Source organism: Microbacterium sp. CCNWLW41 (genome assembly GCF_037083505.1).
Window position 1 is genome coordinate 230,687 of sequence record NZ_JBAOJP010000005.1, and the last position, 57,671, is coordinate 288,357.

The 57,671-nt window shown below is 67.1% G+C and carries 45 protein-coding genes and 2 tRNA genes (2 of these 47 running past the window's edge); 28 read left to right on the top strand and 19 right to left on the bottom strand.

Annotation, left to right across the window (positions count from 1 at the left end):
- Positions 1-1,078, top strand: the 3' portion of a protein-coding gene (gene hemL / locus V6R91_RS19475) for a glutamate-1-semialdehyde 2,1-aminomutase (protein WP_336396569.1). It extends 239 nt beyond the left edge of the window; the window shows 1,078 of its 1,317 coding nt (coding positions 240-1,317); its start codon lies off the left edge, out of view; it ends in the stop codon at positions 1,076-1,078.
- 67 nt (positions 1,079-1,145) lie between these two features.
- Entirely contained in the window at positions 1,146-2,060 is a 915-nt protein-coding gene (locus tag V6R91_RS19480; protein WP_336396570.1) for a macro domain-containing protein, read from the top strand.
- Positions 2,061-2,123: 63 nt separating this feature from the next.
- Here V6R91_RS19480 and V6R91_RS19485 read toward each other — a convergent pair.
- The 4 genes from V6R91_RS19485 to galU form a co-directional block, all read right to left on the bottom strand.
- Positions 2,124-2,196: transfer RNA gene (locus V6R91_RS19485), tRNA-Ala, on the bottom strand.
- Positions 2,197-2,262: 66 nt separating this feature from the next.
- Positions 2,263-3,288, bottom strand: a complete 1,026-nt coding sequence (locus V6R91_RS19490; protein WP_336396571.1) for a large exoprotein — start codon at positions 3,286-3,288, stop codon at positions 2,263-2,265.
- A gap of 126 nt (positions 3,289-3,414) precedes the next feature.
- Positions 3,415-4,044 carry a GNAT family N-acetyltransferase gene (locus V6R91_RS19495; RefSeq protein ID WP_336396572.1) on the bottom strand — a complete coding sequence of 210 codons (630 nt, stop codon included), beginning with the start codon at positions 4,042-4,044 and terminating at the stop codon, positions 3,415-3,417.
- Positions 4,045-4,067: 23 nt separating this feature from the next.
- The gene (gene galU / locus V6R91_RS19500) at positions 4,068-4,955 is read right to left on the bottom strand and encodes a UTP--glucose-1-phosphate uridylyltransferase GalU (RefSeq protein ID WP_336396573.1); all 888 of its coding nucleotides are present in this window, start codon (positions 4,953-4,955) and stop codon (positions 4,068-4,070) included.
- Between the two features lie 82 nt (positions 4,956-5,037).
- Between galU and V6R91_RS19505 the strand changes: the two genes are divergently transcribed.
- From V6R91_RS19505 to mscL, 3 genes are read left to right on the top strand one after another with little or no spacing between them, the layout of a single operon-like run.
- Complete coding sequence (locus V6R91_RS19505) at positions 5,038-5,634, top strand: 5-formyltetrahydrofolate cyclo-ligase (RefSeq protein WP_336396574.1); 597 nt, start codon at positions 5,038-5,040, stop codon at positions 5,632-5,634.
- A 20-nt stretch (positions 5,635-5,654) separates the two neighbouring features.
- Positions 5,655-5,936 (top strand): FmdB family zinc ribbon protein, encoded by a 282-nt coding sequence (locus V6R91_RS19510; protein WP_336396575.1) that lies wholly within the window; start codon positions 5,655-5,657, stop codon positions 5,934-5,936.
- Positions 5,937-5,980: 44 nt separating this feature from the next.
- Positions 5,981-6,403 carry a large conductance mechanosensitive channel protein MscL gene (gene mscL, locus V6R91_RS19515; protein WP_336396576.1) on the top strand — a complete coding sequence of 141 codons (423 nt, stop codon included), beginning with the start codon at positions 5,981-5,983 and terminating at the stop codon, positions 6,401-6,403.
- A gap of 96 nt (positions 6,404-6,499) precedes the next feature.
- Here the strand turns inward: mscL and V6R91_RS19520 are convergent, their stop codons facing one another.
- The gene (locus tag V6R91_RS19520; RefSeq protein WP_336396577.1) at positions 6,500-6,700 is read right to left on the bottom strand and encodes a hypothetical protein; all 201 of its coding nucleotides are present in this window, start codon (positions 6,698-6,700) and stop codon (positions 6,500-6,502) included.
- Complete coding sequence (locus V6R91_RS19525; RefSeq protein ID WP_336396578.1) at positions 6,687-10,478, bottom strand: AAA family ATPase; 3,792 nt, start codon at positions 10,476-10,478, stop codon at positions 6,687-6,689. Before V6R91_RS19525 ends, V6R91_RS19520 begins: the two co-directional genes overlap by 14 nt.
- A 163-nt stretch (positions 10,479-10,641) precedes the next feature.
- Between V6R91_RS19525 and V6R91_RS19530 the strand changes: the two genes are divergently transcribed.
- Positions 10,642-11,187 carry a methylated-DNA--[protein]-cysteine S-methyltransferase gene (locus V6R91_RS19530; protein WP_336396579.1) on the top strand — a complete coding sequence of 182 codons (546 nt, stop codon included), beginning with the start codon at positions 10,642-10,644 and terminating at the stop codon, positions 11,185-11,187.
- 56 nt (positions 11,188-11,243) lie between these two features.
- Here the strand turns inward: V6R91_RS19530 and V6R91_RS19535 are convergent, their stop codons facing one another.
- Positions 11,244-12,857: a solute symporter family protein gene (locus tag V6R91_RS19535; RefSeq protein WP_336396580.1), complete on the bottom strand. Its 1,614-nt coding sequence runs from the start codon at positions 12,855-12,857 to the stop codon at positions 11,244-11,246.
- Positions 12,854-13,210, bottom strand: a complete 357-nt coding sequence (locus V6R91_RS19540; RefSeq protein ID WP_336396581.1) for a DUF485 domain-containing protein — start codon at positions 13,208-13,210, stop codon at positions 12,854-12,856. Before V6R91_RS19540 ends, V6R91_RS19535 begins: the two co-directional genes overlap by 4 nt.
- A gap of 140 nt (positions 13,211-13,350) precedes the next feature.
- Here V6R91_RS19540 and V6R91_RS19545 point away from each other — a divergent pair, with 140 nt between their 5' ends.
- Together V6R91_RS19545 and V6R91_RS19550 are read left to right on the top strand one after the other, a co-directional pair.
- A complete protein-coding gene (locus tag V6R91_RS19545; RefSeq protein ID WP_442928156.1) occupies positions 13,351-14,256 on the top strand; it encodes a response regulator transcription factor in 906 nt (301 codons plus the stop codon).
- A 166-nt stretch (positions 14,257-14,422) separates the two neighbouring features.
- Positions 14,423-14,779, top strand: coding sequence for a histone-like nucleoid-structuring protein Lsr2 (locus V6R91_RS19550; RefSeq protein WP_336396582.1), 357 nt, complete (start codon positions 14,423-14,425; stop codon positions 14,777-14,779).
- Positions 14,780-14,822: 43 nt separating this feature from the next.
- On the opposite strand, the gene pntB is transcribed toward V6R91_RS19550, so the two are convergent.
- Positions 14,823-16,238 carry a Re/Si-specific NAD(P)(+) transhydrogenase subunit beta gene (pntB, locus tag V6R91_RS19555; RefSeq protein WP_336396583.1) on the bottom strand — a complete coding sequence of 472 codons (1,416 nt, stop codon included), beginning with the start codon at positions 16,236-16,238 and terminating at the stop codon, positions 14,823-14,825.
- Positions 16,235-17,782 carry a Re/Si-specific NAD(P)(+) transhydrogenase subunit alpha gene (locus V6R91_RS19560; RefSeq protein ID WP_336396584.1) on the bottom strand — a complete coding sequence of 516 codons (1,548 nt, stop codon included), beginning with the start codon at positions 17,780-17,782 and terminating at the stop codon, positions 16,235-16,237. Before V6R91_RS19560 ends, pntB begins: the two co-directional genes overlap by 4 nt.
- 300 nt (positions 17,783-18,082) lie before the next feature.
- Between V6R91_RS19560 and V6R91_RS19565 the strand changes: the two genes are divergently transcribed.
- The 6 genes from V6R91_RS19565 (at position 18,083) to V6R91_RS19590 (ending at position 22,503) form a co-directional block, all read left to right on the top strand.
- On the top strand, positions 18,083-18,709 hold the full coding sequence (locus tag V6R91_RS19565) for a DUF4956 domain-containing protein (protein WP_336396585.1): 627 nt from the start codon (positions 18,083-18,085) through the stop codon (positions 18,707-18,709).
- Positions 18,706-19,554 carry a polyphosphate polymerase domain-containing protein gene (locus V6R91_RS19570; RefSeq protein WP_336396586.1) on the top strand — a complete coding sequence of 283 codons (849 nt, stop codon included), beginning with the start codon at positions 18,706-18,708 and terminating at the stop codon, positions 19,552-19,554. The genes V6R91_RS19565 and V6R91_RS19570 overlap by 4 nt, the downstream gene beginning before the upstream one ends.
- Complete coding sequence (locus tag V6R91_RS19575) at positions 19,536-21,272, top strand: carbohydrate-binding domain-containing protein (protein ID WP_336396587.1); 1,737 nt, start codon at positions 19,536-19,538, stop codon at positions 21,270-21,272. Before V6R91_RS19570 ends, V6R91_RS19575 begins: the two co-directional genes overlap by 19 nt.
- Before the next feature lie 149 nt (positions 21,273-21,421).
- The gene (locus V6R91_RS19580; RefSeq protein WP_336396588.1) at positions 21,422-21,703 is read left to right on the top strand and encodes a Fe-S cluster assembly protein HesB; all 282 of its coding nucleotides are present in this window, start codon (positions 21,422-21,424) and stop codon (positions 21,701-21,703) included.
- Positions 21,704-21,842: 139 nt separating this feature from the next.
- Complete coding sequence (locus V6R91_RS19585) at positions 21,843-22,409, top strand: hypothetical protein (RefSeq protein ID WP_336396589.1); 567 nt, start codon at positions 21,843-21,845, stop codon at positions 22,407-22,409.
- Between the two features lie 22 nt (positions 22,410-22,431).
- A tRNA-Arg gene (locus V6R91_RS19590) sits at positions 22,432-22,503 on the top strand.
- Between the two features lie 207 nt (positions 22,504-22,710).
- Here the strand turns inward: V6R91_RS19590 and V6R91_RS19595 are convergent.
- Both V6R91_RS19595 and V6R91_RS19600 read right to left on the bottom strand, forming a co-directional pair.
- Positions 22,711-24,009 (bottom strand): tyrosine-type recombinase/integrase, encoded by a 1,299-nt coding sequence (locus tag V6R91_RS19595; protein ID WP_336396590.1) that lies wholly within the window; start codon positions 24,007-24,009, stop codon positions 22,711-22,713.
- A 146-nt stretch (positions 24,010-24,155) separates the two neighbouring features.
- Positions 24,156-24,470 (bottom strand): hypothetical protein, encoded by a 315-nt coding sequence (locus V6R91_RS19600; RefSeq protein WP_336396592.1) that lies wholly within the window; start codon positions 24,468-24,470, stop codon positions 24,156-24,158.
- Between the two features lie 590 nt (positions 24,471-25,060).
- On the opposite strand from V6R91_RS19600, the gene V6R91_RS19605 reads away from it, so the two are divergent.
- The 6 genes from V6R91_RS19605 to V6R91_RS19630 all read left to right on the top strand — a co-directional run bounded on the left by V6R91_RS19605 (position 25,061) and on the right by V6R91_RS19630 (position 40,040).
- Positions 25,061-28,204: a BPTD_3080 family restriction endonuclease gene (locus tag V6R91_RS19605; protein WP_336396593.1), complete on the top strand. Its 3,144-nt coding sequence runs from the start codon at positions 25,061-25,063 to the stop codon at positions 28,202-28,204.
- Positions 28,194-30,899 (top strand): site-specific DNA-methyltransferase, encoded by a 2,706-nt coding sequence (locus V6R91_RS19610; RefSeq protein ID WP_336396594.1) that lies wholly within the window; start codon positions 28,194-28,196, stop codon positions 30,897-30,899. Before V6R91_RS19605 ends, V6R91_RS19610 begins: the two co-directional genes overlap by 11 nt.
- 21 nt (positions 30,900-30,920) lie before the next feature.
- Positions 30,921-33,692 carry an ATP-dependent helicase gene (locus V6R91_RS19615; protein WP_336396595.1) on the top strand — a complete coding sequence of 924 codons (2,772 nt, stop codon included), beginning with the start codon at positions 30,921-30,923 and terminating at the stop codon, positions 33,690-33,692.
- Positions 33,693-33,748: 56 nt separating this feature from the next.
- Entirely contained in the window at positions 33,749-35,623 is a 1,875-nt protein-coding gene (locus tag V6R91_RS19620) for a GmrSD restriction endonuclease domain-containing protein (protein ID WP_336396596.1), read from the top strand.
- Positions 35,624-35,863: 240 nt separating this feature from the next.
- Complete coding sequence (locus V6R91_RS19625; RefSeq protein ID WP_336396597.1) at positions 35,864-38,605, top strand: AAA family ATPase; 2,742 nt, start codon at positions 35,864-35,866, stop codon at positions 38,603-38,605.
- A 385-nt stretch (positions 38,606-38,990) separates the two neighbouring features.
- Complete coding sequence (locus V6R91_RS19630; protein WP_336396598.1) at positions 38,991-40,040, top strand: DUF3800 domain-containing protein; 1,050 nt, start codon at positions 38,991-38,993, stop codon at positions 40,038-40,040.
- A 581-nt stretch (positions 40,041-40,621) separates the two neighbouring features.
- Here the strand turns inward: V6R91_RS19630 and V6R91_RS19635 are convergent.
- The 4 genes from V6R91_RS19635 to V6R91_RS19650 all read right to left on the bottom strand — a co-directional run bounded on the left by V6R91_RS19635 (position 40,622) and on the right by V6R91_RS19650 (position 44,925).
- Positions 40,622-40,996, bottom strand: a complete 375-nt coding sequence (locus tag V6R91_RS19635; protein WP_336396599.1) for a hypothetical protein — start codon at positions 40,994-40,996, stop codon at positions 40,622-40,624.
- A 155-nt stretch (positions 40,997-41,151) separates the two neighbouring features.
- Positions 41,152-42,345 (bottom strand): hypothetical protein, encoded by a 1,194-nt coding sequence (locus tag V6R91_RS19640; RefSeq protein WP_336396600.1) that lies wholly within the window; start codon positions 42,343-42,345, stop codon positions 41,152-41,154.
- A gap of 779 nt (positions 42,346-43,124) precedes the next feature.
- The gene (locus V6R91_RS19645; protein WP_336396601.1) at positions 43,125-44,681 is read right to left on the bottom strand and encodes a deoxyguanosinetriphosphate triphosphohydrolase family protein; all 1,557 of its coding nucleotides are present in this window, start codon (positions 44,679-44,681) and stop codon (positions 43,125-43,127) included.
- Positions 44,682-44,685: 4 nt separating this feature from the next.
- Positions 44,686-44,925 carry a hypothetical protein gene (locus tag V6R91_RS19650; RefSeq protein ID WP_336396602.1) on the bottom strand — a complete coding sequence of 80 codons (240 nt, stop codon included), beginning with the start codon at positions 44,923-44,925 and terminating at the stop codon, positions 44,686-44,688.
- A 599-nt stretch (positions 44,926-45,524) separates the two neighbouring features.
- Between V6R91_RS19650 and V6R91_RS19655 the strand changes: the two genes are divergently transcribed.
- Genes V6R91_RS19655 through V6R91_RS19670 form a run of 4 tightly spaced genes read left to right on the top strand, consistent with a single transcriptional unit; the run spans position 45,525 to position 50,362 of the window.
- Positions 45,525-46,427: a hypothetical protein gene (locus V6R91_RS19655; RefSeq protein ID WP_336396603.1), complete on the top strand. Its 903-nt coding sequence runs from the start codon at positions 45,525-45,527 to the stop codon at positions 46,425-46,427.
- A gap of 46 nt (positions 46,428-46,473) precedes the next feature.
- Positions 46,474-47,403 (top strand): phosphoribosyltransferase-like protein, encoded by a 930-nt coding sequence (locus V6R91_RS19660; RefSeq protein ID WP_336396604.1) that lies wholly within the window; start codon positions 46,474-46,476, stop codon positions 47,401-47,403.
- Positions 47,358-49,370 (top strand): ORC-CDC6 family AAA ATPase, encoded by a 2,013-nt coding sequence (locus V6R91_RS19665; RefSeq protein ID WP_336396605.1) that lies wholly within the window; start codon positions 47,358-47,360, stop codon positions 49,368-49,370. Before V6R91_RS19660 ends, V6R91_RS19665 begins: the two co-directional genes overlap by 46 nt.
- Positions 49,370-50,362, top strand: a complete 993-nt coding sequence (locus V6R91_RS19670) for a hypothetical protein (RefSeq protein ID WP_336396606.1) — start codon at positions 49,370-49,372, stop codon at positions 50,360-50,362. Before V6R91_RS19665 ends, V6R91_RS19670 begins: the two co-directional genes overlap by 1 nt.
- Positions 50,363-50,595: 233 nt before the next feature.
- Here V6R91_RS19670 and V6R91_RS19675 read toward each other — a convergent pair whose 3' ends face one another.
- Entirely contained in the window at positions 50,596-50,742 is a 147-nt protein-coding gene (locus V6R91_RS19675; protein ID WP_336396607.1) for a DNA-binding protein, read from the bottom strand.
- 152 nt (positions 50,743-50,894) lie between these two features.
- Here V6R91_RS19675 and V6R91_RS19680 point away from each other — a divergent pair, with 152 nt between their 5' ends.
- Together V6R91_RS19680 and V6R91_RS19685 are read left to right on the top strand one after the other, a co-directional pair.
- Entirely contained in the window at positions 50,895-51,539 is a 645-nt protein-coding gene (locus tag V6R91_RS19680; RefSeq protein WP_336396608.1) for a hypothetical protein, read from the top strand.
- Positions 51,540-52,299: 760 nt separating this feature from the next.
- Entirely contained in the window at positions 52,300-52,653 is a 354-nt protein-coding gene (locus V6R91_RS19685; protein WP_336396609.1) for a DUF7882 family protein, read from the top strand.
- Positions 52,654-52,664: 11 nt separating this feature from the next.
- On the opposite strand, the gene V6R91_RS19690 is transcribed toward V6R91_RS19685, so the two are convergent.
- Positions 52,665-53,765, bottom strand: a complete 1,101-nt coding sequence (locus tag V6R91_RS19690) for a diacylglycerol/lipid kinase family protein (protein ID WP_336396610.1) — start codon at positions 53,763-53,765, stop codon at positions 52,665-52,667.
- 294 nt (positions 53,766-54,059) lie between these two features.
- On the opposite strand from V6R91_RS19690, the gene V6R91_RS19695 reads away from it, so the two are divergent.
- Entirely contained in the window at positions 54,060-54,323 is a 264-nt protein-coding gene (locus tag V6R91_RS19695; protein WP_336396611.1) for a hypothetical protein, read from the top strand.
- A 106-nt stretch (positions 54,324-54,429) separates the two neighbouring features.
- Positions 54,430-57,102 (top strand): AMP-binding protein, encoded by a 2,673-nt coding sequence (locus V6R91_RS19700; RefSeq protein WP_336396612.1) that lies wholly within the window; start codon positions 54,430-54,432, stop codon positions 57,100-57,102.
- On the opposite strand, the gene V6R91_RS19705 is transcribed toward V6R91_RS19700, so the two are convergent.
- A protein-coding gene (locus V6R91_RS19705; RefSeq protein ID WP_336396613.1) for an ABC transporter ATP-binding protein crosses the window boundary here: on the bottom strand, positions 57,062-57,671 show its 3' portion. The gene runs 521 nt beyond the window's last position; only the last 610 of its 1,131 coding nucleotides appear in the window; its start codon lies beyond the right edge, outside the window; its stop codon occupies positions 57,062-57,064. The two genes, V6R91_RS19700 and V6R91_RS19705, sit on opposite strands and share 41 nt — an antisense overlap.

Sequence of the window (57,671 nt, forward strand, 5' to 3'; positions counted from 1 at the left end):
CCGAGGCCTCGGCTTCGGCGCGTCGACGCCGGGCGAGACCGAGCTGGCCGAGCTCATCGCGGCGCGGGTGCGCCGGGACGGTGCCGCCGCCCCCGTCGAGCGGGTGCGGCTGGTGTCGACCGGCACCGAGGCGACGATGACCGCGATCCGCCTCGCGCGCGGCGCCACCGACCGCGACCTCGTCGTCAAGTTCGCCGGCCACTACCACGGGCACTCCGACGGCCTGCTGGCCGACGCGGGATCGGGTGTCGCGACGCTCGCGCTGCCCGGATCGGCGGGGGTCCCCGCCGCCATCGCCGCGCAGACGCTCGTCATCCCCTACAACGACCTCGACGCCGTGCGCGAGGTGTTCGACGCCCGCGGTGACGACATCGCCGCCGTGATCGTCGAGGCGGCGCCCGCCAACATGGGCATCGTGCCGCCGGCCCACGGGTTCAACGCCGCCCTCGCCGACATCGCGCACGCGCACGGCGCACTGCTGATCCTCGACGAGGTGCTGACCGGCTTCCGCGTCGGCCCGGCCGGGTGGTACGGCATCGACCCGGTGCCGTTCTCGCCCGACCTCATCACGTTCGGCAAGGTGGTCGGCGGCGGCCTCCCGCTCGCCGCGCTGGGCGGCCCGGCCGCGCTGATGGAGCTCCTCGCCCCGCTCGGGCCGGTGTACCAGGCGGGCACGCTGAGCGGCAACCCGCTCGCCGTCGCGGCGGGGCGCACGACGCTGGACCACCTCGACGCGGCCGCGTACGCGCGGATCGACGCCGCAGCGGCGACGATCGCGGAGGCCGCGGCATCCGCACTCTCGGACGCGGGCGTCACGCACGTCGTGCAGCGCGCGGGCAGCCTCTTCTCGATCCAGTTCGCCGAGACCCCGCCGACGGACTACGACACCGTCAAGGCGCAGGAGACGTTCCGCTACCCGCCGTTCTTCCGGTCGATGCTGGAGCAGGGCGTGTCACTGCCCCCATCGGTGTTCGAGGCGTGGTTCGTCTCGGCCGCGCACGACGACGCCGCCGTGTCGCGCATCGTCGAGGCGCTCCCCGCGGCCGCCCGGGCTGCGGCCGAGGCGACGCCCGCCTGACGGGTGCGCGTCCGACCGATCTCCTGATCCGGGGACGCGCGAGCCCGGCGGCGCGCATGATGGGAGCATGACGAAGCTCGTCGCGGTGCACGGCGACATCACCACCCAGGACGCCGACGCGATCGTCAACGCCGCGAACAACGCCATGCGCGGCGGTGGCGGCGTGGACGGCGCGATCCACCGTGCCGGCGGACCGGAGATCCTGCGGGAGTGCATCGAGCGTTTCCCCTACGGCCTTGCCACCGGCGACGCGGGGTGGACCCGCGGCGGCGCGCTGCCCGCCCGCTGGGTGGTGCACACCGTGGGGCCGAACTACGGTGCCGGACAGCGCGACCGCGCGCTGCTGGAATCCTGCTATCGCAGGGCGCTCGAGATCGCCGACGAGCTGGACGCGCGCCACGTCGCCTTCCCGCTCATCAGCGCCGGCGTGTACGCCTGGCCCCGGCGCGAGGCCATCACCGCGGCGATCGACACCATCGCCGCGTCGTCGTCCGGAGTCGAGCGGGTGTCGCTCGTCGCGCACGACGCAGGCACGCACCAGGAGATCGCATCGGCGCTCGCCATGGCCGGCTCGGTGCGGATCCTCCAGGGCGTCCGCGAGCTGCACCGGCGGGGCTTCCACAGCCTGCGGGTGCACCCGGGCGTCGCACCGTCGGGCATGCACTGGCGGGTGGTGCTGACGGATGCCGCCGACCCGGCGTCCTCCGTCCGCTACACCTCCGCGGCCGGGACGTCCTTCGCGGACGGGGTGGTCGACGCCACGACGGATGCCGGCGATGTCGCCGACCTCATCCTGCGGGCCCTGCCCGGTCTCTCGGCCGGCGCGGACGCCCCTCGGTACGCCGAGTGGTACGAAGGACTCCTCGCCCGCGTCGAGCCCGAGCACCGGCTTCCCGTGTCGTTCGCCGACTACTTCGACGACCGCACCGGGTGGGAGATCGGCTGGGGCAGCGGGGAGCGGTATCCGGCGCCGCCGGACTGACCGCTCGCGCGCGCGGGGCACCGGAAACGACAAGACCCCCGGCTGTGCGGGGGTCTCTCTCGGTGGACCTGAGGGGATTCGAACCCCTGACCTCTTCATTGCGAACGAAGCGCGCTACCAACTGCGCCACAGGCCCTTGAACCTCAGAAACACTATCACGGTTGCCCACCCGCTCCGAATCCCGAGGGCGCCGCCGAGGGGTCTACTGGCCGGCTGCGCGGCGGGTCAGCAGCTGCCGGACGTGCGCCTCGATCTCGGCGTCGTCGACGTACCCCATCCGGCCGTACACGCTGCCCTCCGAGGCGCTCCGAGCGGTGCGGGCCGCCTCGATCGGCGCGGGCTGCGGCGCCTCGGAACGCGCGAGCATCGCCTGTTCCAGCGCCGCCTGCCGCAGCGCCGCACGCGCGGCCTCCGCGTCCAGCACGGCGGCCGCCCGCGAACCCGCCGACGCCGTGAGGGGCCGGGGAAGGTCGCGCGGCTCCCAGGCGCGCTCTGCGCGCTCCAGCTCGACGTCCTGGAGTTCGGCGGCGCGTCGGGGCGCGGCATCCGCCGACCTCGACACGGCGCGTGAGGCCACACGTGCCAGACGCTGAAGCGTGAGGACGGATGCCGCGGCCATGCCGACCCCGGTCCACAGCAGCGCCTGCGCTCCCGCGGTGAGGGTCTCGAACACTCCCCACCCCGCCAGCGCGATGCCGGCGAGGCCGGCGAGCGTCGCGACGAGCCGGAAGCGGCGCCGTGCGCGGGCACGACGCGCGTCGGGAAGCGCGCGCGCCGCGGCGATCTCGGCACGGGCGGCCGCCTCGGCGGCCTCGCGCTCGGCGCGGGCGCGTTCCAGGCTGACGCGGGCGGCGGCTTCGGCGGCGACCCGCTCGGCACGGGTGCGCTCCCGATCGAGCCGGGCGGCCACCTCGGCGGCCTCGCGCTCGGCGCGGGCGCGCTCCAGCTCGACGCGGGCGCCCTCGAGGGCGGCCTGCTCGCGTTCTGCGAGCGCCCGCCTGGCCAGCCGCTGCTGCGCGGCGGCGGTGCGCGCGTTGAGCTCGAGCCGCACCTCTTCCGGAGTCTCACTCGTCTCGGCGAGCACGCGCAGCGCCTGGCTCAGGCGCACGGCGTTGCGCTCGGCGGCGTCGTACTGGCGACGGCTGTGCCACGTCGGCAGCAGGTAGATCAGCCAGAGGGCGGCGGCGACGAGGACGATGACGCCCCCGCCCAGCACCTGCCCATCCATAGACCCCACGCTAAGGGACTGGATGCCGATGACCGCGGCATCCGGTCGCGTGTCACGCAAGCCGGTTTTCGCCGGGTCAGCGTCGGGATCCGCCGGCGCGCGCACCCGGCGGGCGACGCGGAGCGCTCAGGCGTGCAGGCGGTCGGCGGGCGGGATCGTCGCGGCGTCCTGCGGGGCGTGGCCCGACACCCACCGCTGCAGCACGCCCTCGGGGACCTCCTCGCGCACGAGGGCGAACGCGTAGTGGTCCCGCCAGTCGCCGTCGATGTGGATGTACCGCCGTCGCAGCCCCTCGTAGCGGAAGCCGAGCTTCTCGACGACCCGCAGGCTGGCCTGGTTCTCGGGCCGGATGCAGATCTCCATGCGATGCAGCCGCAGCTCGGAGAAGCAGATGTCGGTGGCCAGCGCGACGGCGGTCGGCGTGATCCCTCGTCCGGCGAAGCGCTCGCTCACCCAGTAGCCGATCGTGGCGGAGGCCAGCGAGCCGCGCGCGATGCCCCACACGTTCAGCTGACCGGCGATGTCGCCCGCGTACTCCATCACGAACGGCACCCCGGCCCCGTCGCGATACTGCTGCAGCAGCCGGCGCACACCCATCCGCATGTCGAACGACACCGGCCCGTCGGGGCTCGTCGCCTCCCACGGGCGCAGCCAGCCGCGATTCGACAGCAGCTCGTTCTGCAGCACGCGCGCGTCGCGCTGGCGGACCAGCCGAATCGCCACCGATCCGTGGCTGCGGGGAGCCGTCAGATCCACGTGACCCCCTCGTACGGGCGGCGTCAGAGGCCCGCCGCGAACTCCTTGAACCAGGGACGCAGCGCCGGGCCGAGATCGTCACGATCGGCCGCGAGCTGCACGATGGCCTTGATGTAGTCCACCCTATCGCCGGTGTCGTACCGGCGGCCACGGAAGACGACGCCGTACACACCGGGTCCGTCGGGGTCGGCCGCGAGCTCCTGCAGCGCGTCGGTCAGCTGGATCTCGCCGCCCTTGCCGGGCTCGGTGCGCTCGAGGATCTCGAACACGTTCGGCGAGAGCACGTAGCGGCCGATCACCGCGAGGTTAGACGGGGCGTCCTCGGCCTTGGGCTTCTCGACCAGGCCGTTGACCTTGACCACGCCGTCGCCGTTCGTCGATTCGACCGAGGCGACGCCGTACAGGTGGATCTGCGACGGGTCGACCTCCATGAGGGCGATGATCGCCGCCCCGGTGCGCTCGTGCTCGGCGATCATGGTGGTCAGCAGCTCGTCGCGCTCGTCGATGAGGTCGTCGCCCAGCATGACCGCGAACGACGCGTCGCCGACGTGCGCCTTCGCACGCAGCACCGCGTGCCCGAGCCCCTTCGGCTCGCCCTGCCGCACGAAGTGGATGTCGGCGAGGTCGCTCGACTCCAGCACACGGTGCAGGCGATCGACGTCGCCCTTGTCCTTCAGCTTCTCCTCGAGCTCGGGCACCGAGTCGAAGTGGTTGGAGATGGCGTTCTTGTTGCGCCCGATGATCACGAGGATGTCGTCGATCCCGGCCTGCGCGGCTTCTTCCACGACGTACTGGATCGCCGGCTTGTCGACGACGGGGAGCATCTCCTTGGGCATCGCCTTGGTGGCGGGGAGGAAGCGGGTGCCGAGACCGGCGGCCGGGATGACGGCCTTGATCGGAGTATGGGGCATGACCTGAGTCTAGAGGGGCGCCCGACACGGCCCCGCCCGGCGTGCGGACCCGTTACGATTCGCGCCACGTAGAATCGACGTCATGTCCGACGCGATCGCCGACGCGAAACGCGCACTGCGCGCCGAGCTGCGCGAGCGCCGGCAGCTGCTGTCCGACCAGGCCCGCGAGGCGGCCGAGGCCGGCATCCACGCGCAGCTCGACGCCCTCGTCGCCGAGCACGGCGCGCGGTCGATCTCCTGCTTCCTGTCCACCACGGCCGAGCCCGGGACGAGGTCCTTCGTGGCGGATGCCGTCGCCCGCGGCATCCGCGTGCTCCTCCCGGTGACCCGTGCCGACGGCCTGCTGGACTGGGCGGTGGCCACCCCCGAGGGCGACATCGCCGAGGGCATGTACGGGCTGCCCGAGCCGGTGGGCGAGCTGCTCGGGCCGATCGCCGTCAACGACGTCGACCTGCTCGTCATCCCGGCCGCGGCCGTCGACGAGTCCGGCATGCGACTCGGCTGGGGACGCGGCTTCTTCGACAAGACGCTCGGCTCGATGGAGCGGTGCCCGCCGGTCTACGCCGTGGTCTACGACTCGGAGGTGCTCGACGAGCTGCCCAGCGACGTCCACGACCAGCCGGTCACCGGCGTGGTGACCCCCACGCGCACCATCACCCTCGCGCCCACCCGGCGCTGACAGAACCCACCGAGAGACACATGCCCACCTACGCCTACGCCTGCAAGCAGTGCGGTCACCGCTTCGACGCCGTGCAGTCCTTCGCCGACCCCACCCTGACGGAGTGCCCGGAATGCGGCGGGCCGCTGCGCAAGGAGTACGGCTCGATCGGCGTGACCTTCAACGGCTCGGGGTTCTACCGCACCGATTCCCGCGCGGGCGCGAAGTCCGGTGGATCCGACGCGTCGGGTGGCGGGGCGGCACCCGCTACGACATCATCGAAGCCTGAGGCGAAGGCCTCGCCCGCGTCGTCCGGATCCTGAACGTCCGGAGCCCGTCGCGGGATCCACGACCCCGGGGGTTCATCGTGATCAAGGGATTCAAGGAGTTCATTCTCCGCGGCAACGTCATCGACCTGGCCGTCGCCGTCGTCATCGGCGCGGCGTTCACGGCGATCGTCAACGCGCTCGTCGAAGGCTTCGTCAACCCGCTCATCGGCGTCATCTTCCAGGTGGGCGACCTGAGCGCCTGGGTGTGGGAGGTGCCGACGCTCTCCGGCGGGACCTCGACCTTCGCCATCGGTGCCATCATCGGCGCGCTCATCAACTTCCTCGCTGTCGCCGTGATCGTCTACTTCGTGTTCGTTATGCCGATGAACCACTGGAAGGAGAAGCAGGCCGCGAAGGCCGGCGCCGGCCAGCCCGACGCTGAGCCGCTGCCCACCGAGCAGGAGCTCCTGGTCCAGATCCGCGACCTCCTCCAGAGCCAGGGCCCGGCGCAGCCGCGCTGAGCCGTCTCGCGCGAGATCTCGATACGCTCGTCCCTCGCTACTCGATCGTGACCCGAGCCGCGTCAACGCTCGTCCCTCGCATCGACCCGTCTCGCGTCAATAGTGCGGGGGCACGTCGCGACGGAGGCGCTCGTCGTTCGGTCCCGGGGACCCCTCGGATGCCGCGTCCGGCCGGGACGCGGCATCCGCCTCCTCGTCCGCGGGGACGGGCTCCGCGGTGGACCCGGGCGCAGGCGTCAGCTTCGCGCGGCGGGCGCCTGCGACCCGCTCGATCCGCTGGCGGTCACTCGAGGACATCGAGCGGCTGGGTCTCGCTGTCGACCCGCGGCGCGTCGGGCGGCACACCGAGCATCGCGGCGATGCGCTGGGCGACGTCGGCCGGGTCCCGATACAGGTCGAAGGAGTGCACGCGGACGTAGTGCCAGCCGAGGCGGCGCAGGATCTGCGGGCGCAGCCGCAGCGACTCGCGCAGCGACTCGCCGATCGTCTCGGGGTCGCTCTCGACCACGACCGCCTTGCCGTCGTACTGGGCGACCAGCGGCAGCAGGCCGCGGTAGTGCACGTCGACCGAGAGTCCGGCGCGCCGCAGCTCGCGAGCCAGGGCGCGTGTGAGGGGGTCGGCGAGGTCCTCGAGGCGCGCCTCGCGCGAGCGGGCGGCGATGCCGCCGAGGATCGACATCAGCGTCGCCGCACCGTACTCCAGGCGCCCGTCATCGAAGGCCGACGGGCGGATCGACGACACGATCACCATCGACCGGCGAGCCCGGGTCATTCCGACGGTGAGCAGCCGCTCGCCGTCGGGCGTGGACAGGTCGCCGAAGTCGCTCAGCACACGGCCGTGCTTGGTGAGGCCGTAGCCCAGCGAGAAGACCACGCGGTCGCGGCTCTCGGCCACCGACTCCTCGAGCGTCAGCACCGCGAACGGCTCCGCCGTGTCGCGCGAGACGAAGTCGGCGACGTCGGAGCGGCCGGCGAAGGCGGCTTCGACGGCCGCGCGGATGCGCTCGGCGTGCCGGACGCTGGCGGTGACCACCATGAGCGATTCGCTGCCGCGGTTGACGGCGTGCTCGACGACGAGCGTCACCACCCGCGCGACCTCGGCGTCGGGGCTCTCGACGGCCCCGGTGATCGGGTCGGGCGTGCCGTTGCCGCCCTCGACGTAGTCGACGGCGAGGCTGCCCCGCCCGAGGTACGAGCCGGCCCACGGCAGCGACACGAGCTCGCCGCCGTAGAACGCCTCGTTCACGAGCGCGGCGAGATCCTCTCCCCCGGCGCGGTAGCTGCGGGTGAGGGTCTCGACGGGGAACAGCTCCGCGAGCCGCTCGAAGACGCTCGTCGCATCGAACGGCACCTCGTCGGGGGCGTCGGGCTCCGCCACGGGGCCGGTGCCGTTTCCGTTCGTCGAGGTCGCAGCCGCGGGCGCCTGCCCCACGTACACCGACGCGACGCCGAACGGCGTCGGCTTCTGGGTGACGGGATCCCCGAACGCCACGACCTGGCCCGCGCGGCGCAGGGCCGGAGCGGCCTCGGCCAGGCAGAGGGCTCCGGCATCCGCCAGCACCACCACATCGAATCCTGCTGCCTCCGGGATCCGGGGGACCTCGTACGGCGAGGCCAGCCAGACCGGCGCGAGGGTGCGCGAGAGCGCCGGCGCGACGGTGACGAGCTCGTCGGGCGTGATCGTGCCTCGCTTCAGCGCACGCTTGAGCGCGTCGGCCTCGGCAGAGTGATCGACGATGCCGATGCGCCACTGCGTGGCCAGGTGGGCGGCCAGGAGCGGGCCGGATGCCGCGGCGTGGGCCTCGTCCACGAGGCGGAAGTCCCTCTCCAGCCGGTCGACGACGGCCGTGTTGGCGCCGAGCACCGCGCGATCGGTGCGCAGCAGCACCTCGAGCGCGGACTGCCACCACGCGTACTCGAGCTCGGCGGCCACCTGGTCCTCGGGAACATGGCGGACCGAGAGCTCGAGCAGGAGGGGCTCGAGCCCGAGCGCGGCGAGCTCGGTGCGCAGCGTCGCCCGCTCCTTCAGGTTGTCGAACACGTCGGAGTCGGCGGCGAGGCCGGCGAGCGTGCGCACGAGGTTCGTGACGGGGATGGTCGCGAGCCGGTCGGCGCCGTCGCGGCCGAGCGCGGCGTCGAGCTCGCCCAGCTCGGCGTCGACGCGCTGCCACGCGACCTGGACGTCGCCGAGTCCCAGCGGCACCTCGGGGGTGACGCCCGGGTCGACGTAGCGCTGCCATTCGGTGCGCTGCTGCTGGATGCGCACGAGCGCCTCGTACATGTCGGGCACGTGTACGCCCGGGCGCAGGTACTCCCGCGACAGCCGGCGGAGGCGGCGGCGGTTGGCGCCGCTCATCTCCGGCGTGTCGCGGCGGGGCGCGTGAGCTCGGATGAGCTCGCCGAGCGGACGCTCGAACACGGTGAGGCTGAACTTGTCGAGCGAGTCGCGGATGCCGCGGAGCAGCCGGAGGTAGACGCCGAGCTCGGCGACCGTGTGGAACGGGCGCATGCGCGTCTGGCCGATCATCTCGTACCCGCGCTCGAGGAGCGTCGGCACGTCGCTGCGGTGGAGCTTCCCCGCGAGCGCGTGCGTCCCGCGGGCCTGCTCGACGGTGTCGAAGCTCACTCCGTACCACGGCGAGTCGTCGGGCCCGAAGCGGAACTCGCCGAGTCGCGCCGCCGCGGCCAGCTTGGCGGCGGCCTCGGCGCGCTTGTCGGCGAGGTTCGCGAGCGCCTCCGCGTCGAACCTGGCCTCGGTGGCCGGCGCGACGCCCCGCTCGGCGAGGGCGGCGAGTTCGCGCAGGATCTCCAGCACCGACACCCCGAACGACGGATGCCGCGCCGTCACGGCCGCGCGGTAGTCGCGGAGCACCCCCCGCAGCCGCACGAGGGCGTCGTCGATGTCGGCGACCTTCGGCGGCTGCGCCTTCTCGTTGCGGCCGATCGCGCGGATGAGGTCGCGCTGGAGCCGGTCGGGCGACACGGCGAGGCCGGAGAGCCCGATGCCGGCGAGGCGGTGCCGCACGCCGTCGAGGGTCGACCGCCTGGCGCTCACGACGAGCACGCGCTTGCCGTCGCGGACGAGGGCGCCGACGGCGTTGATGACCGTCTGCGTGCCCCCCGTGCCCGGAAGGGTGTGGACGACGAGCGACTGGCCGTCGGCGATCCGCGCGAGCACCCGCTCCTGCTCGGAGTCGGCGTCCAGCAGCAGCGTGTCGGCGGCGGGCGGACGCTCGTCGGGGTTGGTCGGCTCGAGGCCGCCGCGGCGAGCGGTGATGGTCTCGCGGTCGGCGACGTGCCCGGCCAGGGCGTTGAGCACCCGATGGTCGAGGTCGGCCGCGTCGGACGCCATCGCACCGCCGACGTCGGCGAAGGTCGACACGAGCAGCCGGGGCTTCACCGCATAGCTGTCGATCGACGCGGTCAGCGCACGGAGGTGGTCGATCACCGGCTGCGGCTTGAAGACGCCGCCGTCGTGCGCGAGCGCGGCGAGCGCGCCCGCGTCGATCGCGATGCCGAAGTGCGTGCGCATGGCGCGCACCAGCTCGGGGTTGACCGAGAACGATCCGTGCAGCTTGAGCTCGAAGTCGCCGTGGTGCCGCCGGATGGCGAGCGGCCGCAGCAGCACCGGGGCGCTGCAGGAGAGGCCGCCGATCCGCCAGTTCGCGAGCCCGACGGCCAGCCGCACCGCGTCCAGGCCGCGCGTCGTGCGCAGCTCCTGGTCCTTCGCGGTGATGCGCTCGGCCGCGAGCCGCGCGTTGCGCAGAGCGACCTCGTCGCGGAACAGGTTCGACAGCAGCGTCGAGCGCCCCGTGATGAACTGCGGAAGGCTCCCCGGGTGCGCCTTGGTGATCTCGATGGCGGCGTCGTGGCCGTCGGTGAAATGCAGGAGCGTCGACCTGCCGCCCAGCGTCGCGGCCTGAAGACGCAGCCGGTCGCGCTCGGGATCGGCGACGTGCGCGACCGTGACGCCCGGCTCGGCGAGGCCGAGGTCGCCGGGGGTCACGTCGTGCCCGCGCTCGGCGTTCTCCGCGCCCAGCACGGCGCTCCGTTCTCCTCGCCACACACGAGACACCCTAAGCGCGCGGCTCGCCCGGCTCTTGCAATGGACCTGAGTTTCGCGGTATTGAACCGGGCCACGCGGGCACCGCTCCTCCACAGGCGCCCGCTCGCGGCGATTCCCCCCATGCCGCCAGGCGTCCCGCCGCCGCGTCCGTCGCGAGGACCAGGATGATCACATGACCCCCTCGGACCCGCCGCGCTACCGCGTACACCCCTCGCCCGTGGGCGACATCCTCATCGTCGCCGCCGACGACGGCATCGTGACACTGCACCCGTTCGACGGCCCGCTGGGCGGCGAGCTGGAGCGGGTGGGGCTGCGCCTGCGCGCGCACCCCGTCCCGGACGACGGCCCGGCGCTGGATGACGTCGCGCTGCAGCTCGACGAGTACTTCGACGGCCGCCGACGGGAGTTCGACCTCCCGCTGGACTGGCGGCTCGTGCGCGGCTTCACGCGTGCGGCTCTCCAGGCGGTGCGCGACATCCCGTACGGCGAGACGGCGAGCTACGGCGAGGTGGCCATCGCGGCGGGCGTTCCCCGAGCGGCCAGGGCGGTGGGGACGGCGTGCGCGACCACGCCGTTCTCGGTGGTCGTCCCCGTGCACCGTGTCGTGCGGGCCGACGGGTCCCTCGGCGAGTACGGCGGGCGCCCGGAGGTGAAGCGGTACCTCGTCGAACTCGAGCAGGGCCTCGCGATCCCGCCTGCTCCGGTAGCGGGCGTGTAGGCCGCCCGCACGCCGCGGGGCCCGGGCGGATTCCGCCCGGACCCCGCGGTCGCCGGTCAGTGGTGCGTGGCCTTCTCGGCGCCGAAGCCCGTCAGCGACCGCACCTCCATCTCGGCCGCCTTGGTGCGGCTCTCCGCCGTGCGGGAGGTGACCGAGCCGAGCCAGCCGAGGAAGAACCCGAGCGGGATCGACACGATGCCCGGGTTGTTCAGCGGCCAGATGGGCGTGCCCGTCTTGAACACGCTGGTCTCGCCTCCCCAGAACACCGGCGACAGGAAGATGAGGATCACGGCGGCGGCGAGGCCGCCGTACATGCTCCACACCGCGCCGCGCGTCGTGAACCCCCGCCAGAACAGCGAGTAGAGGATCGTCGGGAGGTTGGCCGATGCCGCGACGGCGAAGGCGAGCGCCACCAGGAACGCGACGTTCTGCCCCTGCACGCCGATGCCGCCGAGGATCGCCAGGACGCCGATGACGATCACCGTGCGACGGGCGACCTTGACCTCGCCGTCCGGGGGCACGTCGCCCTTCTTCACCACGTTGGCGTAGATGTCGTGCGCGAACGACGCCGCGGCGGTGATGGTGAGGCCCGCGACCACCGCGAGGATCGTCGCGAAGGCGACAGCCGAGATGAAGCCGAGCAGGATCGGGCCGCCCAGCTGCAGTGCCAGCAGCGGCGCCGCCGAGTTCACGCCGCCGGGTGCCGCAGCGATCTGCTCCGGCCCGACGAGCGCGCCGGCGCCGTAGCCGAGCACGAGCGTCAGCAGGTAGAACAGGCCGATCAGCCAGATCGCCCAGACCACCGAGCGCCGCGCCTCCTTGGCGGTGGGCACCGTGTAGAAGCGCATGAGCACGTGCGGCAGCCCCGCGGTGCCGAGCACCAGCGCGATCGCGAGCGAGATGAAGTCCCACGGGTTCGCGCCGTACTGCAGGCCCGGTCCGAGGATGGCCTCGCCCTTGGGCGACGCGGCGACCGCGCTCTCGAGCAGGGCGTTGAAGCTGAAGCCGTTGATCGCGAGCACCCAGATCGTCATGACGAGCGCGCCGCCGATGAGCAGGAACGCCTTGACGATCTGCACCCACGTGGTGCCCTTCATGCCGCCCACGAGCACGTACACGATCATGAGGACGCCGACGACCGCCACGACGATCGACTGGCCGAGCTGCTCGGTGATGCCCAGCAGCAGCGAGACCAGCCCGCCCGCCCCCGCCATCTGGGCGAGCAGGTAGAAGAAGCACACCGCCAGGGTCGTCACGGCCGCCGCCATCCGGACCGGGCCCTGCTTCAGGCGGAACGACAGCACGTCGGCCATCGTGAACTTGCCGGTGTTGCGCATGAGCTCGGCGACGAGCAGCAATGCCACGAGCCAGGCCACGAGGAAGCCGATGGAGTAGAGGAACCCGTCGTAGCCGTTGATCGCGATCGCGCCGCAGATGCCGAGGAACGAGGCCGCCGAGAGGTAGTCCCCCGAGATCGCGAAGCCGTTCTGCGGCCCGGTGAACGAACGGCCCGCGGCGTAGTAGTCCGCGGCGGTGCTGTTGTTGCGGCTGGCGCGGATCACGATGAAGAGGGTCACCGCGACGAACGCGCCGAAGATCGAGATGTTGAGGATGGGATTGTTCTCCACCGTCTGCACGGCGGCGTGGACGGCACCGAGGACGTCGTTCATGCGCGGGCCTCCTGCTCCTGCAGCTCGAGGTCCTCGCGGATCTCCTCGGCGATCGGGTCGAGCTTGCGGTTGGCGTACCAGACGTACGTCATGGTGATGGCGAACGTCGTCACGAACTGGCCGAGCCCGAACAGCAGCCCGACAGTGATGTCGCCCCACACGCGCTGCGACATGAAGTCGCGGGCGAAGGACGAGAGCAGGACGTACGCGAAGTACCAGACGAGGAACGCGATCGCGAGCGGGAAGACGAACCCGCGCTGACGCCGCTTCAGCTCGACGAATCTCGGTGACTCCTCCACCGCGATGTAGTCGATGTCGCCCGGCGGAGCGGTCTCGGTCGTCGGTTCGGACATGTGGCCTCCTTGCCTCATGGATGTGCGCGGCATCGCGCCTGATCGGGGGGAACCCGGCCCACGTGAGCCCGTGCGCCCGGTGGTAGGGTCGACGCTACGAAAAACGGCGAGGACGCCGTCACCCCCGGAAGTAGGTAGTCGTGGGCGCGTCTCTTCCATACCGCGCAGCCACCCCCGATCGCACGCGCACGGGGGCGCTCGGCGCTGACGCCGGCGATGCGAGCGCGCTCGACCACGCCGTCGCCGAGCTCGTGCGCCGCACCCGCTTCCCCGTCGCCTTCGGCGGCTTCGCCGTCGGCGATGCGGTCCACATCTCCGCCATCCACGGCGCGCGCACGCCGAGCCTGCAGGGACTGGTCGTGCAGGCCACGCGCGGGCTGGGCGGTCGCGCGCTGGTCGAGAAGCGTCCGCGGCTCGCGCTGGACTACGGGTCTTCCAAGAGCATCACCCACGACTACGACCGCGCCGTCCTCGGCGAGGGCATCGCGACGCTCTTCGCGGTCCCCGTCATGGTGGGCGACCGTGCGCGTGGCGTGATCTACTGCGGGTCCCGGGCGGAGTCGCCCGTCGGCGACGTGGTCGCGCGGCCCGCCTTCGCCGTCGCCGAAGAGCTCTCGAGTGAACTCCGCATACGAGAAGAGGTGCAGCGACGACTCGCCCTCTCCCCCGCGCGCACCGAACCGGTCGCCCTGGCGGCCTCGACCCGTGAGGAGCTGCGCGAGACGTACGCCGAGCTGCGCAGCATCGCGGCGATCGTCGACGACCCGCAGCTGCGCGTCCGCCTCGCCCGGCTCGAGACCCGCCTCGCCGCTCTGTCGCACGACGCGTCGGAGCCTGCGATCGACCTCGATGTGCGACTCTCGCCGCGCGAGGTCGACGTGCTGGCGTGCGCCGCGCTGGGCTCCACCAACGCCGAGATCGCAGCGACCCTCGAGCTCAAGGAGGGCACGGTCAAGTCGTACCTGCAGTCGGCGATGGCGAAGCTGGATGCCTCGACCCGGCACGCGGCGGTGGTGACGGCTCGCCGGGCCGGAGTCCTGCCCTGAGCCGTTCCGTCACCCCGACTCTTTGAATTCGCATCCCATCGACGCCATGAATTCGAGCGGGAAATGGTGCGCAATTCGCCGTGCCCGCAGAATTCCTCGCGCAGTTGTCCACCGACGACGGCCGGCGAGATAGTCGCGCAACACGAATGCGCGTATCGTGCCTTCCATGGCCCGCAGAATCGTGCATCAGCTCGTCGACGACCTCGACGGATCACTTCTTGAAGTCGGCGAAGGCGAGACCGTTCTGTTCTCGCTGGACGGTGTCGCCTACGAGATCGACCTCACCGACGAGAATGCCGCCGCGCTGCGCGGCGCCCTCGAACGCTATATCAACGCTGCGAGGACCGTGTCCTCCGCACGCGCCGCGTCCGGAGCGGCGTCGAGCGGGGGGCGCAGGCGTCGCCGCACCGGGCAGCAGGATTACAGCCAGGTGCGCGAATGGGCGAAGAAGAACGGCTATCAGGTCTCGGATCGGGGCCGGGTTCCGGCATCCGTTCTCGAGGCTTATGAAGCGGCGCACTGACGCACGCCTGCCGACGGAATTCAGCGCCTGATCCGCACCTCTCTCACGTGCGCGAAAGCTGCACGAGGATTTCGTCGACTTTCTCCTTGGCATCGCCGAAGAGCATCTGCGCGTTCTCGCGATAGAACAGCGGATTCTGCACGCCCGCATATCCGGACGCCATCGAGCGTTTGAAGACGATCACGTTCGCGGCCTCCCATACCCGCAGCACCGGCATGCCGGCGATCGGGCTGCCGGGATCCTCGGCTGCGGCGGGATTGACGGTGTCGTTCGCGCCGATCACGAGGACGACGTCCACCCGCGAGAGGTCGTCGTTGATCTCGTCCATCTCCAGCACGATGTCGTAGGGCACCTTCGCCTCGGCCAGGAGCACGTTCATGTGCCCCGGAAGACGCCCGGCGACGGGGTGGATGCCGAACCGCACGTCCACGCCGCGCTCGCGCAGCCGGTGCACCAGGTCGGCGACACCGTGCTGCGCCTGCGCGACCGCCATGCCGTAGCCCGGCGTGATGACGACCGACGATGCCCCGGCGAGCAGGTCGGCGGCCGTCTCGGCGTCGATCTCGCGGTGCTCGCCGTGGTCCTGCTCGCCGGAGCGCGGCGCCTCGATGCCGAAGCCGCCGGCGATGACCGAGAGGAACGAGCGGTTCATCGCCTTGCACATGATGTAGCTGAGGTAGGCACCGGACGAGCCGACGAGGGCGCCGGTGACGATGAGCAGGTCGTTGTTCAGCAGGAACCCGGCGGCGGCGGCCGCCCACCCCGAGTAGCTGTTGAGCATCGAGACGACGACGGGCATGTCGCCGCCGCCGATCGAGGCCACGAGGTGCCAGCCGAGGGCGAGGGCGAGCGCGGTGACCGCCACGAGGAGCCACAGCTCCGGCGTGATCACGTACCAGACGGTCAGGGCGAGGAAGAGGACCAGCGCCCCCACATTGAGGACGTTCTTGCCCGGCAGCATCAACGGCTTGGATGAGATGCGCGCCGACAGCTTCAGGAAGGCGACGACGGATCCGGTGAAGGTCACACCGCCGATGAAGACGCCGATGAAGACCTCGGCGTGATGGATGTCGGCGAGCGCCCCCTCGAGGCCCGCGTCGTACAGCGCGCCGTTCCACCCGACCAGGACGGCGGCGAGGCCGACGAAGGAGTGCAGCAGCGCGATGAGCTCCGGCATCCCGGTCATCTCGACCCGGCGCGCCCGCCACAGCCCGATGGCGCCGCCGACCGCCACGGCGGCCACGAGCAGCACGAGCCCGGTGGTCGCCGACGCGTCGCCCCACGCGCCGGCCGCGGTCGCCCACACCGTGGCGGCCAGGGCGACGGTCATGCCGACGATGCCGTACGTCACGCCTCGGCGGGACGTCTCGTGCTTGCTGAGACCCGCGAGGCTCAGGATGAACAGCAGGGCGGCGACGATGTAGGCGGCGCCGGCGACCGCTCCCGCGACGCCGATCATCGGGCCTGGTCCTTCTGGAACATCGCCAGCATGCGCCGCGTCACGGCGAACCCGCCGAAGATGTTGATGCTGGCCAGCAGCACGGCGACTGCCGCCAGGATCTGGACGGTGAGATCGGGCAGCGTGATCTGCACCATCGCCCCGACGACGATGATGCCCGAGATCGCGTTGGTGACGCTCATGAGCGGCGTGTGCAGCGCGTGGGCGACGTGGCCGATGACGTAGAAGCCGACGACGATCGCGAGCGTGAGCACGAGGAAGTGCTGCGGCAGGGGCGGTGGCGCGAACGCGCAGACCGCGAACAGCGCGGCGATGCCCGCGACGATCAGTCCCGTCCGCCTGGCACGTGACATCGGCGGCTTCGGCGCGACCGCCGACCCGGCGGTGACGGGCCTGGCGGCGGGGGCGGCCGAGACCTGGACGGGAGGCGGCGGCCACGTCACGGCGCCGTCGCGCACGACGGTGACCCCGCGCTGCACGACGTCGTCGAAGTCCAGGACGAGTCTGCCGTCTTTGCCGGGTGTGAGGAGCTTGACCAGATTGACGAGGTTGGTGGCGAACAGCTGCGACGCCTGCTGGGGCAGGCGCCCCGGCAGGTCGGTGTAGCCGAGGATCACGACGCCGTTCTCGGTCACCACCCGCTCCCCCGCCACCGAGCCCTCGACGTTGCCGCCCTGGGCCGCCGCCATGTCGACGATGACGCTCCCGGGCTTCATCGTCGCGACATCGGCGGCCGTGATGAGGCGAGGCGCGGGCCTGCCCGGGATGAGGGCGGTGGTGATGATGATGTCGACATCGGCGGCCTGCTCGGAGTAGATCTCCGCCGCCCGCCGGTCGTAGGCCTCGCTCGTGGCCTTGGCGTAGCCGTCTGCCGACGCCTGCGCGGCCTCGTCGGGCACGATGACCGCGAGATACTCCCCGCCGATCGACGCGACCTGGTCGGCGACCTCCGGCCGCGGGTCGGTCGCCCGCACGATCGCGCCCAGGCTCGACGCGGCGCCGATCGCCGCGAGCCCGGCGACACCGGCGCCCGCCACGAGCACCTTCGCCGGCGGCACCTTGCCCGCCGCGGTCACCTGGCCGGTGAAGAAGCGGCCGAACTCGTGGGCGGCCTCGACCACGGCGCGATACCCCGAGATGTTCGCCATCGAGCTCAGCACGTCCATCGACTGCGCCCGCGAGATGCGCGGCACCGCATCGAGCGCGATCGCGGTGATCCCCCGCGTCGCGAGGGACTCCACGAGGTCCGGGCGCAGTCCCGGGCTGAGCATCGCGACCAGCGTCGCCCCGTCGGCGAGCCGGCCGATCTCGGCCGGGCTCGGCGCGTCCACCTTCAGCACGATCGGCGACGCCCACGCGGTGCGGTCGTCCACGATCGTCGCGCCGGCCTCGGCGTACGCGGCGTCGGGAAACGACGACGCGGCGCCGGCGCCGGCTTCGACGACGACGTCGTAGCCGAGGCCGATGAGCTTCGGGACAGTGGTCGGGGTCGCGGCCACCCGGTTCTCGCCGGGCGCTTCGGCGACGATGCCAATGCGGGTCATGCGTTCCTCTGGATCTGGTGCGACGCGGATCGGACGAGCGCTTCGGTGTGCGCGCGCCGACGCCTCCACCCTTGCAGACGCCGGGGAGGATGCGCCCCTCATTGCGCCCGACACGGTGTCAAGAACCGGCCATCTTGCTCCACCGGCACGCGGTGGTGCTCCTCAGCGCGAGCGCGCCGTGACTCAGCGTCGGCCTCGCGGTCGTGCCGAACTCATCTCCTCGCCAGACGCGGGGCATAGGAACCGCATAGTCGCGCCGACTCGGATGGAGGTGAACGAACACCCCATCGGGAGGAACCCATGACCACCAGCGCGCTGATCCTGATCGGCATCGATCTCGCCGCCGCCCTCGTGCTGAGCCTCGGGCTCTACTACCGCCGGCACCGCCGTCGCGACCTCGTCGTCGCCTTCCTCGGCGTCAACGTCGGTGTGATGGCGGTGGCCGCGGTGCTCGGGACCGCCGAGGTCGCGCTGGGACTGGGACTGGGCCTGTTCGGCGTGCTGTCGATCATCCGGCTCCGCTCGTCCGAGATCTCGCAGCGCGAGGTGGCTTACTACTTCGCGGCGCTCGCGATCGGCCTCGTCACCGGCCTTCCGCAGACGGATCCGTGGCCGGTCGCCGCGCTCGTGGTGCTGATCCTCGGCGTCCTCTGGGCCGCCGATCACCCGGCGATGCTCTCGCGCAGCCGGCATCAGGTGGTGCGACTCGACCGGGCGCTGAGCGACGAAGCCGGACTGCGGGCGGAGCTCGGCGAGCGGCTCGGCGGGACGGTGACAGCCCTGACCGTCCAGGAGCTCGACCTCGTCAACGACACGACGCTCGTGGACGTGCGCTTCCGCGTGCCACGCGCCGCCGCCGGCGCTCACGACGACCGCAGCATGCGGCCGGCGGAGGCTGCCCCGGTGCGGGAAGGAGCGGTGCGGTGACCGCCCTCGACCGCTTCGCACCGGTGCGCCTCGACGAGCTCGTGGCGGAGGCATCCCTCCTCACCCGCGTCGACCGCAAGTACGTGGTGCCTCGCGAAGACCTCGCCGCCGTGATGGCCGCCCTCGACCCGAGCACGCGGGTGCTCGAGATCGACGGCGCCCGCGACTTCGCGTATGAGTCGGTGTACTTCGACACTCCCGACCTGCTGAGCTTCCGCATGGCCGCGCAGCCGCGGCGACGCCGCTTCAAGCTGCGCACCCGCACGTACCTCGACACGGGCACCGCCTACCTCGAGATAAAGACGCGCGGCGCCCGCGGCACCACGGTCAAGCACCGTGACGAGTACGACCTCCGCACACGCGACCGGCTCACTGACGACGCGCGCAGCGACGTCGCGGATGCCTTCGACGCCATCGGTCTCGCGGCCGAGCGCGCACACGAGCTCGATGCGACCCTGGTGACGCGATACCGCCGCGCGACGCTGCTGGCCCCCGACGGCGCGGGGCGCGCCACGATCGACACCGCGCTGGAGTGGATCGAGCCCGACGCGGGCGGCTTCGCCCTGCCCGAGACCGCGATCGTCGAGACGAAGTCCGGAGCGCGCCCGTCCGACGTCGACCGAGCGCTGTGGCGCGCCGGTCATCGACCCGCCACCGTCAGCAAGTACGCGACCGGCCTCGCCGCCCTGCACCCCGGGCTGCCTCGCAATCGCTGGGCGCGCCTCCTGCACGGGGCTTTCGCTCCGGGCCGGCGAGCGGCTCCGCACCCTCACCCCTCCGCTGTCACCCCGATCCCCGACCCGACCGTCCCGAAGGAGGACACATCATGCTCCGTCGCCGCCTGATCCTGGCCGCCGCCCCTCCGACCCTCGCCGGCCTGGTGCTCGCCGGCTGCGCCACCCAGGCCGCCGCGCCGTCCGGCGCCGTCAGCCTGAGCACCGACGACACGTCGACGCCCGACGGGACGGCCGTCGTCGACTCCGATCTCAGCGCCACCGGCGTGCTCGCCGCGAACGCCGATGTGACGGTCGTCCGGGACGACGAGTGGAGCGATGCGGATGCCGTCGACATCGCGCTCGACGGCGATTCGGCGTCGAGCGACTCCGACGCCGTGACCGTCGACGGCTCCACCGTCACGATCACCGGTGCCGGCGTGTTCCGGCTCTCCGGATCGCTCGACGGGCAGGTCGTCGTCGCGGCGCCGGAGGACGCGCAGGTCGTGCTGATCCTCGACGACGCCGAGATCTCGGCATCCGACTCGCCCGCCATCACCGTGACGACCGCCGACGACGTGGCCCTCCATCTGGCGGACGGGAGCCAGAACGCGGTGTCGGACGCGTCGTCGTACGCCGACGACGCCGGGGCGAACGCGGCGATCTACGCCGACGCCGACTTGACCGTCTCGGGCACGGGCTCACTGACCGTGTCGGGCAACGGGAGCGACGGCATCGCGAGCACCGACGACCTCGTCGTGCTCTCGGGCGAGATCACGGTCGAGGCTGTCGACGACGCGCTGCGCGGCAAGGACTCGCTGACCGTCGAGGGCGGGACCGTCGTGCTCGAGGCCGGCGGCGACGCGCTGAAGAGCGATCAGACGGACGACGCCACGAAGGGCTTCGTCGCCGTCACCGGGGGCGACGTGGTCGCCACGAGCGGCGACGATGCCATCGCCGCCGCCACGGACGCCGTCATCACCGGCGGGACGATCGCCCTGACCGCCGGGACGGCGGTCACGGGATCGGACGACGCACCCAAGGGCGTGTCGGCCGGCGCCGTCGTCGCGATCGACGGCGGCGACGTGTCGGTCGAGGCGGTGGATGACGGCGTCCACTCCGACGGGTCGGTCGGGATCGGCGGCGGCACGCTGACCGTGACCTCCGGCGACGACGGGATCCACGCCGAGCAGCGACTCGAGGTCCGCGACGGCGCGGTCACCGTCGCCGAGTCGGTGGAGGGCCTGGAGGCGACCGACGTCGCGATCTCCGGCGGCACCGTCGACGTCACCTCGAGCGACGACGGCATCAACGCGGCCGGGGCGACGGCGTCGACCGCCGCGCAGGGTGGCGGAATGGGCGGCGGCGAGCAGGACACCGGTGAGACGCTCACGATCTCGGGCGGCACCGTGCGCCTCGCCGCGACGGGCGACGGCCTCGACTCCAACGGCTCGATCGCGATCACCGGGGGCACCACCGTCGTCAGCGGTCCGAGCTCGGCGGGCGGCCAGGGAGCGGTCGACGCGAACGGCTCGGTCGCGGTGAACGGCGGGGAGCTGTTCGTCGCGGGCTCCGTGCTCGTCACGCCGACCGGAGCACAGCAGTGGGTGGCTGCGTCCGTCTCCGGTTCGGCCGGCGACACCGTGGAGGTGACGGATGCCGCGGGCTCAGTGATCGCCTCGTTCGAGGCCGATCAGAGCTTCGGCGCCGTCTTCTACAGCGGTCCGGATCTCACCGACGGCGGCGCCTACACCGTCACCGTCAACGGCGTCTCGGCGACCACGGTCACCGAGGGGGTCGCCGTGTCGGGCGGCGCCGGCGGCGGTCCGGGAACCGGGCGGCGTCCGTGACGGCGTGGGCCGCGGGCGATGCCACGATCCCGCCGCCGGTCAACATGGGAGAACCCTCCGAATGCCCGGTGAACGGCGCGCTGAGGTTGCATCCGTAGGCCGTTCTCGGAATCGTGGCCCGTCCGGAACCGCAAACGGAAAGGAAGAGCATGCTTACTCTCACCCAGACCGCCGCCGACGCCGTCAAGGAGATCGTGGCCCGCGTGCCGCAGGCCGAAGACGGAGGCGTCCGGATCCGCGAAACCGGAGGTACGGGCGGGTTCGAACTTAGCGTCGCTCCCGACCCTCAGCCGCACGACACGATCGTCGTCACCGACGGCGCCCGCGTCTTCCTCGACGAGACCGCGGCGGTCGCCCTCGACGACCGCGTGCTCGACGCCGAGGTGAGCGATGAGGGCGCCGTGCGCTTCGCCCTGGCGACCCAGGGCTGACGTCGGGCTTCGGGCCCCGGCATCCTTCGCGGATGCCGGGGCCTTCGCGTGTCCGGCGGGTCTTCCGGCGGGCGGGCACGCGCGGGAGGATGGCGGCGAGCGCGGGGTGCGCCGTCGGTCCTTGAGCGGAGGTGAGGGGATGCTGCTCGCTGAGCCTGCCACGACCGCGACGGTCGCCGAGCCCTTCGTGCCGATCTTCGTCGCTCTCGTCACCGCCACGGCGGCCGTCCTCGCGCCGCGGGTCGCGGCACGCGCCGACGACCTCAAGCGCGCGGAGCGCCTCACCGCACTGCTGGGTGACATGCCGCCGTCGCCGCAGCGGGACCTGCTGGTGGAACTGCGCGATGACTACGCCACCGTGTGGGCGCTGCGGCAGGCCGCGCCGACGGCATCACCGCTGCGCACCGCCAGTCGCATCGCGTACTACGCCGGCGTGCTGACTCTGATCATCAGCGCGGTCTCGCTGCTGCTCACGCCGGGGATGCAGTGGTGGTATTGGGCGTGGTACCTCGGCGCACTGGCACTGCTGCTCGTCGGCGTCCTGCTGCATCGACGGATGATCGCGCACCAGCGCGGATGGATGGTCGGCGAACTGCGGCGGCGTGGCCTGCGCGCGCCGCTCGACGGGCGACTGGGCGGCGGCTCCGCCGCGGCATCCGCGCCGGACCGGGCCACGCAACAGCCCCGACGGAGCCGAGGGCGTTGACCGCATAGACTTGATGTCGCCAGCCTCTGTAGCTCAATGGAAGAGCAGTTCCGTCCTAAGGAAACGGTTGGGGGTTCGAGTCCCTCCAGGGGCACAGTCTCTTTTGCCTCTGACCAGGTATTTCTTCTGTGGTCAGACCACTCAGAATGCGTTTTGCCCGCTTTTTGCCCGCATTCTGAAAATTCGGTAAGCCGAAAATAGCGGTCCGCAGCGGCCTGCTCGCGACGTCTGAGAGCGTCAAAATCGAGCGTTTCGGACGAAATCTGCCTCGTCGAAGAACTGAGCAATCTGCTCTCCGCGGTTACTGCGGTCGGGCGTAGCGGGTCTGCGGGCCCGAGGGCAGCGCCACGAGCGGCATCTGGTCGTTCAGTCGCGTCGCGACGGCATCCAGATCGTCGTCGAAGAGATCGGCGTACGTATCCAGCGTCATCGCCGCGGACGCGTGCCCGAGCATCCGCTGCACGGCCTTCACGTTCGCGCCCGAGCTGATCGCGAGCGACGCGGCAGTGTGCCGGAGGTCATGAGGAGTGAGCCGCGGGATCGACGGATCGAACTCCTGCGCACGCCGCACCGCGTTCGCGAACCACCCCTTCTCCCCCGAGTTGCGCATGTGATGGACCCCGTCGCCGAACAGCAGCCCCTCGGGTCCCTTGCCGGCGCACGCCTGATCGATCATCGGAGCGAGACGCTCCGGGTAGGGCACCGAGCGCTTCTCGTGCGTCTTCGGCGTGCCGACGTGAATCTCGTACGCGATCATCACCGCGTTCTCCTCGATGACGAAGCGCCGACGAAGGCGGTTCACGCTGCGCACGCGCAGCCCCGTCGCCTCGCCCCAGCGCAGGCCGGTGTACGCCAACGTCAGGACAAGCGTCGGATACGCCGAGCACGCCGCCAGCGTCGCGACCTGGTCATGCGAGAGGTAGACGCGACGCTTGCCCGGCCCGTGCCGAGGAAGGTTGCGCACATGGCGGGCCGGATTGCTCGCGAGGCGGCGATCGTCGATCGCAACATCGAGCATGCCGGCGAGGACACCCAGCGCTCGGAGAACGACCGTGCGCGACTTCTGCGTCGCAAGGTCGGACACCCAATCCTGGACTTCCGAGCGACGGATCGATGAGATCTCCCGGTCGGCCCAGACCGGCGCGACGTGGTTCTTCCATGCCCGCTCGAGCGTCATGTAGTACGACGGCTTCGACATCGGCGGCTGCTTGGATCGCAGCCAGCTGTCCGCGAACATCCGAACGGGGACCCGCGACGAGGACGGGTCGATGTACTCGCCCTTCGACTTCGACACCGTGACCATCGAGAGGTACAGCTTCGCTTCGCGCATCGTCGTGAAGCCGCGCTTCTCCGCCTCAGTGCGATCGGGCTTGCGATAGCGCACGCGGTAGCGCCGACCCTTCGCCGATTCGTACGGCGTGATGCTGCCCATCTCGTCCTCCGATCGTGCCGGCTTGATGGTCAGTATCGGGCCAGTATCGGACACTGGATCGACCGCGTCGACTGCGCTGAAACGTGACGCCGGGCGATGGAGGGGAACGTCGCCAACTGTTGACTCCGGGGAGCGGGATGCCCCCTCCGACGCCGAGAGTTTAGCCATCGAGCTCGGCTCCGTTCTCGCCGCTCACTCCTTGCAGACTCCGCGCTTCGCGCTCCGCTTAGCATCCGTTCGCAGTCGAGCACCCCGCCGACCGCGATGGCTGCGTCGCTGATTGTGGATCGAGGGACGCTACTGAGCTGAGCCAACTACAGCCGGTCGATCCAGGTGTCCTCGTCGCGATCGTCCCACGAGTTCCCAGTATTGGTCCGGGCTGCATTCGCGACCCGGCGCGCCAACCCTTCGATAAGCCGTTGAGCTGTAACGGCTTCAAGCTGGCCAACCGAGGTGATCCGAACCCCGGTGAGTTCGGCCGTCGTCACGAACTGGCGATCAGCCGCTGTGATGTCGAGCTTGGCGAAGAGCGAGCGGATCTGCGCGCGCTGGTTCGGCGTCATCAGGAGGGGCTGAGTCTCGGGTGCAGCTGAATCCGTGGCATCGAACGCTGAGAGGAGATCGCTCATGAGTCCATTGTCTCCGCCCTCGTGCCAAGCTCGCAGCATTGGAGGCCGCGCCTGGCCGCTGCAATAGCTCAGCCCATCACAGCGGATTCGTGAACTGCAATTGGCTCCGGCTAGACCCTCGGCGCCGCGGTGGAATCAGAGCCCGGGTGCTTAGTGCTTCGTCTTAAGCTTGGGACTGACTGCGATCTCGGTGAGGTCTGCAGTGCGACCCAGCTCGGTCAACTGCCAGGGAGCCCGCCGATCGCCGTCGAACGCCTTCATGTGCCCGTTGTTTCGAAGGTATTGGGCTGCCCATCGAACGTCGTACTGCCAGGTGTAGAAAAGGTCACCCGACGCGCGGAGGTCCTGCTCGTGCACCTGCCAAACGCGCTTCGTCACCTCGAGAACTGAGCCAGACCCGCCGAGCGATCGCAGCGCCTCGACCACGAAGAACCTGAACTCATCCCGTCCGACCACGTGGAGCGGCCCATCGATTGACGCCAGCGTCGGTGACGCAAATGTCGTGCCTCCGCCCCGCTAGAGTGCAGATCGGGGAGAATCGCGTCGGCAGGACGTCTGCGCGTGGCACGGACGCAAGGGGAGCAACAAGGGTGACGACGCAAGGTTCGCTGGAGAACCCAATCATCAATTCGCCCTACGAGGAGCCTCGAAAGCACTGGGTCGTCGGCGAGAACGGACCGACCGGTGAGATCGCGGACTTCCGCCGACCGAGCGAGTTTTTCGTGCCGGTTCCGAAGGTGCGCAAGCGCTCCGCGAAGGCCGCGCCGGTGCAGCCACAGTTCGAGCAGCTCGAACTCGAGTTGAACGCGACGGACGAGAAGGTGGAGCGCAACGACTTCGTCGACCAGCTCCGGGCAGAGGTACGCCACTGGCGGCAGTTCGGCTACCAGCGAGTCACCCCGATCTCGCGCAAACTTCTGGAGCACTGGGCCGACGAGAAGCGTGAGAACCGCATTCTCTTTGCCCAGCGCGAGTCCGCCGAGACCGCGATCTTCCTTGCCGAGGTGGTTGGGCGCCGCGACTATGTGCCCAGCCGCGGCGGACAGGCGACTGCGTGGCTGGATACCATCCGTTCGGCGAATGCGGAGCATAACGCGAACCTCCCGCGCATCGCCCTGAAGATGGCGACCGGGTCGGGCAAGACGATCGTCATGGCGATGCTGATCGCGTGGCAAACACTCAATAAGATCGCGAGCCCGCACGACGCGCGATTTGCGAAGAAGTTCCTCGTTGTCACACCCGGCATCACAATCCGTGATCGTCTCAAGGTGCTGCAGCCCGGAGATGAAGAGAACTACTACGACCTGCGCGGTCTCGTCCCTTCAGACCTGCGAAGCCAGCTCGGACAGGCCGAGATCCAGATCGTCAACTACCACCAGTTCATGCCCCGAGACGCCAAGGAGATCAAGGGCGTCAACGCGAACACCCGCAAGCTTCTCCTCGCCGGCAAGGCGGCTACTGAAGATCCGTTCCGCGAGACGCCGCAGGCGGTCGTCTCGCGCGTGCTGCGCGGCTTCAGCAAGGGAAAAGGCGACATCGTCGTGCTCAACGATGAGGCTCACCACTGCTACCAGCCGCGCGATCTCGACGCGAAGCTCGACGCTGACAGCAAGGAAGCAAATGAGGACGCTCGGGTCTGGTTCAGAGGACTCGTCGACATCCGAAAGCATGCGGGAATCAAGCAAATCTATGACCTGTCGGCGACGCCGTTCTACCTGACCGGATCGGGCTGGGCCGAAGGATTGATCTTCCCGTGGACTGTCAGCGATTTCTCTCTGATGGACGCGATCGAATCGGGCATCGTCAAGATCCCCCGACTCCCCGTCGACGACGACGCGGCGAGCAAACAGGTCACCTATCTGCACCTCTACGACCAGATCAAGGACGACCCGCACTGGCCACGCAGCGCCAAGTCCGCACCCGCGAACCCCGCCGAGTGGGTGATGCCCGCGGCGCTCGAAGGCGCGCTGCTCAGCCTCTATAAGAGCTACGTGGCGGCCTTCGCTGAGTGGGAAGCCACGCTCCGCGAGCACGGCGAACCGCCGCCGGTGATGATCGTGGTTTCGCCTAACACTCTCGTTTCCCGCCTGATCTTTGACTGGATCGCCGGTTACGACATCGAGCAAGACGGCGCGACGGTGCACGCAAACGGCAAGCTGCCTCTCTTCAGCAATGTCGTCAACGGCGAGCCGTTGGCCCGACCGCGCACGATCGTCGTCGACTCGAAGCAGCTCGAGTCGGACGCCCCGCTGAAGGCTGATTTCAAGGATGCCGCGGCCGAAGAGATCGAGGCGTTCAAGAAGCAGTACCGGCTCGACAACCCGGGAGCCGATACCGACAAGCTCACCGACAAGGATCTCCTTCGCGAGGTGATGAATACCGTCGGCAAGAAGGGCAAGCTCGGCGAGCAGGTGCGATGCGTCGTGAGCGTCGCGATGCTCACCGAGGGCTGGGACGCCAACACGGTCACCCACATCCTCGGCATCCGTGCGTTTGGGTCGCAGCTTCTGTGCGAGCAGGTCGTCGGCCGCGGGTTGCGTCGTCGGTCATACGCGCCCGACGAGGAGACCGACCTGTTCGCCCCGGAGTACTCGAACGTCTACGGCATCCCGTTCGCCTTCATCCCCTCCGACAAGGCAGTGCCCCCGCCCAAACCTCCGCAACTCGCGACGCGGGTGCGTGCGGTCGAAGACCGCGACCACCTGCGCATCGACTTCCCGATCCTGAGCGGCTACCGCGTCGAAATCCCCGACGCCAAGCTCATCTTTGATCCGAGGAATGCCGACATCCTGCGGATCGATGGCGACACCGTTCCGAGCTGGGTAGAGACGGCCGGCATCGTCGGGCAGAAGGAGCGCATCGAGGGCATCGCCCAGGTCCGCGAGCAGGCGCTGTCGTTCCAGATCGCCGAGCGCATTCTGCGGACGTACTTCATGTCGCAGGGCGACCGTCGGCCGTGGCTGTTCCCGCAACTCGTGACGATTACCAAGGAATGGCTGCGCGACTGCGTTTACGTGGACCCGGGCTACTCGCTCGGCTACCTCGCACTCGCCGAGCCGCAGCAACTCGCTGCTGCAACGATCTACAACGCGATCACGCGCCTGGAGTCTGAGGAAGCGCGCCGGCCCCGTCTGCGCCCGATCCTGCGTGCATTCGAGCCGACGGGCACCACCGCGTCGGTCCACTTCGACACCCGCAAGAAGGTGATCGAGACCGAGTTCAGCCACGTCAGCCACGTCACGTTGGACGGCAAGGATGGCAACGAGTGGGAGAAGCGCGTCGCCCGCGTGTGTGAGGAGCTCGCCGCAAAGGGGACCATATTGAGCTACGTGAAGAACGACCAGCTCGGCTTCGCGATCCCCTACGTGCACCTCGCGCGCACGCACGAGTACTGGCCAGACTTCCTGCTTCGCCTACCGACAGGCGACAACGGTATCGAACGCACCCTGATCGTCGAGGTCTCCGGCTCCCACAAGAGTCCGGGGCCCACGAAAGAGAAGGCCCGCACCGCCCGCGACAGCTGGTGCGTCGCCGTCAACAACCACGGCGGGTTCGGCCGTTGGGGGTACATCGAGATGCACAAGTACGAGGTCGACAACGCCGACACAGTCCTGCCCAGAGCCATCCACGATCTCATTGCCGGCACGCCGATCATCGGCGACCCCGATCTTCTCGACGACAACGTGCTCGCGGAGCGGCAGCCCGCGCACCAGGAGGAACAACATGGCGCGTAGCAGCACCCCGAAGGGGCCGACACCGGTGGACTCAATCCGCCACGAAGACAAGCGGACGAACATTCCAACCGCGGATGCTGCGGGCACATTCTTCGACGAGGCGAACTCCGCTCTGCCGCCGGTCCTCTATCCTCGCGACCCGAGTCTCGACCCGCAGCTGGTGTGGCGCGGCAAGGACGAGCAGGACCGCGAGGACCTCGTCGTCGACGCGCCGCCTATCTACATCCAGGAGAAGGTCGACCCACGGGTGCTCATCGAGAACCTGCGCAAGACTGCCGCGGCCGGTCAGCCCGAGCCCGAGCTGACCCTCTTCGATCACTTCGACGATCTCCCCGAGATCGATGCCGTCGAGTTCTACCAGCACGACATGAACTGGAAGAACCGCATGATCCTCGGCGACTCGCTGCAGGCCATGGGCTCGCTCGCCGAGCGCGAGCAACTGCGCGGCAGGGTGCAGATGATCTACATCGACCCGCCCTACGGCATCAAATTTGGCTCGAACTGGCAGGTGTCGGCGCGCAAGCGCGACGTGAAGGACGGCAAGCTTGAGGATGCCGCCCGTGAAGCGGAGCAGATCAAGGCCTTCCGCGATACGTGGGAGCTGGGGATCCACTCGTACCTGGCATATCTGCGCGATCGGCTCGTCGTCGCGCGAGACTTGCTTACTGAATCAGGCTCAGTCTTTGTGCAGATTGGGGTCGACAACGTTCACCTGGTGCGGAGCCTTCTCGATGAGGTCTTCGGTGCGAACAACTTCGTAAGCCTTGTCTCGTTCCAGACAACGGGCGGGGCGGGTTCTCCCAGCGGGGGTACCGACGTGCTCGCGTCGGTAAACGACTTCATCGTTTGGTTCGCCAAGGACCTGGCACGTGTCAAGTACCGGCAGATCTACCGCTCAAAGGCCGACCTGGGCGGCGGTGGAGCTGCGTACAGCAAGGGGCAGTGGCCAGATGGGACCCGCCGCCAGCTCACGGCCGCCGAGAAGGCTGAACTTCCGACCGGCGTCCGACCGTTTCGACACGACAACCTGACCAGCCAAAGCTCGGGAGGTCCTCAGTTCTTCGACGTCGATCTCGACGGAGTGCTCTACAAGGTAGGCAAGAACGGGTGGAAAACGAACAGACAAGGAATGGACCGACTGCTCGCTGCTCGACGAGTGGCTGGGAGCGGAACGACGCTTTCGTACGTTCGATTCCTCGATGACTTCGAGGTTTTCCCTATCAACAGCAGCTGGACGGACACGGTTACCGCCGGATTCGCCTCAGACAAGCTCTACGTCGTGCAGACGAACCAGAAGGTCATTGAGCGCTGCCTGCTCATGTCTACCGACCCCGGCGATCTCGTGCTGGATCCAACATGCGGATCGGGCACAACCGCGTACGTTGCCGAGCAATGGGGGCGCCGCTGGATCACGATTGACACGTCCCGTGTCGCCCTGGCGCTCGCGCGGCAGAGAGTCATGGGAGGCAAGTATCCGTATTATCTGCTTTCCGACAGCCCCGAAGGTCGCACTAAGGAAGGGGCGCTCTCCGGCATCTCGGTGGACCCGACCCTGGCGGGAGGCGACATACGTCACGGGTTCGTCTACGAGCGTGTCCAGCACATCACGCTGAAGTCGATCGCGAACAACCCCGACATTCGCGAGGGCATGAGTCCCGACGAGATCGACGCGGCAATCAAGCGACACGCCGAGTTCGAGGTGCTCTACGACAGACCCTACGAGGACAAGTCCAAGGTGCGGGTCTCGGGCCCGTTCACCGTCGAGAGCCTGTCGCCTCATCGATCGCTGTCCTTCGACGAGGTCGACCAGCCAGAGTCGGCCAGCGAGCGCGCAGGCGACGAAGATGCCGAAACACCGAGCTTCGAGCAGTCGATCCTTGACAACCTGCAGCGCGCCGGCATCCAGAACGGCCGCAAGACCGAGCGAATCCAGTTCGCTTCGCTCGATGGCTACGCCGGAACCTACGTGCAGGCGATCGGTGAGCGTCGCCACGACGACGAAGACACGGCGCCGAGCCATGTAGCGATCGCGATCGGTCCGCAGTATGGCACGGTGAGCCCCGGCTTCATCAAAGCCGCGGCGAAGGAGGCGATTGCCGATAAGGATGTCGAGCTGCTCTGCGTGCTCGGCTTCGCATTCGACCCGCAGGCTACCGGCGTGACCGAAGCCGACGGAGTCACCATCGTCGCCGACGAGGGCTTCGCGCAGGTAGAAGGCGAGCGCACGCTCGGGCGCATCCGTGTGTTGCTCGTGCGTATGAACGCCGATCTGCTCATGGGCGAGGACCTCAAGAAGACTGGCGCCGGCAACCTTTTCACGGTGTTCGGCGAGCCGGACATCGACGTGGTGCCGCTTGAGAACGATCAGTTCCGCGTCGATCTGCGTGGCGTCGACGTCTATGACCCGACAACGAGCGAGGTGCGCAGCGCCGGCACCGAGCGAATCGCGCTGTGGATGATCGACACCGACTACAACGAAGAGTCGTTCTTCGTGCGCCATTGCTACTTCACGGGTGGCAACGACCCCTACAAGAAGCTGAAGACGGCTTTGAAGTCCGACATCGACGCCGACGCGTGGGCGGCGCTCTACCGCAACAGCTCCCTCCCATTCGCGCGCCCGTCGACAGGCCGAATCGCCATCAAAGTCATCAACGATTATGGCGACGAGGTCATGAAGATTATCGACATTCCCTGACAAAACGGCCAACGTCCTACCATGACGACTTATACCATCGCCCAGCGGGAAGCGATCGCCGAGATCGGTCGCCCGCTGCAACTCGTCGCGTGCGCCGGATCGGGCAAGACGCAGGTGATCTCACAACGGGTCTCCCACATCCTTGGTCAGCCCGGGGTTCAGCCGCGCAACATCATTGCCTTCACCTTCACAGAGAAGGCGGCTGCCGAGCTCAAGGAGCGCATTCACTCGATCGTGGAGGCAGAGCACGGCGAGGTCCAAGGCATGGCGGAAATGTTCGTCGGCACGATGCACGCCTATTGCCTCAACCTCTTGCAGACCTACGTGCCCGAAGCCTTCAAGTTCGGCGTGCTTACGGAGATCACGCAGCGGCTGCTAGTCGACCGAAACAGTCGTGAATCGGGGCTAACGACCTGCCCAACTATGTCGTCTGGCACACCCACACTCAAGCGATTCACGAACTCCAAGCTCTACATGCAAGTGCTTTCGATCCTCCAGGAAGACGACGTCGACTTCGACCTCGTGCCAGACGGCGTAAATGAGAGCCTTCATGCCTACCTGCAGATGATTGCGAAGCGCAATTACTTCGACTACACGACAATGATTGCGACCGCAGTCGCGTTGCTGCAGGCGGACGAAGCCGACGGCCTGGATTCGTCAGAGCGGGCTCTGCTGAACCACGTGCGTGATGACATCCGCTACGTAGTCGTGGACGAGTATCAGGACGTCAATCCGCTCCAGGAGAAGCTGGTGGCCGGACTCGTTCGCTTCGGCGCAAACCTTTGCGTCGTCGGTGACGACGACCAAACGATCTACCAGTGGCGCGGAAGCGAGGTTCGTCACATCCTCGAATTCGCCGACCGTCACGACGACGTCCGCACGATCGAGCTGGTCGACAACTTCCGCTCATCCAAGGGAGTGGTCGCGCTCGGGCGCAGCGTCGCAGGCCGTATTCCAGACGACGAGCGGCTCGTGAAGCAGATGAAGCACGCCTCACATCAGGCCTGGGAACGCGGGGATATGCTCGCGCTGACTCTCGACGACCTCGAAGCCGAGGCCCGGTGGGTCGCGGACCGCATCGTCGCTCTACAGGGCATGCCCTTCACCGACGATCCGGGTACAGCGCCCCGAGGGCTCTCGTGGTCCGACTGCGCCGTTCTCTTTCGGACGGTGAAGGATGCCGGCCCACTCGTCGCAGAACTGCGGCGGCGCGGCATCCCATACCTGATCAAGGGACTTGCCCGCCTTTTCGAGGCGCCCGAGGTCGTTGCACTCGTTGGGTTGTTCCGGTACATGACGGGCGAGATCGACGGCGCACAGCTGCGCAAGCTGTGGGAGGAGGCGAACCTCCTCCCCTTTCCCGACAGATTCTCTGCAGTGCTTCGGGCGCTCGATGCGGCTCGCAACTTCGAGAGCGGCGAGCGATGGGGGACGTACAACATTCAGCGCTTGTACCTTGAGGTGCTTGAGCAGCTCGGCCTCCGCGAGGACTCTATTCCGGGTGAACCCGGACGTGCCGAGCTGGTCATGTATCAGCTGGGCAAGTTCTCCCAGGTTATCTCTGACTTCGAGACGATCTACTTCTCCTCCTCGCCCCAGAGCAAGTACGACTCCTTCGTTGGTTTCCTGCGTTTCCAGGCGCCGTCGTACTACGAAGAGGCCGACGAGGACGCCGGCTACGCCACGCCCGACGCGGTCACTATCTCCACGGTTCATCGTGCGAAGGGCATGCAGTGGCCAGCAGTCTTCGTGCCCTGCATGCGCCGTAACAGATTCCCCGCGGCAGGCGTCGGAGGACTTGGGGTCTTCCACGTGATCCCGCTCGAAGCTGTACCGCATGGGCAGCGCTACAAGGGAGGTTTGCTGGAGGAGACTCGCCTGTTCTACGTCGCTGTAACGAGGGCGAAGAAGTACCTGTACGTGACGTTTGCGCCAGGAGAGGGTGCGCGCGATAGCAAGCCATCAGACTTCTTCGTGCACACCACGGGTTCCGCGTGGGTGTCGACGCGGGACGAGGGTTTGCCGGATGTCGATCGGCTGGAACCGAGACCGAGGCTCGAGACGCCGGCGGTAACGATCTCATTCTCGGAACTCAAGTACCTGTTCGAGTGCCCTTACCAGTTCAAACTGCGTTTCATGTACGGCTTCAACCCGCCGATTCACGAGGCGCTTGGTTTCGGTAAGGGTCTCCACGACGCTCTCGCGGAAATGCACAAGCGCGCGATCTCCAACGACGTACCATCCCGAAGCGAAGCCGCCGAACTCGTAGAGCGGCACCTCCACACGCCGTATGCATATCCCGCGCTCCGCGAGCAGCTGCGGAAGGCGGCCGTCGACTCGATCGAGCGGTACTTCGACAATCACTGCGACGACCTCACGCGGACGATCCACTCAGAGAAGCAGATCGAGGTCGTCGTCGCCCCGGGCGTTACGGTGAACGGCCGGATCGACCTCGTCAAGCGGCTCGAGACCGACGAGGTATCTATCGTCGACTTCAAGTCCACCAACCGTGCGCAGGAGGAAGAGGTCACCCGCGACCAGCTTCATGTTTACGCGCTCGGCTATCGCGATCTGACGGGCGAGTCCGCCGACTTGATCGAGGTGCTCAACCTCGACGCGGAGGCGAAGAACAGTCGGGAGACCGTCGACGAGTCCCTGTTGGGGGGGATTCGAGAAAAGATCGCCGGCGTCGCCGACGACATCCGCAACAATCGCTTCGCGTGCACACACGACCATGCGGCCGATAAGGGCTTTGACGATCTCGCTTGGCTGCTCGAGGGTGGCAGAGCCTGAAGCAGCTGAGGGCGTGCAGTGCGGGCAGGTCAGTACACTGACGCGCGGAGGTACTCATGGGATTCGAGACACCGCAGCCGCCGCTGTCTGACTACTTGAAGCAGACCACGTCCGGCGATCTGCAGCTGCCCGACTTTCAGCGTGGGTGGACCTGGGAGGACGAGCGCGTTCGCTCTCTTCTCGTCACGGTGCTGCGCGGGCATCCCATGGGGGCGGTGATGATACTCGAGACAGGCAACGATCTCGTGAGGTTCAAACCCAAGCCAATCGAGGGGACGAACGTCCCCGCGGGCATTGAGCCGAAGCTTCTCCTTCTCGACGGGCAGCAACGCCTCACCTCGCTGACTCAGGCTTTGACGGGGACCGGGATTGTCAACACTAAGGACGCAAAAGGGAAGCTTCTGCGGCGTCGCTACTACGTCGACATCCGCAAGGCGATCGAGGGCGACGACGCGATCGACGACGCCGTCTTTGCGGTCCCAGAGGATGGCGTGATTCGAGAGAACTTCGGCCGGGACGTAAAGCTCGACCTATCGACGCGTGAGCTCGAACTTGCGCAGGAGATGTTCCCTCTTCGCTTGCTGCTCGCGGGCTTCGACGGATTCAGTTGGTTGATGAGTCTCGATGATCGTGACCTATCCAAGCAGTTCTCCGACGCCATCTATGGCCCGGTTACCACCTATCAGATCCCCGCCATCCAGCTGAACAAGCAGACGAGCAAGTCTGCCGTCGCGACTGTGTTCGAGAAGGTAAACACCGGCGGTGTTCCCCTGAGCGTCTTCGAGCTGCTGACGGCGATGTTCGCGGGTGACGCCGACTACTTCGCTGCACACGGGACAGACTTTCGGCTCAACGATGATTGGCGATCCATCCAAGAGCGGTTTGCGCACTCGTCGATCCTGTCGTCGGTAGGCAGCACGGACTTCCTCCAAGGCATCACCCTTCTCGCGACGCTCGAGCGTCAGCGCCGAAGCACTGCCGACCGGGCTCCCGCCGTCTCCGCCAAACGCGACGACATTCTCAAGCTCCAGCTCGAAGAGTACGTCCGTTGGCGGGATCGCCTGGTCGATGCCTTCGAGTGGTGCGCGACGTTCGTGGCCGATCAGCACATCTTCACGACGGAGTTTCTCCCGTATTCGACCCAGCTCGTGCCGCTTGCGGTGATCCGTGTGACTCTCGGCGACGAGGCCGATGCGCATGGCGTGAAGGCCCGTCTTCGGCAGTGGTACTGGTGTGGGATCCTGGGCGAGCTCTACGGCAGCTCCACGGAAACGCGCTTCGCTCGAGATGTCGAGCAGGTGCCCGCATGGGCTCGGGATAGCTCTGCACCCACTCCGCTCACGGTGATCGATGCAACGTTCGCAGAGAGTCGCCTCTACACGCTACGCACACGCCGGTCGGCCGCCTACAAGGGCATCTACGCGCTGATCATCGGGCGCGGGGCCAAGGACTGGATTAAGGATGTCTCGTTCGACAAAGTGCAGTACGTGGCGCTCGCGACGGACATCCACCACATCTTTCCGCAGAAGTGGTGCAAGGACATGGGCCTCGACGTGATCCAGTGGGACAGCATTGTGAACAAGACACCGCTCGCCGCAGAAACCAATCGTGCGATCGGCGGTGCCGCCCCGTCGGCCTATCTGCAGCGGGTGGAGTCTCGCGCTCAGCTTTCCGAGGGTGAGGTGGACGCCCTGCTTGCGACGCATGGCGTGTCGGCTGAGGCTGCGCGAAACGACGACTTCGACGCGCACTTCGCCCTAAGAAAGGCTTGGCTCCTAGACCTGATCGAGGGGGCGATGGGCAAGCGTGTTCAGCGAGAGGAGGGTGCCGTTGATGCCGCCAAGCTCGCAGCAGAATACGAACCCGAGGACGAAGTGGAGATCGCGATCGAGAGCTCGGCGGATGACGTGGAGGACGAGGACGCCGCGTAAGACTACTTGTCGTTGAGTGGCAGCGAAGCGGCGAGACCGGACTCTCACGCCGTCCACTTCACCCCATTCGCGGCCCGACCATCGCCGCCATTCAACCACCAGTGATCCAGCAACTCAGCTAACCAACCATGCACGCAGGCACCCATGGTGAGCGACACCCTTTAGAGGCACTCCCCTACACGTACCTGCACGCCATAAAAAGACCTGGATAATCCGGAAAACGCACCCTATTCTGACGCCATGCGAGGAGGCCTCGAGCGTTGGAAACGAGGGGTCGAATCAAGAGGGGTTCGACAGGCGATCGGCTACGCGCTCGAGGGCATCTGCGATGCTCACCTGCAGCACTCCCCCGGCGTTGACGCGCTCGAAGCATATGGTGCGGCATCCAACTCGACCGTCTCACGGTTCATCGTCGCGAGCGGCAGGATCGGCAAAGACGAGCTCACCGCCGGCGGCCTTCGTGTCTGGCTCACCGGACACGACCCGGTCACGGGGGAAGAACGCGGCCATCAGCGGCTGAGCCCTGACGCCGATCTGCTGCTCGACGGAACGCTCAATCACCCGAAGTCGTACAGCATCGCCGCACTGCTGCATCCCGAGCTCGCCGCCGAGTTCGAAGCGCTCCAAGACCGGCTGCGTGACCGCATCCTGCTCACGTGGCAGACGGAGCTCAACGCGCGGCGCGGGCACGGAGGGCTCATCCGCGAGGCGATCACCTGCATCGAGGTCGTCGAGCTGCAGCATCGGCGCTCGCGCGCCCTCGACCCGCACATCCACCGTCACCTCTGGCTGAACATCAAGGTGCTCGGCGCGGACGGCAAGTGGTCGAACCTCGACTCGCGCGTCGCGATGAAACTGCATACCGTCGTCAACGCCGAGGGCGAGCTCGCCGCCCGCACCGATCCCGCCTGGATCGCCGCGCTCGCCCGGCACGGGTACACGCTCGGCGACACTGGCGAGATCGCCGAACTCGCCGGCGCCGTCCGACCCGTCTCGCGTCGGTCGGCGCAAATCGAAGGCAACCGCGCGCGCCTGATCGCGGAATGGTCGGCCACGCACGGAGGATCTGCGCCGAGCGTGGAGGTGCTGCTGCAGATCGATCGGCGCGCGTGGGCGGTGTCCCGTCCGAACAAGCCGACCGATATCGACGAGGCGTCTTGGGAGGCGCACGTCCGCGACGAGATCGCAGCGATCGATCCGAGTCTGACCACCCGACGCGCACCTATTCAAGTCGCTGCAACCGATCCGCATGCCGTCGACGTGGATCTGCTCGCTGCACAGGCGGTCGTCGACGCGGACGAACGGTCCACATCATGCGGCGGGAGGTTCAGCAACTTCGATATCCGCGCGAGTGCAATACGCGCGCTCTCGCGCACGGGCGTCGTTGCGGAGCGCGACCGACTCGACGGCGTGATCGCCGAGATTACGGAGCGTGCCACGCGTGCCGTCTATCGACTCGTTGCGGACGATCCGCCGGCGCACGTCAAGGCGCTCATGGCGACCGAGACCGTACGCGCGAAGGTGCGTCTCGCCGGTCGCTTGGACGTGCTCGCCCGACCGGGGCGCTCCCTGCTGCCGGACGAGTTGCACCGGTACGCACGGAGCGAGGATCTGTCGGCGCTGGATGCGTCGCAAAGCGTTGCCGCGTGCGCCATCGCCGGCACGGACGGGCTCGTGACGGTGACCGGCCCCGCCGGCGCGGGCAAGACGACGATGCTGCGCGCTGCTTTCGCGGCACTCACGTCGCAACGGCGGCGGATGCTCGTTGTTGCGCCCACGCGAAAGGCGGCATCGGTGGCGTCTCGCGAGGTCGGGGCCGCGGCATCCAGTATTCATGCCTTGCTTTTAGACCATGGCTACCGATGGGGCACCGACGAGGCGGGCGCGAGGGTGTGGACCAGGCTTCGAGTGGGAGAAGTCGATCCCAGCACGGGCGCCGTATACGGTGGACCAACCCAGTATGTGTTGCGTTCTCGCGATCGGATCGTCGTCGACGAAGCCGGCATGGTCGACCTGCTGACGACGAACGTCCTCGTCGGGCTCGCGATCGAGCAGGGTGTCGGGGTCGCGTTCGTGGGTGACATGCATCAGGCGTTGCCGGTCGGACATGCGGGTGCGATGGGTTCTGCGATCCGGCACGCGAACGCCGCGATCGAGCTCGACACGGTGCACCGGTTCCGCGATCCCGACTACGCGGCGCTCACGCTGCGGCTCCGGGATGCGGGTGATCGCGAACGTGCGCTGGTGGTTGCGGGCGAGCTCACCGAACACGGTCACGTCGACCGGGTCGAACATCACGACGCCGCGCGCGAGCGGATGATCGACGCGTACTTCGACTGGCACGCACGCGGCAAGCGGGTGACGCTGGTATCTGGCACGAATGCTGAGGCGGATGCGATCAACGACGCCATCCAGCAGCGGCGAGTCGATCAGGGCGAGCTCGACGTCCGCGTCGTCGCGTGGGGAATGGGTCAGCAGCGCATCCTCGTCGGCGACACCGTCCAGACCCGTCGCAACGACCGGCTCACGGGAGTCGAGAATCGCGCGCAGTGGATCGTTCGCGGCATCCGCGACGAGTACCTGTCTCTTGTGTCCGTGAGCGACAGCGGCGAGGTGGCGCGCGTGCCCACCGAGTACGCGCGCGAGCACCTGCAGCTCGCGTACGCGTCCACCGTGCACGGTGTGCAGGGCGACACCGCCGATGCGTCGGTGGTCGGGCCGGACGTCGATGCCGCGGGACTATATGTCGGCCTCACGCGGGGGCGGGTGCACAACGTCGCGATCGTCGTCGCGCGGACGGATGCCTCGGCCCGCGAGTGCCTCGCCGAGTCGATGCAGCGCGGCACTCCGGAGTTGACGATGCAGGATGCTGTGCGTGCGGCCGAGGCGGAGATACGGCGTGCGGCGAGGAACCGGGAGGCGGCGATGGCTACAGGGCCGGTGGTCGGGGCGCCGAGTGCGGGGCTCGGGATCGGGATGTAGAGCGGTGCTGCGATGGAGGGTTCTCGATACTTCGGCCGCACGCTGCTTCGCGAGCTCTCGCGACGGCCCTCGTCCCCGACACCGATCAACAGAAGTGATGGCATCACCTTCCCCTATCCACGCTTCTTGCGCCATCTTCAACGCTTCGACGCAGCCGAGCTTGCCGTTGGACGGATCGTGTCGCGCATCTGGGCGGCAGGGCCGCGGTGGCGTGTCGCGCTCGGCGGGAGGACTGTTCAGGCTATGTCCAGTCTTCGCGCGGACGCCTGTGCCCGGCCGGAGCCGGAAAGAAGGCGTTTGGGGCGGGTTCGGGGCCTGTGCGACGATGATGCAGCGTCATAGTGTTCGCCGGCGCAGCAACACTGCTCCTGCGATTGGACCCTCGATGAAGTCAACTGTCCCGCTTACCGTTGCCTGCGACGAATCTGGCAACGACGGCGAAAACCTCCTTGCCGGCAGCTCCCCTGTCTTCGCCCACGCAAGCGTGGCCATGACCGAGGACGAGGCCGCCGAGCTCATGACTGAAGTCAGAAGTAGGACCGGCAGCCAGAGCATGGAGCTTAAGTCGAAGACGATCATCCACCCGAAGCACGAGGCTACGGCGCGGTGGCTCCTACAGCATCCTCTCCTTGCGGACTCAGCTTCCGTGCACCTCACGCACAAGCGCTACTTCATCGTCGCGAAGCTTTTCGACGCGACAGCCGAGGAAGCGGCGAACGACGCACGTATTGACATGTACGCGGACGGGTCTGCCCTGTGCGGCGCCAACATTCTCTATTTCTTCGGGCCGTCCGCATTCGCTGAAAAGTGGGACAACCTCCTGGAAACATTCCAGCAGTTCCTTCGTTCGAAGACCGCGGGCGACGCCCACGCGAATCTTGCGACGTTGAACGCCGCTTTCGCGGCCGTATTGTCCGTCGACACGCCCATGCATGACTTCATTGAGATGGCTCATGCCGGGATCTCGCACCTTGGGTTTCTGTCCGAGCTGCAACTCGGACAAGGGATCGACCACCGACTGCGCACCCTCGATCCACTCATCTCTGCGGTCGGAGCAGCAGTGGCGTTCTGGGCGGAAAAGACCGGCAGGCCGGTTGAGATTGTGCACGACGCGGCTTCAGAAATGACGCCGCAACGGACTGCCGCGATCCGGGATTACCTTGCACGGCCCGACATTGTCTCCCCATCGCAGGCAGGAAGAGGCGTCGAACTTCGCGATCTGATCCTGGTCGACTCGAAACATGATGAGCGTGTTCAGGTTGCGGATCTCGTGGCTGGCCTAGCCCGTGTTGTGGGGGAAGACTCGATCCTCGGCAAGGAGCATCCGCTATCTGAGAATCTCTACCCGTTTGTAAGTGACTACAGTCTCTGGCCGAGCGAGCGTCTCATGAATCCGGAGGAGGCCAAGGCGGTCGTTACACGCGCCCGAAGGTAACTCAGCGGAGCATGCGGGCCGGCCCTGTGGCGGCATCGAGAGTTGCGCGCATTCGAGTGACGATCTTGCTCGAGAGGAAAGTCGATCGGGCGCGAGAATGGCGCGCCCAGTCCCGGTGGCAGCCCGAAGATGCGCGCTCGACGAGCTGCTACCGAACGACCCGGGGGTCGGGTTTTTCCAGCGCCGCAATTGTCGCGAGATCGGCACGCTCCGTCGACCATCACTCACGGAGCTACTTAACCCTAAGCCCAGAGCGCCAAAGGGCAAGCAGCTGCTCTCCTCACGTCGCAGCCACGAGTCGAGCGTTGGAGCGATGAAACTAGAGCGCTCTTGTTCGCCGCTAGTGAATGGGCAAGTCGGTCAGTGATCAGCGGCGGCCCGCTCTGCGAGCATGATTCCAGGCCATGAAAGTCCGGCGAGAGTGCGGATGTCGCACGGAGAGCTCGCGCTGCACGAAACGGCAGTCTTGGGTTCCCGCTTGCTTCTCTGCTGCGAAACTCATCCTGCCCGACCGTGACACGGGATTCCGGGCAGAGGGCAACGGCTCGCGGGGGGACCGTGGGCACTCGAGATTCGTGAGCTTATGGCGACGGAGGCATCCCGATGTTCGCGGTGTTTCCATCGCCGATGTTTCCAACGACTCCACCGCTTACATGGACGTTGTACTTGCCTGACGCTGCGCCCTTCGGATCCACGAGCCTCATGAGCTCGTGGGCCTTCTCGAGAATCGCCTTATCCTCGGCCGCACCGGATGCGCGGACTTGCTCCTCCAGCGCGGCCTTATCCGGTTGAGATTTATCGAGTTCTTCCGTCGACGTATCACTGCCTCCGAATGTCCGCTTCACGAGCGCCTTCAGCCCGTTGTACGCGTCCTTGACGAGATTGTTTCCAACATCCTTGAACGCAACGGTCGCGCCAGCAACTAGAGCCGTCACTATCAATGTCACAGGGTCCATCGCTCCCCTCCACTTCGTTGTGGTTCTTCACCAGAGCTAAGCTTGCACTTCTATGCCGCCGAGCGGAAGAACAGTGGTCCACTCGCGACGCCGGATGCGCGGTAGCGGCGGTTCAGGCCGATTCGGCTAAGTCGTCGAGATGGGCGGCCGTAGTGCTAGAGGCGGCTCAGCTCGGCGCCCAGCAGGCCCGTCATATTGGCAGTCCCGTTGTCACCGATCGTGCCGACGACTCCGCCCGTAACGTTCACGACATATTTTGATTCACTTTGTTTTCGAGCGCGCTCCGCGTCCAGCACCATCTCGACCTCCCGCCGGACACGAGGCCGAGCCTCGGCCAACATACGGGTGAGCATGTTTTGCAAGTCGATGTCAACCAACCGACGCGCAAACAGCGCAGTGTCGAGCAAGGATTCAGCATCCGCTCCGCCGGGTGCTGACACCGTCCGAACGATTCGCGCGCACTCCAGCATGGTTTGCTGCAACCTGTCGAAGGCTACGCTTCCTGGGCTGTCTGCGATGCCAGCTGAGTTTCCTGTGACGATCGGGCCAGTTAAGAATCGCATCAACTCGAACACCGAGTGCAGCCGCAGTAGGTGGATCCGCAATTCCCTGATGCGCTTGCGGTCCCCGGTTGTTCTGCTTGCACTGTGAAGGATGTGGCACCGAACGGATCCGCCGCCTGGGACCGCTACATCGAGACTCGTTAATGTGATACGCCCGAGCGCGAGTGTCTCGTGAACTGTGCGAAAGTCGGGGTCAACGGCAACTCCGGCGGCCTCGACAACTGCGGCGATGCGTCCAGACCCCACGAGAGTGCGAGAAGCTTCCGCCCGGGAAGTGGCAGCGGCGTATCGGTCGGCGAGTTCGGAGCCGACCGTTATCACTCTGCCGTTGGCGCCCGTCTGGCCGCGAACCCTGGTAGTCATCCCCGCGAGCGCACCGACGCCCTTGGCAAGGGCAGAGCCGGCGTATTCGTAGGACCAGTAGGAACGTGGCGTGCCCTCGGAGGAGAAGGGCCGGATCTGGAAGGCAACGTCCACATCCAGTAGGGCGGTCGATCCGTTCAGTGCCTGCCAGGCACGTTTTCGGACCGCTTCCACCTTCATCCGCTCATCCGTTGAGAAGCCCGCTAGTGATTCTGGTGCAATCGTCAGCATGCGGGCCCCGTTAGCGAATGCGGACTCAAATGCCCATGGTTCGACGACTCCACCGGCCCGGCGCGTTATTTTTCCGACTCCGCGAAGAAACTCCCCTTCAGCCCATGCTGGAAGCACTACGCCGTCGGCAATAGCAGGGTCGGCCGAGAATCGACGCGCATCGGAGATTGGAACACGAAGCGTGACCAGCATGCGGCGAGTCTAGAGCCCGGGGAGGCTCCTGGACAGGCGCACTTCTCCGTCGCGCTAAGTCCAGGGGAAGTCGCTGTCGCCGTGACACGGTTATTCACCGCATGGGCATCAGCTATCGCGTCCCAGAAGGGAGCCGTCGTCTCCGATGGACATGGCTCAGGGATGCACACGCTCATTATATCGTCAGAACTCGTCTCTCACAATGACCACCGTCAGTTACCTCTGTCTACTAGCGCGACGAGGCGCGAAAATCATGCGCACCGGCCAACAGCAGGTGCGCACAGCCCAGGCCGAGATGCGGCGTGGGGCAAGGAATCGGGAGGCCGCGATGGCTACCGGGCCGGTGGTTGGGACGCCGAGTGCGGGGCGCGAGTTGGGATGTAGAGCCCAACGACTGCGACGGAGGGTCGTCAATCTTCGGCCGAAGGCTGACGTGTCGAGAAGGCCGCGCTTCGCGCTTGACGCACATGCGCTCTACCGATCGACTCTGACAAGGGGCCGCTCCTGTCGGCGACGCTCGAGAACCGGACCGCGGCGTCCAACACGATCTGCGCCCGGATCTCCCCATGGCGAGTCGACGAGGTCCGTGGTGATATAGGCCTCGGTCGCGTTGACCGCACGCTCGAGCTCGTCCTCAGGTCTTGCCGTAGCCGCGTCGGGATTCAGGCCCACGCTCGGATGCGCTCGTGGATCCGGTGCGTACGCTCTTCGGTGAGGTCAACCGAGTCAAATGACATCTCGCCGCCATCCTACCCCTCGGGGAGTTCATCGCGAAGGTTCTAGGACAGCGCGAGACGGAAGGATCCGGGCACCTCTGTGCCCGCCAACCACTGGGAGCGCATCAAGGCCTCCGAATCGGACATCGTGCAGACGTAGTCGGCCAAGGCACGGTAGTGCTGAGGCGAGAGTACGTCCCGGTGTGGCAGCTGGTGTGGATTAGTAGGCACGGCTACTTGGTTCAGAGCGAAGATGACTAGCAGGGCGGGCGGGAGCGAATGCTCCTTCGGTTCTGTGCAAATCCAATCAGCAAGACCGTCCATCAGGATCTCTATAGTCCGCGTTTGAGCCCGCTGCATCGAACCCATCCGCGGGCGTGAGACCAGATAGTGGCGGGTGATGGACTTCAGCACCTGCATTTGATGCCATGCCTCGGACGTCAGGAAGACCGACGGGCCGTCCCTGTACGGCGGGGTCTCGTCCAGGTCGATCGCTTTGAAGAAGTCGCTGACGAACCCGCGGAGCAACAGGCGCAAATTCATTCCGTAGTCCTGAGCGTCGGGATCGCTCAACTGCTGCAGGAAGTTGTCGACGTCGTGCAGCGCGGCAGCGTAGTCCTTATCGTTGAAAAAGGGCTTGTACCTGTCTCGGTGCTTCCCGGTCGACTTCACGAAGACCGGCGGTGGGGCGAAACTGTTTTCTTTCGCAGTGAAGTCCGCGGCGGAGAAATCCGCAGCCTTACGCAGCTCAGGCGTGATCCCCGCATGTCCGAGAGACGTGCTGAGGTCCTGCTTCACAAGTCCGACGTCGATGAGGCCCGCAGCGAGGAAGTCTTCGAGGTCGTGGATCGCGTAAGCGACGTCGTCCGCGAGATCCATGATTGATGCTTCTAGAGTCTGACGTCCCGGGTCTTCTTCGCCCTGTTGCAGATCCAGCACGCTGGCTCGAATCTGCGCGAGTCTCGGCGCATCATCCAGATACGCGCCGAACTTGCGGTGGTCGGGATTGGCGTAGGGAAGTTTCTTCGCGTACGGGTACTTCAAAATGGCAGCCAGGGTAACGTCTGTGAGGTTTAGGCCGACCTCGGAGGTGCCCTTGATGCGGTCTAGTCGTGTCACAGTCCGGAATGTTTGAGCGTTTCCTTCGAAGCCGTCTGCGACGTTGTGCCGGACCAGATAATTGTCGAGCGCATCCTCGCCTGCGTGACCGAACGGGGGGTGCCCGATGTCGTGCGCGAGGCCTGCCGCTTCGCATGCCGCGATATCAAGGCCACCATTCTTGATGACCACCTCACGCCATCGTGTGTTGTGGGGAAGGGATCGTGCGATGTGATCGGCGATTTCTCGCGCAATCATCGCCACCTTGTGGGTGTGTGAGGAACGGCTGTGCATCTGCGCCGATGCGAGTTCGGGCGACACGACCTGGGTGACCCCGGCAAGCCGCCGCAGATACTCCGAGTAACCCAATCGTCCCCGGTCGCGCTCCGCGGGCGTACGGAAGTCCCGGTCCCCGCTAGGCGACTCTTCGCCCCGCCGGTGCCGGCTTTCCTCTCGATCTGGATCAACGACAGATCCGTCGGCGAGCGTCTTCAGCGTTGCGGCGGGACTATCTTCGATCACCGGCTCAGGGTACTAGTTCGAGCATTCCTGAACGCAGGTCGGCCCTGATTCGGCGGTCGGCGACCGCAGAGTTGACGACGTACGGAACGTCGGACAGAGACAGTCCTGTGCGGCTAGCGACAGAAGGCACGGCGTCGCGAAGGGCCATCGACCCACCGTTGGCGTCGACGACCTCAACAAGCTCCTGAATGAGGTTCCGGAGCTGCTGGGCACGTGATTCTACGGTCGGCGATGCAGCGTTCATCAGGATCCTTCCGGACGTGGCGTCTGACTTTCAGTCTAATGCTTGTAGGCCGCTGAACGTACCCTAGGGCACCGACATCGGTGGTCTCCGACTCGGCGCGGTTCGCGAGCTCGGCGGACAGTGTACCGTGAGCGGGAGCTGGGCAAAGGGAAGGGGGAGCGATAGTCAGCGTGGCAGAACCAGTGTCGGACCTGGTGCTTGTTGATGATGCGCACCACCCTCTGCGGCCGGCGACCTCGAAGCACTACTCGCGCGAGTACGCGGCGCTCGCCAGCAAGTATGTAGGCGCACCTCTCGACATCAGCTTTCGTGAGCTGGTCGGCCCACTCCCCGCGAGCGAGTACACGCATGGGCTATACCCATACCCCGCGAGGCTACTTCGACACATTCCGCGGTTCCTCCTGTCAACGGACGCAGTCGTCGCCGACGTCGATGTTGTTTTCGATCCCTTCGTCGGATCAGGGACAGTGCTCCTTGAGGCCCAACTTCGAGGGTTCACCTCGATAGGAGTCGAGCAGAATCCCGTCGCTGCGTTGGTCAGCCGTGTGAAGGTGTCACGCGGCTCACATACGCACGCAGCGACTGTCTTGAACGACTCATTGGCCACCGCCAAGCGCCGGCGGCGTGCTGTCAAAATCTCGCCACTGCTCAGCCGCTGGTACTCATCGGGAGCGCTGTCGGCCCTAGGGCGGTTGGCGGCCACGGCGGAGGAACACGAAGAGGAAGATCGCGATCTGTTGCAGCTGTGTCTTGCCCTTACAGCCAGGCGAATGGCCACGACGGATCCCCGTATCCCTGTCCCTGTGAAGAGTGCGCGCAACGCGATGGCGTCCTCCTCAGATGTCTGGCGCCAGTGGGTAAGCGAAAGCACATCAATCTTGACCAAACTTCACGCGCTACCTCCCGAGCGCCCGGTCGCCGAAGTCCGCACCGGCGACGCCCGAGATCTCACGGTCTGGCCGAACCCTGAGCAGGCATCCAGAACGTTGCTATTGACGAGCCCTCCCTACGGCGCAGCCCAAAAGTATGTGCGCAGCACGAGTTTGGAGGCCGCGTGGTTAGGCCATGCTCCTAAGGGCAAGACGGTCCACCTTGAGCACAGCAGTATCGGCCGCGAGCATCTGTCGCCTCAAGATTTGCGGTTGGACGCGTCTAGCGTGTCAAGCCCGCAGCTCAGGCGGGTTCTGGCAAGCATCGCTGAGAAGGATGCGCGCCGGGGCGCGATCTATGTGACCTATTTCGTAGATATGGAACGGGTCTTCAGAAACGCCGCCAACGTGGGCATCAGACGGATCGCGCTCGTGTCAGGCGATAACCATGTTGCTGGCGGCGTACTAAGGACGAGTCAGCATCTTTCGGACATCATTGAGTCGTTGGGGTACAGGCGCACCGTCTCGCTGCGCGACCCCATCCGTGGACGGACGCTCTTGACATCCAGGAAGAATGGGTCTCCGGCTCCGGCGGAATATATCGAAGTCTTTGAAATGGCGAACTGTGATTGAACTAGGCGGTCTGGACGAAGACGAAGCGTCAATCCGGAAGAGAATCATGTTGCTGTCCGACACCCTCTGGGAGGGGAATGGGGGTAGGGAAGATGTGAACCTCTGGCTAGAGAACTTCACGGGCAAGACCGACGACGTCTCCGCCGAGGTTGAGAGATTGCATGCAGTGCACCTTCTCTCACACTTCACATACTTCGGTCTCCGCGAGCTCCGCGAGCTTCTGAAAGCCCTCTATAGGGACCTCTTCCGTTACGAGGTCATCCAGGAGATCCGTGACCACGCGAAGGGGAGCACCGATCCCGCGATTCTGCGTGCCGGCTTCGACGACGCCCTCTCGCAAACACGTTTCCTCGGGGTGGGGAATCCCGCTGAGAGCGGCACCCACCTTCTCTACTACTTCCGGCAGGAAAACCGTCTTCGCAAGGAACTCTTTCCGAACCCCTACGAGTTACTCAGCGCATCACCTCAGGACGGGCGATTCCGGATTGCCGACCCCGAGGTGCGGCGGCTCGTGTTCATTGACGACGTCGTTGGCACGGGGCGGCAAGCGGCGGAACACAACCTGGCGTTCATCCGCCACCTTCGCGACGCTGCCCTCCTGAGCGAGCAAACCATCGAAGTTTGGTACCTAACCCTCTTCGCGAACCCGACAGGGTTGGACAGCGTCCGGCAGCTCGGATTCGACCACGCTGCTGCCGTTCACGAGCTGAACGCGTCCCAACTAGCGTTCAGCGAGGAGTCGCATGCGTACGCCGCACCACCGGCAGGAATCAGCCGTGAGACCGGCAGAGCTGTGGCGGAGCGCTATGGTGCCGATCTTGCTCCCGGCAATGCATTGGGCTACGGCGAGGGCGGGTTGATGCTGGGGCTACACCATAACGTCCCGGATCACACCCTTCCGATCTTTTGGGTACAGGAAGCGTACGGCCCGTGGAATCCGATGTTCCGCCGTTACCCGAAAGAGCAGAACAACTAGTGCGTAGCCCATTCGACGTCACGAAGGCAGTCGACCTCAATGATCCGCAAATCGAACTGACGTACGTCTCGTTTGGCGGCAGGGACCGATCCATCGTCGACCCCGCGAGCGCAATGCCGCAGTTCTTGACCGGGCTCAAAGGCGGCGGGCGCACACATCTCTTACGTCACTACTCCTACCCACTGCAGAAGACACGAAGCGACCGCCCGCTCCACCAGGTGCAGGCGGACGGATACATAGGGATCTATTTCCGGTGCGGTGGTCTGAATGGAAGTCGCTTCCGAGGAAAAGGACAGCCCGCTGAGCAGTGGGCGACGACGTTCGCCTACTACATGGATCTGTGGCTTACGGAGCTTCTCCTCGCGACCGTTGCTGATTTGAGCGAGTCTGAGCAGTGGCGGAATAGCGAGACCGCTAAGGTGTACGTGGCTATAGCCCGGGCGCTACAGGCCAACGTCTCGGGCGCCGATGAGGTAGTTGACCCGTTATCCGCCATCTTGGGATACCTCACACAGCTTCGCCGCGAGATCGACTGGGCAGTAAACAACGCGGCGCACACGGGCCGGCTCGACATACAGGTGAGATCGAATCCCGGTGAACTCATATTCGCCGCTGCGAAGTCAGTGTCCACGCTTCCCGGGTTCCAGGATGTGACGATCACGTTCCTTGCCGATGAGTACGAGAACCTGACCGAGAGCCAGCAGATCTACTTCAATACCCTCATCCGCGAGAAGGAGGCGCCCGCGACTTTCCTCGTGGGCGGTCGGAGCTGGGGTATCCGGACACACAAGACGCTGAGTGCAGGAGAGGTGAATAAGAAGGGCAGCGAGTACGAGCTGTACCCGATTGACACCGCGTACGCGAGCGACCCGGCTGAGTACCAGAACTTCTGTCGTGATCTCATCATGAGGCGACTCGCTGCCTTCGATCTTGATGAGCAAGAATCAGCGGGTTGGATCTCCAGGCTGTCGTTTGGGGCTGATGATCGCTTACACACCAGGCGTCTTCATGACGTGTTGGCTCGCTATACGGCGCTCGAGCGGCCCTACCTGGTCGACCTACGAAATGCGGTCAGTAAGGCGCAAGGCTCACGAATCGCGTCCGGAGTCGTCGACGCCCTGAGTATGCCCCGCTACCCCCTAATTGAGAAGCTCGCCATCCTACGCTTCTACCAGTTGTGGTACGCAGGCCAGGAGCCGTCGGCCGAAAGCGCAGCGGCCGCGCGCGATTTCGTGGCACCGCTGGCCGACGGAACAGAGGATGTGGAGCTGACAAACTTCTTTAAGCAGCGGAAGAGCGACGCCATTGCGCAGATCTATGCCGGGGCGGGGAGGCAGACAGCGTATGCCGGTTTCACCGAACTTGTCGCCCTGTCAGGCTTCCTTCCGCGCAACCTTCTCATGATTCTCAAATACGTTTCTCACTGGGCCCAGTTCCATGGCGAAAACGTATTTCGCGGCTCGGGTCAGATTTCTGAACGCGCGCTCAGCGAGGGCGTTCTCGATGCCTCGAACTGGTACCTGGCCGACGCGAAGCCGCTCGGTACGCAAGGCGAAGAGTGTGAGATCGCTATCCGGAGGCTCGGGCAGTACATGCACTCTATTCGCTATGCGGATAAGCCCAGCGAGATCGACATCGCAACATTCTCCACTAGTCTGAGCCAGGTCTCTCCAGACGCACTCGCCGTCCTCGAACGCTGCGTGAGCCACGGGCTGCTTGTCGAAGTGCGGGGCGGGCGATCCGCCAGGAATCATGGACCGCGGCATCGGAAGTTTCAGCTTCATCCGATGCTCACACCAATGTGGGGTCTAAGGCCAGGGCGCCGTGGTGACGCGACATTGGACCGGGCAACGGTTGAAGCGATCTTCAATCCGAAGGTCGAAGATCTAGCGTTCCAGCAGGTGAGGGAGGCGCTCGAAATGTCCTTGAACGCGCCGTTCGCCAGCATCAAGGATGCTCTGTTCTGATGGACATCGAATACGCAGCCTTCAAGCGGAACCGCCTCGATCATCAGGAAGTCAGCTCGCGACATTACGATCTCTTCCTGGCGGCGCTAAATGATTCTGCGCGCGTACACGCGTTGGCCGACGCTGTTCAGGCGTCGCGCAAGGTATGGCTTGTCCATGACGAGTACAGCTACGCTGCTGAGAACCTGCCTGCTGGAGAGGTTGTCCGTGCCTCGCATAGCTCAAGTCCTGCAGATTCGTGGACGCAAGTGCTTGACGCGCTCAGGGCATCTGGTCCACTGAAGGACCTGTCCATCGCTATCGATATTACGGGCATGATGCGCCCACACATAGTGATGCTGCCATTCGCGCTGAAGTCCGTCGGAGTCTCAAAAGTCACAGTCTTCTACTCGGATCCAGACTCATACAAGTTGGGCGAACGCACCACCTTCACGCGAGGTCCCGTGGAGAGGGTTGGACTAATCCCCGGCATGGAGGGCGCCCATTCAAACCAACCGAGTCCTCGAGACGCACTAATCGTAGGGGCGGGGTACGATCACAGCCTCGTTACTGCCGTGGTCGATGACAAACCAAACGCCGAGCACGTGATCTTGCTGGGGCTCCCCGGACTTCAGCCCCACATGTATCAAGAAAGCATGCTAATGCTGGCTAATTCCAGCAACTCCATCCGCCACCACCGGCCAGCCTCGTACATTTTCGCGCCGGCGAACGACCCGTTTGCCACCGCGCACGAGCTCTCCACCAAAGTGGACTCGTTGGGTGAACTTGACCATCTCTACCTCAGCGCCGTCGGAGCGAAGCCGCATGTGTTGGGTTTCGCTTGGTACTACTGGTGTGAAGGAGTCGCACGCAACGCGAGCTTCCTCGTCCCCTTCGCGGAGAAGTACGACCGCGAGACCTCGAAGGGTGTGGCCGCTATTCACGAGTACATCCTTGAACTCGACTTCGTGCGCGATCCAGAGCCCCCGCCCCCGGCCGTGCTTGGGCAGTAGCGCTTGCCGACCGAGGACACAGAGAGCGGCTGGCACGTCGACGCCCCACAACGGAGAGCCATCGCTTCCCCCGATCCGACGGCCGAGCACTCGACCCGACCGCTGATCTGGCACGCGCGGGACGCGTCGCCGGCAGCGGGACATCCAGCGGCCAGGTGCGGACACACCCCTCGCGATCCGAGGGGTGTGTCGCTCCAGCAAGCGTAGATCTGACCAACCCCGAGAAGCATCGATCAGGTGTCGACGCCGAAGGCGCGCAGCAACGGCACGCGGGGGATCATACGGCGGGGGCCGAGCTGGACCGTGGGGATGGTTCCGTTCTCGATACCGAGCTTGATCGTGCGGTAGTCGACGCCGACGAGCTTCGCGGCGTCCTTCATTGTCAGTGCAAGACAATCTTGTGACCGGTTCATAATCTTGCCCCTCGGTGAGCCAGGAGTGTCGTTCTCCCTTCGTCGCAAGGTACCACACGGGTGAGCCAAGATCGACAGTCTTCTTCGCGAATCTTTGAAGACCTGGAATAGTGGGCTTCATGGCAGACGTCGACGCGTATGACTTCAGCGATGAGCGCATTGATCTGGGCAGCGGGGTGACGCTTCCGAAGTCCTGGTGCGCGCGCGTGTCGGGTGAGCAGGACGTCCCCGGCACGATCACCGTCCGCGTGGAGTGGGATGGGGTGCTGAGACGCACGGCCGTGGCCTTCGCTGCGCTCGAGCGTGAAGCGGAAGGCGTCGACATCACCAGCCAGGTGCTCCGCGAGGTGCGAACGCACTGGATCATGACGAGGTCAGCCCTCGATGTCGTCACCGTCGATGTCCGCACCGAGGATGGCGACAAGCTCGACCGCATACCGGTGCGCGACTTTCTCAGTCGCGTGCGAGCGCATGAGGAGCGCGAGCCCTTGGAGTCCCTCCACGCCGCGATCTCCGTCTATCGCGTCGCGACGGCAATCAGCTATCCGCCGCTGAAGCTCGTCGCCGACACTCTCCAGATCAGCCAGAGCACCGCCACCCGCCTCATGAGTCGCGCACGCGACTCCGGTCTGGCCCCTGAAGTCCGCATCCAAGAGCCACGGCGGGCGCCGGCGGTGGACCCGTACAACCCGGGCCGGCCTTTCGATCCTGCAGCGCCCCACCACGGACCGTCTCAGCCCGGAGGGCCTTCGATCGGCAGATGAGATGCGGTAGGAACACCGTCTGTTCGGGGATGCCGACCACGACCGGTGCCGATGATTGCTTGAACACTTTGCTAAATGCGGGCCAAGGTTTCGACCAGAGTGCCCAGAATGGGCGCTCTGGCAAGGTCGTCAAAGCAAGCTTGCCGCATCCGTCCCGCACATGGGCTTGAGATCCGCTTCCTGACAGACGATTCTTGCCCGCATTTTGGCCGCATCCTATTCGCTGTTGGCTGTTTTCGGACGTCGCTCGATGTCGGTCGACCCTCAAAGATCCGCGTAATTCCGCGGAAGTTGTCGTTCCGTGTCGCTATGCAGAATGCTCAAAACGTGTTCGAGTCCCTCCAGGGCAACATACTTTTTCCATTCCTGACCACGACGTTTATCTCGAACACTCGAGTCTCGTGCGGGTCCCTCGCCCGCGCTCTCGGCAGGTGGAACAGGACCGGGTCGGGCTTGCGCGGGGTTCGCCCGGGCAAACCACGAATAGCGTGGCCCACGTCTCGCCGCTAACCCGGAAGCAGCGGCGGGCTAGCAAGAGGTGGTCGCGCGGTCAATGCTCGCGCTGCCAGCACCGGACCGCCGCGCCACGGAGTGGGGTGCGACGCGCAGGCTCGTCCTCATAGGGGCCGGCGGCGGCGCAGCGGACCCGAGCGCTCGCCCTTGCGGGGCCTAAGGGCGCGACTTACTCTGAAGTGAGTGCCCCAGACCCCGGTCAACTCCACCGACCCGACGGCGTGGGAACGCGGACTGGAAGACCACGATGGGCACCTTCACGTATGGCCAGCTGGGGCAAGGCTCCGTGATCGACGACCGCATGCTGCTGCATCTGCAGGTCGTCATCGTCACCAAGCTGCGCCGTGGCGAACGGTTTCTGTTCCGGTGCGACATGGATGAGCACATCCGCTCCGCGGAAAGCTTCTGGATGTCACCGGACATTCCCCTCAGGTTCGCGTTCGACCGACCCACCGCCGCGACGATCAACCCGGCCTGGCTGGCGATCCTGGCTTTCGCCGCCGCCACCACCGCGGGCCTGTGGCTCATTCCCGAACCTGTCGACCTGTCGCTCGACGGCGCCGCGCACCGAGAACCAGAGTTGGCCCGCGTCGGCACCTGATATGTTCCGCGTCAGTCGCTGGATTCGGCGGGCACCCGCACAGTGAGCTGTCGCGGCTCCACCCAGGTGCGGATGGCCACCGCACGGCCGAACTCGTCGCCGTCGAGCTCGATCAGCTCGGGGCGACTCACGACGAGGGTGAACAGGGCTCCCCTGATGTAGTTGAGTGCGTCCACCTCCTTGGTGCGGAATTTCCGGCCCAAGCGGGTGCGGCTGAGCACTCCGTTCTCCCAGATGATCTTCGTCACGATCTGCGCCCAGCTGATGAATCCTTCGGGCCGGAGCAGGACGATGTCCAGCAGGCCGTCGTCGACGGCCGCGTCCGGCAGGAGCAGTACATTCGCTTGCAGCGACCCGCAGTTGCCGATGATGATCGTGTGCGCGCGCAACGACCGCACTCGGTGTCCGTCCAGGCGGTAGCGCACCCTGAGCTGGTTCTTGTCGCGCAACGCGGTCGCGATGGCCTTCACGTAGGCGAGCCAGCCGACCTTGGCCTTCAGCTCGTCATCGGTGTGAGCGAGCATCTTCGCGTCGAGCCCGAGCCCCGCCATGACCAGATACGCGTGGCGGTCGACAGTGCTGTCTTCGCGGCGGATCTCGATCATCCCGAGATCGATCTGCCGATCCTCCCCGGTGAACGCGGAGTGGATCGAGTGCTCGAGATCATCCAGCGTGAGCTTCAGATTCCGGGCGAGGAGGTTGCCGGTGCCGGAAGGCAGCAGAGCCAGCGAGACAGGCCGCGCGCGCACGGCTTCGGCCACAGCCCGCACCGTGCCATCACCGCCCGCGACGATGATCATCGTCACGCCCTGGGCAAGCGCCTCCTCGGTCATGCCCTGCCCCGGGTCTTCGGCGCTGGTCTCGAACCACAGCGTCTCACCCCAGCCCGCAGCCGTCTGCTCGGCCGCGACGACGGCCCTGATCGCCGGCAGGTCGACCTTGATCGGGTTGTAGATGACGGCTGCCAGTTGTGTGGATCGCGCGGCATCCCCGCTCCGGCGGTCCGTATCCGCTACTTCAGTCATGACGTGGCCTCGTCCATCAGTTGGTGCGTTCCTCTGTCCAGTCGCGATCGTCGGCGTTGTCGCCGAACGAGCCGGGCACGCGTGCACCCTTGCTACGAGCGAATCAGACTGACTCGATATGCGCGCCCCCCTTGCTTTTCGCACCCACCGTCGCGACCGAGCGGGCTCGCGCACCGAGAGCCGAAAGTCCCGCCGGCTCTGAGGGCGCGTCGTCGGCGGAGCGGCAGCGGCAGGCGGGCAGTGGCCCCCGGACGGCGTCGCAGGAATGGGCGGACGCAGGCGGCCCGTCATCACCGGGCACCGAGCACGGACATCGGCCGTGCGCAACCCCCGAGGTGGTGCCGGTTCAGCCGTCGTACCGTGCGGGGGAAGGGAGATCTCGTGCACGCAATCGATCTGATCATCGGCGACTACGTCCATCGCCTCCCGATGGACGTCGACGAGGCAGCTGTGCTGGCGCAGCTGATGGCGGGGATCCTCGCGGGCGGAGGTGTCGTCGACCTGCCGACGGCGTCGACGAGCGCGTCCGTGTCGGTTCTCATCAGTCCCGGCGTTCCCGTGTTCGTCGAGCGCATGGAGATTCCGGACGCACCCGGCGAGGAGCAGGCACTCCCCGGTGATCACTCCGAGTGGCCGTTCCGCTGAGCTCCTCGCGAGCAGCTGACGCGGACGAGCAGGTTAGGATAGCCATACCTGCCCTGCCCGTCGCGTGCTCCCGCCAGCCGCACCCTCGGAGGAATCCCCCACCTCGATGACTGCGACCGCCACCGCGCCCGGCCTCTCGCTCCTGGGAGGCAGCCCGGACCACCCGGCATTGATCGCCGACGGCGTTCGCGTGGATTACGACGAGTTGCGCGAGCGTGTGGCACGTCGTCGCGACGAGATGGGCGGCATCCGCCGACTCGTCATGATCGCGGCGAGCAATGCGGTCGAACCGATCGTGACGTACCTCGCAGCCCTGGAGGGCGGCCACCCGGTGCTGCTGGTGGACGGGTCCGATGAGGAGGGCGCGCGGGCGCACCGCGCCGCACTCATCGCCCGGTTCGACCCCGACGTCGTCGCCACGGACGGCCCGTCGGGCTGGGTGCTCGAGGAGCGTCGCGTCGGCAGCCGGCACGATTTCCACCCGGATCTCGCGGTGCTGTCGAGCACGTCGGGGTCGACCGGATCTCCCAAGCTGGTGCGGCTGTCGGCCGAGAACGTGCGCAGCAACGCGGCGGCCATCGCCGAGTACCTGCGGCTGAGCCCCGCGGACCGTGCGGCGACCACGCTTCCACTCCAGTACTGCTACGGACTCTCGGTGGTCAACAGTCACCTGCTCGCCGGCGCCAGTGTGGTCCTCACCGGCAGGTCGGTCGCCGATGAGGAGTTCTGGATGCAGGCCCGCCGCGACGGGGTGACGTCGTTCGCCGGAGTGCCGTACACCTTCGACCTCCTCGATGCGGCGGGCTTCGCCGCGCGCGAGCTGCCCTCGCTCCGCTACGTCACCCAGGCGGGCGGGCGCATGGCGCCCGAATCGGTGCGGCGGATCGCGCAGCTCGGCCGAGAGCGCGGCTTCGAGCTGTTCGTGATGTACGGGCAGACAGAGGCGACGGCGCGCATGGCGTACCTCCCGCCGGACCTGGCCGCGACCCACGCGGGCTCGATCGGCCGGCCGATCCCCGGCGGGTCCTTCCGCATCGACGCCGTCGACGAAAGCGGAACCGGCGAGCTGGTCTACCAGGGCCCGAACGTCATGATGGGGTACGCGCACACTCCCGAGGACTTCGCGCTCGGTCCCAGCCTGACCGAGCTGCGCACGGGCGACGTGGGACGACGACGCGACGACGGCCTGTACGAGATCGTCGGCCGGATCAACCGCTTCGTGAAGGTCTTCGGCCTGCGCCTCGACCTCGACCGCATCGAGCAGCTGCTGGCCGAGGAGGGCATCGAGGCGCGCGCGACGAGCGCCGACGAGCGCCTGCTGCTCTTCGCGACGTCGGAACGCACGGCCGAGCGGGCCCGCGCTCGCGCCGCCGCGCTGACCGGCCTGCCGGCGCGCGTCATCTCGGCATACGCCGTCGCCGAGTTCCCTCGCACGTCCAACGGGAAGCGCGACTATGCCGCTCTCGCGCGGTACGCCGAGCTGCGCGACCGTGCGATCCGCGCGAGCGAGGCGACCGCGCCACCGGGCGACGCGGTGACGGCCGAACGCGTGCGCGATCTCTACGCGGCACTGCTGGGAGAGCCGGATGCCGGGCTCGACGACTCGTTCGCGGGGCTCGGCGGCGACTCGCTCAGCTACGTCGAGATCTCACTGCGACTCGAGGAGATGCTCGGATCGCTGCCGCGGGAGTGGCCGGCCCTCACGCCGCGGGAGCTGGCAGCGCAGCACCGGCCACCGGCACCGCCTGCCCCGTCGGCAGACGGGACAGCCGCACCGACGACCGGGAGCGAGCTGCCGGCAGCGCTCGCTCCCCCGGCGCGCCAAGCCTCTTCGTCGCGCCGCAGAGTCTGGACGCGGCTGGAGACGCCGGTGCTGCTGCGCGCGGGCGCGATCTTCCTCATCGTCGCCACGCATGCCGACCTCCTCACCCTGCAGGGCGGCGCACACCTGCTGCTCGCCGTCGCCGGGTACAACCTGGCGAGGTTCCAGCTGGCGCCCGTCGCCGGCACGACGCGGCTGCGGCGCCTGGGACGCAGCGCGTCCCAGCTGGTGGTGCCGGCCGTGCTCTGGATCGGAGCGGTCGCGCTCGTCACCGGGCAGTATGCGCCGACGACGGTCGCACTGGTCAACAACTTCGTCCCCGGCGACGGCCGGTGGAGCGAACAGTGGCAGTTCTGGTTCCTCGAGGCGATGCTCTGGGCCATCGCCGGTGCGGCTCTGCTGTTCGCGGTGCGCCCGGTCGACCGGCTGGAGCGGCGCGCGCCCTTCACGTTCGCGCTCGTGGTCTTCAGCGCCGCGCTCGCCACGCGGTTCGCACTCACCGGCCTCACCGCCGAGCACGTCGAGCGCTACACCGCCCCCGTCGTGCTCTGGCTGGTCGCACTCGGCTGGCTGGTCGCGCGGGCCGACACCACCGCACGGCGGCTGGTGGTGTCGGCGCTCGCCGTGGCATCCGCGTATGGCTTCTTCGGCGACCCCGCACGCGAGGCGATCGTCGTCGGCGGCATCCTGGCGCTCCTGTGGATTCGAGCGGTCCCGGTCCCCCGCGTCGCCGTGCCGGTGCTCGTCACGGTCGCCGCCGCGTCGCTGTTCGTGTATCTCACGCACTGGCAGGTCTACCCGCCGTTCGAGCAGAGCGCGCCGTGGCTCGGGACGCTGCTCTCTTTCGTGGTCGGCGTGCTCGCCTACCGGGCCTATGTCACCGTCAGCGGTGCCACGCCGGCCGTGATGAAGAGGCTCAAAGCGGGGCGGAAGCGGTCCCGGGCCCTCCAGCCGTGACGATGCTCCCCGTCGTGGCGGCGGCCGCGGAGTAGAGCACGACACCGCCTTCGACGATCACCCGCACCGCCGTGCCGGGAGCGAACGCCGCGGCACGGTGCTGGGGAACCCGGTACACCAGCTCGGTCGCGAGCTCCCCCACCCCGACGCGCAGGCGCAGGTCGGCGGTCGACCCCGCGGGACGCACGGCCGTCACGACCGCGTTGGCCACCGCGGCGAGTGCGGCGGCGGCGCCGTGCGTGGCCGCGGCGACCCGCAACTGCGCCGGCCGGACCATCGCGCGCACGTGCTCCGCTCCGCCGGAGAGATCGTGCCGGACGGCGAGGCGGCCGAATCCGCATTCGACGCCGCTGGCGTCGACGTGGGCGGGGATGACGAGGGCGTCGCCGAGGAAGAGCGCCACCGAGGCGTCGACGGGCGCGTCGTAGACGGCCATCGGGTCGCCCGACTGCACCAGCCGGCCGCCGACGAGCACGCCGACCTGGTGGCCGAACGAGAGTGCCTCTTCCTGGTCGTGCGTGACCAGCACGGCGGTGACGCCGCTGCGCTCCAGCACCTCGATCACGGCG

Excerpts from the sequence above, each read along its gene's own strand:
- V6R91_RS19480 (WP_336396570.1), top strand. The coding sequence starts at position 1,146 with ATGACGAAGCTCGTCGCGGTGCACGGCGACATCACCACCCAGGACGCC.
- V6R91_RS19490 (WP_336396571.1), bottom strand. The coding sequence starts at position 3,288 with ATGGATGGGCAGGTGCTGGGCGGGGGCGTCATCGTCCTCGTCGCCGCC.
- galU (WP_336396573.1), bottom strand. The coding sequence starts at position 4,955 with ATGCCCCATACTCCGATCAAGGCCGTCATCCCGGCCGCCGGTCTCGGC.
- V6R91_RS19505 (WP_336396574.1), top strand. The coding sequence starts at position 5,038 with ATGTCCGACGCGATCGCCGACGCGAAACGCGCACTGCGCGCCGAGCTG.
- V6R91_RS19510 (WP_336396575.1), top strand. The coding sequence starts at position 5,655 with ATGCCCACCTACGCCTACGCCTGCAAGCAGTGCGGTCACCGCTTCGAC.
- V6R91_RS19520 (WP_336396577.1), bottom strand. The coding sequence starts at position 6,700 with ATGTCCTCGAGTGACCGCCAGCGGATCGAGCGGGTCGCAGGCGCCCGC.
- V6R91_RS19530 (WP_336396579.1), top strand. The coding sequence starts at position 10,642 with ATGACCCCCTCGGACCCGCCGCGCTACCGCGTACACCCCTCGCCCGTG.
- V6R91_RS19535 (WP_336396580.1), bottom strand. The coding sequence starts at position 12,857 with ATGAACGACGTCCTCGGTGCCGTCCACGCCGCCGTGCAGACGGTGGAG.
- V6R91_RS19540 (WP_336396581.1), bottom strand. The coding sequence starts at position 13,210 with ATGTCCGAACCGACGACCGAGACCGCTCCGCCGGGCGACATCGACTAC.
- V6R91_RS19550 (WP_336396582.1), top strand. The coding sequence starts at position 14,423 with ATGGCCCGCAGAATCGTGCATCAGCTCGTCGACGACCTCGACGGATCA.
- pntB (WP_336396583.1), bottom strand. The coding sequence starts at position 16,238 with ATGATCGGCGTCGCGGGAGCGGTCGCCGGCGCCGCCTACATCGTCGCC.
- V6R91_RS19560 (WP_336396584.1), bottom strand. The coding sequence starts at position 17,782 with ATGACCCGCATTGGCATCGTCGCCGAAGCGCCCGGCGAGAACCGGGTG.
- V6R91_RS19565 (WP_336396585.1), top strand. The coding sequence starts at position 18,083 with ATGACCACCAGCGCGCTGATCCTGATCGGCATCGATCTCGCCGCCGCC.
- V6R91_RS19575 (WP_336396587.1), top strand. The coding sequence starts at position 19,536 with ATGCTCCGTCGCCGCCTGATCCTGGCCGCCGCCCCTCCGACCCTCGCC.
- V6R91_RS19580 (WP_336396588.1), top strand. The coding sequence starts at position 21,422 with ATGCTTACTCTCACCCAGACCGCCGCCGACGCCGTCAAGGAGATCGTG.
- V6R91_RS19585 (WP_336396589.1), top strand. The coding sequence starts at position 21,843 with ATGCTGCTCGCTGAGCCTGCCACGACCGCGACGGTCGCCGAGCCCTTC.
- V6R91_RS19595 (WP_336396590.1), bottom strand. The coding sequence starts at position 24,009 with ATGGCTAAACTCTCGGCGTCGGAGGGGGCATCCCGCTCCCCGGAGTCA.
- V6R91_RS19600 (WP_336396592.1), bottom strand. The coding sequence starts at position 24,470 with ATGAGCGATCTCCTCTCAGCGTTCGATGCCACGGATTCAGCTGCACCC.
- V6R91_RS19610 (WP_336396594.1), top strand. The coding sequence starts at position 28,194 with ATGGCGCGTAGCAGCACCCCGAAGGGGCCGACACCGGTGGACTCAATC.
- V6R91_RS19615 (WP_336396595.1), top strand. The coding sequence starts at position 30,921 with ATGACGACTTATACCATCGCCCAGCGGGAAGCGATCGCCGAGATCGGT.
- V6R91_RS19620 (WP_336396596.1), top strand. The coding sequence starts at position 33,749 with ATGGGATTCGAGACACCGCAGCCGCCGCTGTCTGACTACTTGAAGCAG.
- V6R91_RS19625 (WP_336396597.1), top strand. The coding sequence starts at position 35,864 with ATGCGAGGAGGCCTCGAGCGTTGGAAACGAGGGGTCGAATCAAGAGGG.
- V6R91_RS19630 (WP_336396598.1), top strand. The coding sequence starts at position 38,991 with ATGAAGTCAACTGTCCCGCTTACCGTTGCCTGCGACGAATCTGGCAAC.
- V6R91_RS19635 (WP_336396599.1), bottom strand. The coding sequence starts at position 40,996 with ATGGACCCTGTGACATTGATAGTGACGGCTCTAGTTGCTGGCGCGACC.
- V6R91_RS19640 (WP_336396600.1), bottom strand. The coding sequence starts at position 42,345 with ATGCTGGTCACGCTTCGTGTTCCAATCTCCGATGCGCGTCGATTCTCG.
- V6R91_RS19650 (WP_336396602.1), bottom strand. The coding sequence starts at position 44,925 with ATGAACGCTGCATCGCCGACCGTAGAATCACGTGCCCAGCAGCTCCGG.
- V6R91_RS19660 (WP_336396604.1), top strand. The coding sequence starts at position 46,474 with ATGTTGCTGTCCGACACCCTCTGGGAGGGGAATGGGGGTAGGGAAGAT.
- V6R91_RS19670 (WP_336396606.1), top strand. The coding sequence starts at position 49,370 with ATGGACATCGAATACGCAGCCTTCAAGCGGAACCGCCTCGATCATCAG.
- V6R91_RS19675 (WP_336396607.1), bottom strand. The coding sequence starts at position 50,742 with ATGAAGGACGCCGCGAAGCTCGTCGGCGTCGACTACCGCACGATCAAG.
- V6R91_RS19680 (WP_336396608.1), top strand. The coding sequence starts at position 50,895 with ATGGCAGACGTCGACGCGTATGACTTCAGCGATGAGCGCATTGATCTG.
- V6R91_RS19685 (WP_336396609.1), top strand. The coding sequence starts at position 52,300 with ATGGGCACCTTCACGTATGGCCAGCTGGGGCAAGGCTCCGTGATCGAC.
- V6R91_RS19700 (WP_336396612.1), top strand. The coding sequence starts at position 54,430 with ATGACTGCGACCGCCACCGCGCCCGGCCTCTCGCTCCTGGGAGGCAGC.